Below are 54,365 nucleotides of genomic sequence, written 5' to 3'. Positions count from 1 at the left end.
CGACCAGTTCGGCGTTGTCGGCGGCGACCTGCCCGTCGGGCAGCAGCAGGGTGTCTTCCAGGCCGATGCGGGTCGCGAGCCCACGACGGGCGGCGACGGTCAGCACCGGCCACGCACCCGCTGCCTCGCCGTGCAGCAGGATCGGCGTCGCCGCCGGGCGCAGCCGCTCCAGCAGGGCTTCGGCGGTCGCCGGGGCGCCGCGCGCGGTCAGGTCCGTGACCTCGGCCAGCACCCGCAGGACCCGGCCGCGGTGCGGGGAACGCAGGAACTGGTGGTCGCCGTCGGTGCCGGAGTAGATGCCCGCCTCGACGCCGATACCGCGCTCCAGCAGCACGGCCGCGACGTCGTCCGCGCCGGGCTCGTGCCAGTTCACCGAGGCGTGATCGGGCAGCACCGTCCACGCCCGGATGGCCCGGATCCGGTCGGCCGGGTCGGGCGCGGTCCAGGCGCCGGTGGTGACGCCGACCCCGACGCCGGGTGCCGCGGCCCGCACCGCGCGCAATGCGGCGGCGACCGCGTGCGGGTCGAGGCTGTCGGTCCCGTCGGGTGCCTTGGGGTGCAGGTGGATGTCGGTGGCGCCGGCGGCGATGCTGTCCGCGGCGGCCTTGGCCAGTTCCTCGGGACGCACGGGCAGGTGGAAGTGCTCGCGCGGCGAGCGGGCGCCGTTGAGGCAGACCTGCAACATGTCCTGATTCTCCCCTGCACCGGCGGTGGTGCGGAAGCTGACGACCCCGTTTCGTGATCATCGTGGGCGCGACAATCCGCCCGGATCGGTGATTGCGGCGCCTGTACTAGCGTGGTGGCCGTGGTGTTGAGCAACCGGATCCTGCGGGGCGTGGCCGCCGGCGAGATCACCCTGGCGTACCAGCGCTGGCCCAGCCCGCTGGCGCGGGCCGGCTCGCGGTTGCACACCGCGGTCGGGGTGATCGGTGTCGACGAGGTCGCCGAGGTCGATCCGGCCCGGATCACCGATGCCGACGCCCACCGCGCCGGCTTCGCCTCCGCCGCCGGACTCCGGTCCTCTTTGGACAAGCACGGCCGCGGCGCGGTCTACCGCCTCGCCCTCAGCTACGCGGGCTCTGCGCCCGAGCTGCCGCCGGAACCGGTGGAGCTGCGTCCCCGCGAGCGCGCCGAGATCGACCGGCGATTGGCGCGGCTGGACGTTTCCTCCCCGCGCGGGCCGTGGACCAAGGCCGTCCTGGAGGTGCTGCGGCGGCGCCCCGGGCTTCGGGCCGCCGAACTCGCCGCCGACCAGGGGCGGCCGGTGTCCCGCTGCAAATCCGATGTGTGGCAGTTGCGCGAGCTCGGCCTCGTCGAGCCCCAGGAGTCGGGCTTCCGGCTGTCCTCGCGCGGGCAGTCCTACCTCGACGGTCCCACCTGAACGAGGAGCACGTCCTGATCCACCAGACCCACCCCGCCGACACCCACACCGACACCGAAACCGCGCTGTGCGCCGCGATCCGGGCCTACAGCAGCGGTGATACCACCGCCGCGCACAGCGCGGCCGAACAGGCCCGTGCCCTGGACCCGGACAGCGAACTGGCGCGGCTGCTGGCCGTGATCACGGCGGGCGGCGATGCCGCGGGCGTCTACGACTCCCCCGCGGCATTCCGGGCGTTCATCCGCGGCGGCGGCAACATCGGCCTCTACGAGGCCACCTCCGGCGCGCTGCGCGAGCTCTACCGGCAGCACCGGCCTCAGCGGCTGCTCGACATCGGTACCGGCGACGGGATGGCACTGCTGCCCGCGCTCACCGAGCACCGCCCCGCCGTCGGGGTCGTCGAGCCCAGTGCCGCGCTGCTGGCCGAGACCACCGCCGAGCTGACCCGGCGCGGCATCCCGCACCTCGCGTGGCCGTGCACCGCCCAGGACTTCACCGCCACCCACACCCGGCGCTGGGACCTGGTGCAGTCCACCTTCGCGCTGCAATCCCTGCCCGAGGCCGACAAGGCCCGGGTGCTGCGCTGGATCGCCGCGCACACCGACCGGTTCGTGCTGGTGGAGTTCGACGTCCCGGAGGTCGCCTCGGTGTGGGAACCCGCGTGGTTCCGCGACTGCCTGGCCCGGCTGGAGCGCGGCCTGCGCGAGTACGACGACGACCGCGATCTCGTCGGCGCCGGGTTCATCCTGCCGGTGATCCTCGGCAAGTTCGGCACCGCCACGCCCACCAACTACGAGCTGGCCATCGACGCTTGGGAGGGGCTGCTGCGCGAGGCCGGGTTCGCCGGGATCACCACCCGGCGGCTGGCCGACTACTGGTGGCGGCCGCCGTTCCTGGTCGAGGCGGTCACCGGGGCCGGATGATGCCGCGCTGCAACGCCGTGGTGATCGCCGCGGTGCGGTTGTCCACGCCGAGCTTGTCGTAGATGTGCACCAGGTGCGTCTTCACGGTCGCCTCGCTGATGAACAACGCCTTCGACAGCGCCCGGTTGGACAGGCCCTGGGCCAGCAGCTGCAGGATCTCCACCTCGCGCGGGCTCAGCGCGGGCTGCGGGCGGCGCAGGTGACCGAGCAGTCGTGCCGCCACGCCGGGTGCCAGCGCCGTCTGGCCCGACGCCGCCAGCCACACCGCCTGGCACAGCTCCTCCGGCGGCGCGTCTTTGAGCATGTAGCCGGTGGCGCCGGCTTCCACGGCGGTGAGGATGTCGGCGTCGGAGTCGTAGGTGGTCAGCACCAGCACCGGCGGGCCGCCCTCGGCGGTGATGCGGCGGGTGGCCGTGACGCCGTCCATGCCGGTGGGCATCTGCAGGTCCATCAGCACGATGTCCACCTCGGTGCCGGCCAGCACGTCCAGCGCGGCCTGCCCGTCGGAGGCCTCGGCCACCACCGTCATGTCCGGCCGGTCGTCGAACATCGCCCGCAGTCCGCGCCGGACCACCGGATGATCGTCGACGAGCAGGATGCGCAACGCTTCGGCCATCACCGGATCTCCTCGTCGGTCAGGGGCAGCCGGATGGCCACCGCGGTGCCGTCGCCGGGCGCGGACTCCACCGCGAGCCGCCCGCCCAGCGCGCCGATGCGTTCCCGCAGCGCGATCAGCCCGTATCCGCTGCCATCCGGTGCGGGCCGGACCGCGGCCGGGTCGAAGCCCGCACCGTCGTCGTAGATGTCGAGGGTGACCTCCGTGTCGAGGAACCCGAGCGTGACCACCGCGGTACGGGCGCGGGCGTGGCGGACGACGTTGCCGAGGCTGGCCTGCGCCGCGCGCAGTAGCGCCACCTCGTAGCCGGACGGCAGCTGCACGGGTGCGCCATCGGTCTGGAAGCGGCAGTGGATGCCCGATTCCCTCGCGGTGTCCTCGCACAGCCGCCGCAGCGCCTGCGGCAGTCCCGCGCCGGTCAGCGACGGTGGCCGCAGGTCCCGCACGAAGCGGCGGGCCTCGTCGAGGTTGTCCGCCGCTGTGCGCTGCGCCTCGACGATGCGGGCGCGGGCCTTGTCCGCCTGCGGTGGCAGCGCCGAGTCCGCTGCGCGCAGCAGCAGCACGATGCTCGACAGGCCCTGGGCGAGGGTGTCGTGGATTTCCCGGGCCAGCCGTTCGCGCTCGGCGGCCACCCCGGCCTGGTGCTGCGAGGACGCCAGCTCCGCGCGGGTGCGGGTCAGGTCGTCGATGAGGGCTTGCCTGCGCTGGCTCTCGGCGTAGATCGCCGAGTAGCCCCAGGTGATCACCACGGCCACCCCCGCCCCGACGACCGGGCCCAGCACCATGCCCACGCTCCAGGTCCCGGCGTGCCAGCCCTGGGCCGAGACGACCAGGGCGGTGACCACCACGACCGCGACCAGCGCGTGCCGCCCGCGCAGCAGGTGCAGGTGCAGGAAGAACAGCGGGAACGCCAGCCACGAGAAGTCCGGGCTGATCACCAGCAGGCCCGCCCACACCGCGGTGACCGCCGCCAGCCACGTCATCGCCAGCCACCGGCGGTGCAGGGCGTGGCGCACGGCCGCGCCCGCGGCGTACACGGCGGTGAGCAGCACCGCACCGGCCACCGCCAGCCAGCCGGTCGGGCCGACGGGGTGGGTGAGGAACACCCGCGTGGTGGCGATGCCCAGCAGCAGCAGGAATCCCGCGTGGAACACCAGCCGCATCAACCGCAGGATCGCCACCGGGCCGGGACCGGCGGGCAACGACGTTTCGGACACTGTGGACACCTTAAGGCCTGCGGGTGGACGGGGCGGACGGTGCTCGCCAGGGTCCTTTCTAGACATCGCCGCCGGGGCGCGGCATCGATCGTTCGGTTGAGATCGCGGTGCACCGCACGGCAGGCGCGGAATCAATCCGCGCGGCGATGGCAGCGGGGCCGATCGCGGCGAGGCTGGATGCCGGAATCGACCACGACCGGAAAGCAGAGCACCGTGTTCCTCGCCATCCGCGACATCCGCTTCGCCAAGGGGCGGTTCGCGCTCATGGGCTCGGTGGTCGGGCTGATCACGCTGTTGATCGTGCTGCTGTCGGGACTGACCGCGGGACTGGCCCACCAGTCCACCTCGGCCATCTCACAGCTGCCCGCCACCCACATCGCCTTCGGCACGACCAGCGCCGAAGCCCCCGAGCAGTCCTTCGCCGACTCCTCGGTCACCCAGGCCCAGCTCGACGCCTACCGCGCCGCACCCGGCGTGCAGCGCGCCGCGCCGCTGGGCATCACCCAGACCCGCCTGGAAACCGCCACCGGCGGCGCGGCGGCCACCATCTTCGGCGTGCGCTCCGCCGACGGACTCGCGCCCGAGGCGGTCACGCCCGGCACGCTGGTGATCAGCCGCGAGCTCGCCGAGGACAACGACCTGGCCGTCGGGCAGACCGTGCTGGCGGGTACGCAGCGGCTGACCATCAGCGGCATCGCCGACAACGCCTACTACAGCCACACGCCGGTGGCGTGGACGGCGCTGGAGACCTGGTCGGCGCTGCGGCCCCCGCGCGTCGACGCGCCGCTGGCCACCGTCATCGCCGCCGAGGTGACCACCGACCCGGCGCAGGCCGACGCCGCAGCGGGCACCACGACGGCCACCACCGGCGCCAGCCTGTCGGCCATCGGCTCCTACTCCTCGGAGAACGGGTCGCTGCTGATGATGCAGGGCTTCCTGTACGCGATCTCCGCGCTGGTCATCGGCGCGTTCATGACCGTGTGGACCATCCAGCGCAGCGGTGACATCGCGATCCTCAAGGCCTTGGGCGGCGCCACCGGATATCTGCTGCGGGATGCGCTGGCGCAGTCGGCGATCGTGCTGGTGCTCGGCGCCGGTGTCGGCGGCGCGGTCGGGGTCGGTCTGGGGGCGCTGGCGGTGCAGGCCGTGCCGTTCCAGCTCACCGCCGCCACGACGGTGCTGCCCATCGCCGCCATGATCGTCCTGGGCATGGTCGGTGCCGTCCTGGCCGTCCGGCGCATCACCTCCGTCGACCCGCTGACCGCTTTGGGAGCAGCCCGATGAGCCTCACCCTGACCGATGTCCGCCTGACCTACCCCGACGGCGACCGCGTCCTCACCGCCCTCGACGAGGTGTCGCTGCAGGTCGAGCCCGGCCGGATGCTGGCCGTCGTCGGCCCCTCCGGGTCCGGCAAGTCGAGCCTGCTGGCCGTGGCCGCGACCCTGCTGCGCCCCGATTCCGGCCGCGTGATCGTCGACGGCGTCGACGCCGGTGGCCTTTCCGCCGCGCGGCGGGCCCGGCTGCGGCTGGAGAAGATCGGCATCGTCTTCCAGCAGCCGAACCTGCTCGGTTCGCTGACCGCCGCGGAACAACTGCTCGCCGTCCAGCACATGCGCGGCGGTTCGGTGCGGCGGCAGCGCCGTGCGGCCGCCGAAGCGCTGGCCGCGGTCGGGCTGGATGGCAAGCAGCACCGGCGGCCGCACCAGCTCTCCGGTGGTGAGCGCCAGCGGGTCAACATCGCCCGCGCCCTCACCGGCAGGCCCGCGGTGCTGCTGGTGGACGAGCCGACCGCCGCGCTCGACCAGGAGCGCGGCGGCCAGATCGTCGAGCTGCTCGCCGAGGTCACCCGCCAGCACCAGGTCGCGACCGTCATGGTCACCCATGACACCGAGTACCTCGACCAGGTCGACGAGGTGGCCGTGATGCGCGATGGACTGCTGACCCGTTCAGTAGCGGGTGCCCATCGCTGAGCGCACCTCGGCGAGGGTCGCCTCGGCGATGGCGTTGGCGCGCTCGTTGCCTTCGCGCAGGATCCGGCGCAGATAGCCGCGGTCCTGCGCGAAGGCGGCGCGGCGTTCCCGCATCGGCGCCAGGTGCTCGTTGACGGCCTCGGTGACGGTGCGCTTCAGCGCCGCCGCGCCACCCCGGCCGATGTCCGCGGCGACGTCGTGCGGATCGCGCCCCAGGCACAGGGCTGCGAGCAGCACCAGGCTGGAGACCTCCGGGCGCGACTGCGGGTCGTAGGTGATGTGGCGCTGCGCGTCGGTCTTCGCGCCGCGGATCAGCCGCGCGGTCTCATCGGCGGTGGCCGACAGCGTGATCGCGTTGCCGCGGCTCTTGCTCATCTTGGTGCCGTCGGTGCCCAGCAGCAGCGGCGCCGGCGACAGCAGTGCGTCCGGCTCGGGCAGCAGCCGCCCGTAGCGGTCGTTGAAGCGGCGCGCGATCGTGCGGGTCAGCTCCAGGTGCGGCAGCTGGTCCTGGCCCACCGGCACCAGGTTGGCCTTGCAGAACAGGATGTCGGCGGCCTGGTGCGCGGGGTAGGTGAACATCAGGCCGCTGACGGCCGCCTGCCGCGAGTGGTTGATCTCGTCCTTGACCGTGGGGTTGCGGCTGAGCTCCGAGACCGACACCAGGCTCAGGAACGGCAGGAGTAGCTGGTTGAGCGCCGCGACCGCGCTGTGGGTGAAGATCGTGGCGGTCTGCGGGTCGATCCCGGCGGCCAGGTAGTCCAGCACCAGGTCGTCGACGTGCTCGCCGAGGTGTTCGGCGAGGTCGCGGTCGGTGAGCACCTGGTAGTCGGCGATGATCACCATCATCTCCACGCCCTGACGCTGCAACCGGACGCGGTTGTGCAGGGTGCCGAAGTAGTGGCCCAGGTGCAGCAGCCCGGTCGGGCGGTCGCCGGTGAGCACCCGGAAGTCGTTGGGGCGCAAGGCGATCTGCTCCTCCAGCTCGGCGCTGCGGCGCGCGGCGGTGGAGGTCTCGATCACGGTGGTCATGGTGTTCTCCTCGGTCTGGTGGCGGGGTCCGGCCGGGGCCCCGGGACGCGTGGAGAACACGAAAAAGGGCCGTCCATCCGAACGGCCCGAGACGTGCGTGCTGAGATGGCCGCTCCTAACCGGAGCGCCACCACGCGAAGCACGAACTGCGAATCACGCCGCCATCCTAACCCGCTCCGGCCGCGCACTGCCCGCGGTATGACCGAAACCATCCCGGCTGCGGCGGCCGGTCCGGGGATGCGGTCACGGGATTTCCACGGTCATCGTCGTGGCGGTGATGGCGAACCCGAGCCGCTCGTACACGTGCTGTGCCGGATTGCCGACCGTGACGGCCAAACCCACCTCATGCCGGCCCTGCGCGCTCAGCCACGCCATCGCGCGCCGCAGCAGCAGCCCGCCCAGGCCGGCGAATTCCGGTGCCGGACGGCGGAACACATCGCCCACCCATGGGACGCCGTCGTGATCGTTGACCACCAACCCGGCCCCGACCCGGTCGCCGGCGTCGACCACCAACGCGCTGCACCCCAGCACGGGCCCCAGCACCCGGCCGGCCAGCAGCGGCTGCAGCAGCTCCACCAGCACCTGCTGATCGTTGCCGGACACGCGGTCGGGATGTTCCGGCGGGAACGCCTCCAGCCACGCCGGCAGCAACTCCGACGCCGGGCGATCGCAGGCCACCACCCGCAGCGGCGCCACCGGCACCAGCTCCGCCCACTCTGGCGGCGGCGGGTCGGCTCGCAGATCGCGCCGCATCGCATGCGCATGCCGCTTCAGCCGCGCCCCCGCCCGCAGCAGCACCTCGCCCTGCTCGGGAGTGACCGACAGCTTCCACCCCGGCAACTCCGCGCGGAACAGCCCCAGCGCATCGGGCCCTTCGATGGCCAGCACCCGCGCGACGCGCGGCATCCCGGCCGGGGTGTAGGACACCGTCGTGGTCCCGTCCGACAACACCGTGGCCTCACCGGTGTGGTTCTCCTGCAGCATTCGACAAGCATTACACCCGAATCTCGTGCTGGGGCAACCGAATTAGCGTCGCCGGGGAAGAGTTGGGGGGTCTGTTCCGCTTGGAACGGACCCCCCAACGCCGGTGACTATCCGCAGACCGGTGTCACTGGTCCTTGCTCTCGTCGGTCGCCACGGCGTGCGCCACGCCGTCCTGCCCGTACCCGTCCTGCCCGTTGGAGCCGGTGCAGCTGCCGCTCTCGCATGCCGGCGCGGGCAGCGTCGTGACGTTCCACGGCTGGTCCTGGGCCTGGGCCAGGCCCGCGGTGGTGCCGGCGAAGGCGGCGGCGAGGACGGCGACGCTGAGGATTCGGCGCATGATCACGTATCTCCTGGAATGCTCGGGCCCCCGTGCGGGGGCCGGTGGCCCCAGGCCAACACCGACCGGCACCGCGCGCCGACTGGATCACCACGACAGGCGAGCGGATCTACCCCGACCGGCGGACGCGGCGCGGAAATTCCCTTGACATCCGCGGCGGGCCTGCCGCTAAGATCAACACCACTATGAAGAACTGACTTCGAGCCAGGCCCGCGTCCGAGGCTTCCGCGACCGCTTCCACCGGTTCGCGTCGAATCACGCCCGGCGGGCGACTGCCATCGAGTCCTCCGGTGTGACGCCCCGTGTCCCATGCTTCTGCCGCTTCGTCCTTCGTCCTGCGCGCGCGTGATCTCGTCAAGTCCTATGCGGACCGAACCGTCCTCGCCGGGGTGTCGCTAACCGCCTCGCCCGGTCAGCGCATCGGCCTGGTCGGCGAGAACGGCGCAGGCAAGTCCACCCTGCTGCGCATCCTCGCCGGCGCGGAAGATCCCGACAGCGGCGAGCTCACCCGCCCCGACGACCTCGGATTCCTGCACCAGGAACCGCCTTTCACCCTCGACACGACGCTGGCGGCCGCGCTGGACGAGGCGCTGGCCGACCACCGCGCCGCGCAAGCCCGCCTGACCGAACTCGCCGACGCCCTCGGCGAGGCACCCGAGGATCCCGGGATCCTCGCCGCCTACGGCGAAGTCCTCGACTGGGCCCAGCAGCACGACACCTGGAACGCCGACCACCGCGCCGAAGTCGTCCTCGACGGGCTCGGCCTGGGCGGCATCACCGGCGACCGGCGCATCGGCACGCTCTCCGGCGGCCAGCGCAGCAGGCTGGGCCTGGCCGTCCTGCTGCTGCGCCGGCCACGCGCGCTGCTGCTGGACGAACCCACCAACCACCTCGACGAATCCGCCCTGACGTTCCTGCAGCAGCACCTCGCCGCGCTGCCCGGTGCCGTCGTGCTGGCCAGCCACGACCGCGTGTTCCTCGACGCGGTCTGCACCGACATCCTCGACCTCGACCCCGCCGTGGACGGCCCCACCCGCTACGGCGGCACCTTCACCGACTACCTCGCCGCCAAACGCGCCGAACGCGCCCGCTGGGAACAGCGCTACACCGCCGAGCAGAACGAACTCGCCGCCCTGCGCCACGCCGTGGACGTCACCGCCCGCCAGGTCAGCCACCACGGCATGCGGCGCGACAACGCCAAGATGGCCTACGACTACTCCGGCGGCCGGGTCCAGAAGCAGATCTCCCGCCGGGTGCGCAACGCCCAGCAGCGCCTCGACGACCTCACCGCCGCCCAAGTCCGCGAACCGCCGAGCCCGCTGCGCTTCGCCACGCCCCTCACCGACCGCGAAACCACCACCGATGTGGTGATGCAGATCCGGGAAGCAGGCGTGCGCGGGCGGGTGTGGATCGACGAACTCGACGTCACCGGCACCGACCGGCTGCTGATCACCGGCGGCAACGGCGCGGGCAAGTCCACCCTGCTGCACCTGGCCGCCGGCCGGCTGGCACCCGACACCGGCAGCGTGCAGCGCCGCCCCGACATCAGCATCGGCCTGCTCGAACAGGACGTCACCTTCGCCGAACCCCGCAAGAGCCCCCGGCAGATCTACGCCACGCCCCACCGGGACGACCGGCCCGACCTGCGCGACCTGGGCCTGCTCGCCCCGGCCGACCTCGACCGCCCCGTCGGCGTCCTCTCGGTCGGCCAGCGCCGCCGCCTGGCCCTGGCCCTGCTGCTCGCCGATCCACCACAGGTGTTGTTGCTGGACGAACCCACCAACCACCTGTCGCTGACCCTCGTCGGCGAACTCGAAGACGCCCTGCACACCGCGCCCGGCGCCATCGTCGTCGCCAGCCACGACCGATGGCTGCGGCGACGCTGGAACGGGCCCACCCTGAACCTGCACGACGGCCGAAGCGCCTGAGGGGAGCCGCCACCATGCCCAACACGCCCGACCCCACCCGGGTGCACCCCAGCACCCGGCCCGAGCTGACCAACGTGGCCTTCCTGTCCACAGTGGTCAGCTCCCCGCTGATCGAGATCGGCGAGTACACCTACTACGACGACCCCGCGGGCGCGGCCGAATTCGAAACCCGCAACGTGCTCTACAACTACGGGCCCGCGCGGCTGCGCATCGGCCGGTTCTGCGCGCTGGCCACCGGAGCGCGGTTCATCATGCCCGCCGCCAACCACCCCATGATCGGCTGCTCCACCTACCCGTTCACCATGTTCGGCGGCGACTGGGCCCAGGCCACCCTCGACCTCGCCACCAGCCTGCCCGCCAAGGGCGACACCGTCGTCGGCAACGACGTCTGGATCGGCCGCGACGCCACCATCATGCCCGGCGTGCGCATCGGCGACGGCGCGATCATCGCCACCGGCGCGATGGTCACCGGCGACATCCCCGCCTACGGCATCGCCGGCGGCAACCCGGCTCAGGTGATCCGCCGCCGCTTCTACGACGACGACGTCGAGCTGCTCCAGCGCATCGCCTGGTGGAACTGGCCCATCCAGACCATCACCACCCACGTGCGGACCATCATGGGCGGCGACCCCAAAGAGCTCGCAGCCCTGGCCCGCCGGGAGGGGCTGCTCGATGACTGAACGCCACATCACCACCCCCGACGGCATGCTGCTGTGGAGCGAATCCCGCGGCGACCCAGCAGACCCGCCGGTGCTGCTGATCATGGGCGCCAACACCAACGCGCTGGGCTGGCCGGACGAGTTCGTCGACGCTCTCGTCGCGCACCACCTGCACGTCGTGCGCTACGACCACCGCGACACCGGCCGCTCCACGCACCTGGACATCACCGACTACACCTTGACCGACCTCGCCCGCGATGCCGTGGCGGTCCTCGACGGCCACGGCATCGCCGCCGCCCACGTCGTCGGCCTGTCCATGGGCGGCACCCTCGGCCAGCTGCTCGCCCTGGACCACCGCGACCGGCTGCGCACCCTCACCCTGATGCTGACCGCCGCCCTCGACGTCGACTTCGCCGGCTCGATGCGCCGCGCCGTCGAAGGCGAACCCACCGAGCTGCCCACACCCACCCCGCGGGTGGTCACCGCGATGGCCCACCGCGCCGACCCCCCACCCGACCGCGCCACCGCGCTGCAACGCCGGATCGACGAGTGGCGACTGCTCGCAGGCGACGAAATCCCCTTCGACGCCGCGGAGTTCCGCCGCTGGGAGAACGCCGCGATCGACCACGCCGGCAGCTACCGGCAACCGTCCGCGCACGCCTTCGCCACCCCGGTGCCCACCGAACGCGGCGCCGAACTGCGCCACGTCACCACGCCGACCCTGGTCATCCAGGGCCCGCAGGACCCGATCAACCCGCCCCCGCACGGCCGGCACCTCGCCGACCTCATCCCCGGCGCCCGCTGCGCGACCATCCCCGGGCTCGGCCACGCCCTGCCCGGCGCGCTGCACCGCCAGATCACCACCACCATCACCGACCACATCGGACACTTCGAGAGGACCACCGCGTGATCGACCCCCGCCTGCGCGACCGCGTTGCCGTGATCACCGGCGCCAACAGCCCGCTGGGCATCGGCGCCGGCATCGCCCGAGCCCTGGCCCGCCAGGGCGTCAAAGTCGTGCTCGCCTCCCTGCCCGAAACACCCCCGACCCGCGACACCACCGGCGCCGACCGCACCTACGACACGGCGAAGGCGACCGACACCGACCACGTGCGCGATGCCCTGCGCGCCGACGGCGCCGACGCCGAATCGCTGGCCGTCGACCTCGCCGACCCCGCCGTCGTCCCGGCGATCTTCGACCACGCCGAGACCCACTTCGGGCCGGTGGAGATCCTCATCAACAACGCCGCCCACTGCGTGCCCGACACCTTCGGGACCGCCCCCGCGCGCGGCGTCACCACCGTCGCCGCGGCGAGCCTGGACGCCCACCACGCCGTCAACACCCGCGCACCCGCGCTGCTGATGGCCGAATTCCACCGCCGTCACCGGCGCCGCAAAGCCGGCTGGGGCCGCATCATCAACATCTCCACCGACGCCGCGCCCGGCGCGGCCGACCAGATCTCCTACTGGGCGACCAAGAACGCGCTGGAATCGCTGAGCCGCTCCGCGGCCATCGAACTCGGCGCCGCCGGCATCACGGTCAACATCATCTCGCCGGGCCCGGTGCAGACCGGCTGGATCAGTGACGACATGAACACCCGCTTCGCCGAGTTCAGCCCGCTGGGCCGCGTCGGCCGCCCCGACGACATCGCCGACCTCGCGGTCTTCCTCGCCTCCCACCAAGCCCGCTGGGTCACCGGCCAGACCATCTACGCCGGAGGGGGCAAACGCATGATCTAGCGCCGTCCACTGTGTCCGGCGGATCGGCGCGGCGGGAAAACGGGAACGAAACACCGGAATGCCGGGGCGAAATCGTTGTTACGGCCCCGGCATGCCGCGCCTCGTCGATCTCGCCGGCTACCGCCGGTTCTGGGCGGCGTCGACCACCTCGATCTTCGGCACTTACATCACCGGCCTCGCCGTGCAGATCCTCGCCGCGGTCGCCCTGCACGCCACCGCGACCGAACTCGGCCTGCTCAACGCCGCGCGCTGGATCCCTTATCTGCTGTTCGGGCTGCTCGCCGGTGTCATCGTCGACCGCTACCGCTGCAAACCGATGCTGGTCGGGGCCGACCTGGGCCGCGCGGTGCTGCTGTGCGCGATCCCCGCACTGCACGCCATGGGCCTGCTCGATCTGCCGACGCCGGCGCTGCTGGTGGCGGTCTTGGGCGTGGCATCGCTGTTCTTCGACGCGGCCGACCAGGCATTCCTGCCGCGACTGGCGCCCACGGGGCTGCTCACCTCGGCGAACGCGAGGCTGGAGCAGTCGTACGCGGTCGCCCAGACCACCGGCCCGGTGCTGGCCACCGCGCCGATCAAGGTGCTGGGCGGGCTGATCGCCGACGCCGCGACCTACCGCACGGCGCTGTGGAGCGGCATCGCCAGGCTCGCCGTCTCGGCCGCGGCGCTGGCCGCCCGGAGCCGGTCGTCGGCACAGCCTGACCCCATGAACCAGCGGTGTAACGGCGCCCCAAAACACTCACGGCTCGGTGCATCTCACCGCACTGCCGCAACGCGGTCACCCACGGGCCGACGCGCGCCTGCGGCGAGGCTGACGATGATCGCCACCAGCCACAGCAACACGCCGACCACGGCCAGGCGGTGCAGCCCCGCAACGAAATCAGCAGGTGCTTCCGGCGAGCCCGCGACCGCGCCGAACACCGCGACACCCAGCGCGGTCCCGGTCTGCCGCATGGTGTTGTTCACCCCGCTGGCCAGCCCCGAACGCCGCGGCCCGAGCGCGCCGACCGCGGCCGCCACCACCGGCGTGGTCAGCAATCCGGCACCGATCCCGCACGCCACCAGCACCGGAACCACCTCCGCATAGCCACCGCCCGGAGACGCCAGGGCCCAGCAACCCGATCCCGCCGCGGCGATCACCGCGCCGCACACCATCGGCACCCGGGGTCCGAAGCGCGCCACCAGCCGCCCGGCCACCGGCGCCAGCAGCACCAGCGGAATCGACATCGGCAACAACAGCACACCGGTGCGCGCCGGCGAGTTCCCGCCGAGGTTCTGCAGGTACAGCGACAGCACGAACAGCGTGCCGTTCATGCCGAGATTCATCAGCAGCGCCACCGAGTTCGCCGTCAGGAACGGCCGGTTGCCCAGCCACGAACGCGGCATCCGCCGCCCGGCCGCCCCCAGCGCGATCACCGCCAGCACCAGCGCTGCCACCACCGATGCGTCCAACCCTGCCTGGCCGGCCTCGATCACCGCGAACACCAGCGCCGTCAACCCCGCGACCGCGCCCGCCAGCACCCCGACGCGCACCCGCTGCCCGCGATCGCCGGGCACATCCGGCACCAGCGCGCGAACTCCCACGACCGCGGCGATCACCACCGGCACGTTCAGCGCGAACACCGACTGCCAGCCGCCCCACTCGACGAGGAGACCGCCCACCAGCGGACCGGCCGGCAACGCCAGCGACGACACCGCCGCCCACACCCCCAACGCCCGTGCCCGCGCCGCCGCATCCGGATACACCCCGGCGATCACCGCCAGGCTGCCCGGCAGCAGCAACGCCGCCCCCACGCCCTGCACCGCACGGGAGGCGACCAGCGCCCCGAGCCCCGGAGCCAGCGCGCACCCCAGCGACGCCGCGCCGAAGACCGCCAGCCCGGCCAGCACCACCCGGCGGTGCCCGAAGCGGTCGCCCAGCGCGCCGCCGACCAGCAACATCCCGGCGATGGCCAGCGCGTACCCGTCGACCACCCACTGCGTCCCCGCCATCCCCGCGCCCAGCGCACCGCGGATGGCGGGCAGGGCCACGTTGACCACTGTGACGTCCAGCAGCACCAAGAACATGCCCGCGCACATCACCGCGAGCACCAGCACAGGAGAACCTCGTCTCTTCAACACGCACCGAGGCTGCACCCGCAACACTTCACGCCAGCCTGAAACGTCGCGGGCGCAGAATGGGCGCATGGCAGTCCAGGGAGACAGCGACATCGCACCGGTGGCCGCACTGTTCGCCGAACCCGGCCGCGCCAAGGTGCTGCAGGCGCTGGCCGACGGGCGATCGCTCCCCGCCTCGGTGCTGGCCGCGGAGGCCGGGCTGTCGGCCAGCGCCGCCAGCGCGCACCTCGCCAAGCTCTGCGCCGGCGGCCTGATCGAGGCCGAACGCTCCGGGCGGCACCGCTACTTCCGGCTCGTCGACGACCGGGTCGCCGCCGTGTTGGAAGCCCTCGCCGCCATCGCACCGCCCGAACCGGTGCGCTCGCTGCGCCAGGGCACCCGCGCCGCCGCGGTGCGCGAAGCACGCAGCTGCTACGACCACCTCGCCGGGAGGCTCGGCGTCGCGGTCACCGCGGCACTGCTGGACCGTGGCGCGCTCGCCGCCGACGACGGCATCCCCGACACCCGCCGCCGCCCGCACGAGGGCCTTTCCGTGCAGCTCAGCGACCATCCCTACCGGCTCGGTCCGCGCGCCGAAGGCGTCTTCGCCGCCCTAGGCGTGGACCTGCACGCCGTGCAGGCCGGGCCGTCGCGACGGCCGCTGCTGCGGTTTTGCGTGGACTGGAGCGAACAGCGGCACCACCTCGCCGGCCGGCTCGGCGCGGCGCTGCTGACCGGATTGCTCGACTCAGGCTGGCTGGCCCGCAAACCCCAGCAGCGGGCGCTGAAACTCACCGCGCACGGCGCCGACGGGCTGCAGGCCGCACTCGGCATCACGCCGGGCGAGCCCGGTCCGTCAGCAGCCGCACCGCCAGCCCGGCCAGCACCGCGCCCATGAAGTAGCGCTGCACCCGCAGCCACCCCGGGCGCCGCGCCAGCATGCCCGCCACCGCCCCGGCCGTCACCACGATCAGCGCGTTCACCGACAGCGCCACCAGGATCTGCACCACGCTCAACGTCAGGCTCTGCAACGCCACACCGCCCCGCGTGGGGTCGATGAACTGCGGCAGCAGCGACACGTAGAGGACCGCGATCTTCGGGTTGAGCAGGTTGGTGACCAGCCCCATCGCGAACAGCTTTCCCGGCCCGTAGGCGGGGGTGGGCGCCGGCGCGAACGCCGACACCCCGCCCGGGCGCACCGCCTGCCACGCCAGCCACAGCAGGTATGCCGCGCCGGCGATCTGCAACGCCGTGTACAGCGCGGGCACCAGCGCGAACACCGTGGCGATGCCCGCGGTGGCCGCCGCCGCGTACACCAGGAACCCCACCGCCACGCCCAGCAGCGACACCAGGCCCGCCCGGCGTCCCTGCGTCAGCGACCGCGACACCAGGTAGAACATGTTCGGTCCCGGCGTGAGCACCAGCCCCAGCGCCACCACCGCGATCCCCGCCACCGCCGGAAATTCGACCACCACGCCACCTTCTCGCCGCACCCAACCGTCCTGATCGGACACTAGGCAGCCGCGGCGGCGACACCAACGGCCAATTCGGCGGCACTGGCCTCACCCGTCTAGGAGCCCAGCTCCGCGAGGTCACCGTTGTCGAGCCGCAACCCACCGGCGGCCACGTTCTCTTCCAGGTGCGCCACCGAACCGGTGCCCGGGATCGCCAGCGTCACCGGGGAAACCGCCAGCAACCAGGCCAGCGACACCTGCGCGACACTGGCGGAAAGCCGCTGCGCGACTGCCTGAACGCCTGCCGCGTCCATTGGCGTGCTGCCGCCGCCGAGCGGGAAGAACGGCACATAAGCAATCCCCGACCGCTCGCACTCGGCCAGCAACTCCCGGTCCTCGACGTGCTGCACGTGGAAGTGGTTCTGCACCGCCGTGACCGGGGCGACCGAGCGCGCTTCCGCGAGCTGCGCAGCGCCCACATTGCTCACGCCGAGGTGGCGGATCAGCCCGGCCTCACGCAGCTCGGCCAGCACCGCGAACCGTTCCGCGACCGAAGACCCGTCCGGGCCGATACCGCCCGCCCGCAGATAGACCAGGTCCAGCCGCGACACGCCCAGCCGTCGCAGATCTTCCTCGACCAGGCCCCGCAACTCTGCCGCCGTTGCCTGTCCTCGAAATGCCCCGTCGGCGTCGCGCAGCGGGCCCACCTTCGTCGCGATCACCACATCGTCGCGGTGCGGCCACAGCGCCTGCCGGATCAGTTCATGCGCACACGTGCCACCGAGGCGGTAGAAACCTGCGGTGTCGATGTGGTTGACGCCCAGCTCCACGGCCCGCCGCAACACCGCCACACCGGTCGCCGGATCGCGCGGCGGCCCCTCCAGCGAATTGGCGACCAGCCGCATCGCACCGAAACCCAGCCGGTTGATCCGCAGATCACCGCCCAGCAAGAACTCGCCACCCACCGCGGCCGTCAGATTCGTCATGCGCACCAGCCTCAGGGCCCACCCGGCCTGGCCACCAACGGCTGGCAGGTTGCTGCCAACGCACTTGCACCGCCCGCCTCGAACGTCTCCGTAGACTCGGTGGGCATGAGTGACCACCAGGTGATCGCGGTGCGTGGCGAGGCAGAGCTCATTCGCCGGGCAGGACACCTGTTCACCGATGCCCGCACCGAGTTCGTGTGCGCCGCCACCGACCTGCGCACCTGGTCACACCCGCGCCTCCGGCCCACCGGCGAACCCGCTCCGGACCTGCGGGTGCGCAAGCTGTTCACCTCGGCCGCGCTCTGCGATCCGCGACAACGGCAGCATTTGCTGCGGATCGCAGATGTGGGCGCGGAGGTGCGGATCTGCGCCGCCCCGCTGCCCCACGAGACGATCATCATCGACCGGCGGGCGATGATCCTGGCCGGTGCCACCACCGCGGGCGAACGCGAATTCACCGCGACCACGGCGCCGACCTTCATCAACGGCGTGCACGCCCTGTTCGACGCCACCTGGCACACGGCCATCCCACTCACCGACTACTTGCGTCAGGAACTTCCGCAGATCGACCAGGCCGGACGCAGCGTCCTGCAGGCGCTCAACGCCGGGCTCACCGACGAAGCCGCGGCCCGCCGCATCGGCGTCTCCCTCCGCACCTACCGGCGGCGCGTCGCCGAGCTGATGACCCTGCTGGACGCCAACTCCCGCTTCCAAGCCGGTGCCCGAGCCGGCGAACTCGGCCTCACCAGCTGAAACGCCGGGGTCAGTACTCGTCGTGGTACTTCACCTGCGGGCTGCCCGCCGGGGCCCCCAGGCCGGTGGCGCGGCCCTCGGGTTCCTCCCAGTCCTCCTGCCGTCCCAGGGCCGTCAGGTCCAGGAAACTCGTGGTGCTGCCCAGCACGTCCATGCCTCGCCCGTAGGTCGAGTAGGTGTGGAACACGCGGTCGCCGACGCGCAGGAAGCAGCTCAGCCCGGGCAGCTCGAACGGCTGCTCCCCGGAGACGTAGTAGCCGGTGCCGGCCCGCTGGTGCTCCTCGGCGGTGCGGTAGTTGTACTCCACCGGGCGCACCGACTCGTCCAGCGTCACGTGGAAGTCGTAGTTGAAGTCGCTGCCGTAGGAGGAGTACCAGGGTACCGTCCAGCCCATCCTGGCCCGGAACGCCTCGATCTTGGCCAGCGGCGCGCGCGACACCAGCGCCAGCGACGTGCCGCGGGCGTGCAGGTGCGCCAGGTGCCCGATCTGGTCGATGAACGACGAGCAGCTCCGGCAGGCGCCGTCCCACCTCGGATCGAACATCGCGTGGTAGATCACCAGCTGCGGCCGCCCGTCGAACAGCTCCGGCAGGCCGACCGTCCCGCCCGGGCCCTCGAACCGGTAGTCCGCGTCGATCTCGACCATCGGCAGCCGCCGCCGGTCGGCGTTGAGCGCGTCGCGGGCGCGGGTGAACTCCTTCTCCCGCACCAGGAAATCGCGGCGGGCCACCAGCCACTCCTCGCGCGAAACGATGTCGGGAATGCTCATCACATGCTCCGTCAACCTCGTGGTTTCGCCTGCACCACGGGTAGACCGGCGCGCGCCGCGAAACTCATCGCGCCAGCGCCCGGCGCGCGTGCTGCAAGAAGTCGCGTTCGGCTGCGTTGTCGGTCCCCTCGATCGCCGCGTCGTAGGCCCGCGCCGCCTCCTCGATGCGCCCCAGGCGGCGCAGCAGGTCCGCGCGGACCGTGTGGAACACGTGGTATCCGCCGAAGTCGAGCTCGTCCACCAGGGCCAGTCCCGCTGCCGGGCCCTCGACCTCCGCGACGGCGACCGCGCGGTGCAGCGCCACCACCTGGCTCGGTGACACCGCCAGCAACTGGTCGTACAGCGCCCGGATCTGCCGCCAATCGGTGTCGGCGGCGGTCGGCGCGTCGCTGTGCACGGCGTTGATCGCCGCCTGGATCTGGTAGGGGCCGGGCTGGTTGCGGCGCAGGCAGCGGCGCACGAGGGCTTGGCCTTCGGCGACGAGGTCGCGATCCCAGCGGCCGCGGTCCTGATCGGCCAGCAGCACCAGCGCGCCATCGGCGGTCGTGCGCGCCACCCGCCGCGATTCGACCAGCAGCATCAGCGCCAGCAGCCCCAGGACCTCCGGCTCGTCGGGCATCAGCTCGGCCAGCAGCCGCCCCAGCCGGATGGCCTCCGCGCACAGGTCCTCGCGGACCAGCCGAGGCCCCGAACTGGCGGTGTGGCCCTCGTTGAACACGAGGTAGACCACGGCCAGCACGGCGCGCAGCCGGTCCGGCAGGTCGGCTTCGCTCGGCACCCGGTACGGGATCCCGGCGTCGCGGATCTTGCCCTTGGCGCGCACCAGCCGCTGGGCCATGGCCGGCTCGGCCACCAGGAACGCCCGCGCGATCTCCGCGGTGCTCAGCCCTCCGAGCAGCCGCAGCGTCAGCGCTACCTGCGCGCTGGTGGACAGCGCCGGGTGGCAGCACGTGAAGATCAGCCGCAACCGGTCGTCGTGCACGGGCCCCTCCTGCTCCGGCTCGTCGTGGGCGTGCAGCAGCGCGGCCTGCGCGTGCCGGTCCTCGCGGGAGGCCTCCCGGCGCAGCCGGTCGACCGCCCGGTTGCGCGCCGTGGTGATGATCCAGCCCGCCGGACTGGGCGGCAGGCCCGCCGACGGCCACTTCGCCACGGCCGTGGCGAAGGCGTCCTGGACCGCTTCCTCGGCGATGTCGATGTCGCCGAAGACGCGGACCAGGACCGCCACCGCGCGGCCGTATTCCGCGCGGAAGACCCGTTCGGCCTCCGCTACGCCGAGGACCGGCACGTCTCGCCCTCGTCGTCCTGCAACGGCCGCACCTCGATGGGCAGGGTGATCGCCTTCGCCAGCTTGCGGCCCCACTCCAGCGCGGCGTCCAGGTCGGCCGCCCGGATGATGGTGAACCCGCCCAGGTGCTCCTTGCCCTCGGTGTACGGGCCGTCGGTGGTGAGCACGTCGGTGCCCTTCGCGCGCAGCACGGTCGCGGTGGTCGGCGGGTGCAGGCCCGCGGCGAACACCCACGCCCCGGCGGCCTGCATCTCGGCGTTCACCGCCTGCACGTCGCGCATGATCGGCTCCAGCACCTCCGGCGGCGGTGTGGGCCCGTCGGGCTGGTAGATGCTCAGCAGGTACTGCTTCATCGCGTTCTCCTCGAGCTCGTGAAGCCGGCTCCGCCCCGGCTCCTCACCCACTACACGAACGGCTCCGCGCCGGATCGACACCACGGTGCGAAGAATTTCCGCGGGTCGCCACCCAGCACGTACCGATGATCAGGCGGCCGCCGGACTGTGGCCTGCCTCTCCCCGCCGGTCGCGGCTGAATCGGTCAGGCGCGCGGTCCACTGTGATCCGTGGCGGGCACGCAACGGCACCGGCGCACTGGGGATAGCATCCCGCTAGGCAATCACCCGGCGAGCAGGAGAACGAAACCTCATGACCCAAGCTCCCGTCACCGTGACCGTTACCGGTGCGGCCGGTCAGATCGGCTACGCGTTGCTGTTCCGGATCGCATCCGGTCAGCTCATCGGGCCCGACACCCCGATCAAGCTCCGCTTGCTGGAGATCCCGCAGGCGGTCAAGGCGGCCGAGGGCACCGCGATGGAGCTCGACGACTGCGCCTTCCCGCTGCTGCAGAGCATCGACATCACCGACGATGCCCGCACCGCGTTCGACGGCACCAACGTCGCGCTGCTGGTAGGCGCCCGCCCGCGTACCAAGGGCATGGAGCGCGGCGACCTGCTGGAGGCCAACGGCGGCATCTTCAAGCCGCAGGGCGAGGCGATCAACGCCGGTGCCGCCGACGACGTGCGCGTGCTGGTGGTCGGCAACCCGGCCAACACCAACGCCCTCATCGCCCAGGCCCACGCGCCGGACGTGCCCGCCGAGCGGTTCACCGCGATGACCCGCCTGGACCACAACCGGGCGCTGTCCCAGCTGGCGCAGAAGCTGAACGTGTCGATCACCGACATCAAGAAGCTCACCATCTGGGGCAACCACTCCGCCACCCAGTACCCCGACCTCTTCCACGCCGAGGTCGGCGGCAAGATCGCCGCCGAGCAGGTCGAGCAGGCCTGGCTGGCCGACGAGTTCATCCCGACCGTCGCCAAGCGCGGCGCGGCCATCATCGAGGCCCGCGGCGCGTCCTCGGCCGCCTCGGCCGCCAACGCCGCCATCGACCACGTGCACACCTGGGTCAACGGCACGCCCGAGGGCGACTGGACCTCGGCGGCCGTGGTCTCCGACGGCTCCTACGGCGTGCCGGAGGGCCTGATCTCGTCGTTCCCGGTCACCGCCCGCGACGGCAAGTTCGAGATCGTGCAGGGCCTGGAGATCGACGAGTTCTCCCGCGAGCGCATCGACGCCTCGGTCAACGAGCTCGTCGAGGAGCGCGACGCGGTCCGCAAGCTCGGCCTGATCTGAGCCACCCGCGCAGAGCACAAGTGGGCCGTCCCGGTTGCGGGGCGGCCCACTTCTCGTTGCGGATCCGGTGATATTCGGTTGCCGGGACCGGCCGCGGGGCAGGACCATCGGCGCATGGCCCATCCCCCGGAACTGATCACCCTCGAATCGGCGGTGCTGCGCCGCTGGCGCGGTGGCGATCTCGCCGAGATGCACCGAGTGGTCACCGAAGCGTTGCCGCACCTGCGGCCGTGGATGCCGTGGGCCGCCGGGGACTACTCGCTGGACACGGCCGTCGAATTCCTCGACCGCTGCGACCGCAATTGGCACACCGGCAGCGCCTACGCCTACGCCATCATCGTCAACGGCACGATCGCCGGTTGCGTCGCCATGGAACGCCGCATCGGCTCCGGCGGCCTGGAGATCGGGTACTGGCTGCACCCCGACTACACCGGCCTGGGCCTGGCCACCACCAGCACGGCCGCGCTGGTCGACGAGGCGTTCGCGCTGCCGGGCATCGACCGCGTGGAGATCTGGCACGACGCGGCGAACACCGCCAGCGGGCGCATCCCGCAACGCCTCGGCTTCACCTGCGTCGACCGCCGCAGCCCCAGCCGCGACCCCCGGGCGGGTAGCGAAGAGGGCATCGACGTCATCTGGCGACTGACCCGCCCGGCCCAGCGGTGACGCCCGAGGTCGTCACCGCCGCCGGCCGGATCCGCGGCCGTCACGGCTCGGTCCACTCGTTCCTCGGAATCCCTTACGCCGCAGCACCGTTCGGGCCGAACCGGTTCCGGCCGCCCAGGCCGGCAGAGGCCTGGAACGGGGTGCGCGCCTGCGTGGAGTTCGGTCCCATCGCGCCTCAGGACGCGGAACTGCCCGGCGCGCCGACGTGGTCCGGCGCCGACGACGTGCTCACCCTCAACGTCTGGGCGCCGCCGGCCGCGCACCGGCTCCCGGTGCTGGTGTGGATCCACGGCGGCGCTTACACCTTCGGCTCCACCGCCCAGCCCGACTACGACGGCACCGCCTTGGCCGCCACCGGGCTCGTCGTGGTCACCGCCAACTACCGGCTGGGTTTCGAAGGGTTCGGGCACCTGCCCGGCCATCCCGACAACCGCGGCCTGCTGGACCAGATCGCCGCGCTGCGCTGGGTGCGGGAGAACATCGCGTCATTCGGCGGCGACCCGGGCAACGTGACGGTCGCCGGGCAGTCCGCCGGCGCCGGATCGGCGGCGTGCCTGCTGCTCATGCCGCAGGCACGCGGGCTGTTCCGCCGCGCCATCCTGCACAGCGTCCCTGACTCCTACTTCACCACCGACGCCGCCGCGGCCATCACCGCCGAGATCACCACGCGGCTGGGCACCGATCCGGAGACGGCCCCACCTCGCGAACTCGTCGCTGCCGCGACCGAAGTCGCCGGCGCCCCGCAATCCGGTTTCCGGCGACAGTACGACCCGGTCCTGTTCGGCCCCGTCGTCGACGGCCGCACGCTGCCCGCGGCGCCACTGTCCACAGTGCACGACACGACCGTCGACCTGCTGGTGTGTCACACGACCGAGGAGTACTGGCTGTTCGACGCGCTCGACACCATCAAGCGCGTCGACACCGATGCCCAGCTGCGCGCCTTCGCCCACGCCATGGCCGTCCCGGACACCGTCGCCGAGCGCTACCGCACCCTCGCGTCCTCGCCGCGCGAGGCCTATCTCGCCCTGTTCGGCGACGCGATCTTCGCGGCCCACAGCACGCGGCTGGCCGAGCACCACGCACGCCACGGCGGGCGGGCGCACCTGGCCCGTTTCGCCCGCAGCCGCGCCGGAGTCCACGCCTGGCACGGCGCCGATGTGCCGCTGAACTTCGGCAACCTCGCCGCGGCGGACTTCCTCCTCGGCGGCCCGCCCGACGACCACGACCAAGCCCTGTCCCGGCGCATGATGCGCGCCTGGCGCGACTTCGCCCGCACCGGCGACCCCGGCTGGCCGCCGGTCACGCCCGGCGAGACCCCGGTGCACACCTGGGCGACACCCGGCGACCGGCTCGACCGGGCCGGCGGCGAACCCTGGCGCGCCATGCGGTGACCGGCGTCAGCCCGGCCGGTTGCCCATCGCCGAGGGCTGCAGCAGTGAGATCGGGTTGCCGTCGAGATCGGTGAAGGTCGTCATCCGGCCCCACGGCACGTCCTGCGGGTTCCCGGCCTCCACGCCCGCGGCGCGCAGCTCCGCGATATCGGCGTCCAGGTCGTCGGTGTGGAACTGCAGGTGCACGGGCCCGCCGAATTCGCGCCCGTCGACGCTGAAGTCGACCAGCACCACACCGGTCTGCGCGCCGGGCGGGGCGACCATGACGAACTGGCCGTGCGGGCCGGCGATGTCCACGACCAGCTCGAAGCCGAGGACGTCGACGTAGAACTCGCGGGCCTTGACGTGGTCGGCCACGGGCACCGACACGAACTGCAGACGTGAGATTCGCATGTCGACACGGTAGGTGCCGCCTACAGTTCGAGCACCAGATGCGGACGGGACCACGTGATCGCACCCTCCGCGGGAACCGTCCCCGCCCGCTGAGCCCCGACCGACAGGTAGAAGCCCTCCGACGGCGGGTGCGACACCACGTGCACCCGCCGCAAACCCCGGGCGCGGGCCTGCGCGCGAGCGTCGTCGATGAGCATCCGGCCCACGCCCCGGCCCTGCGCGGCGTCGTCGACGAACATGAAGTCGAGCTCGCCCTCGCCGGCGCCGCCACGCCCCGGGACGATCACCGTGTAGAAGCCCAGCAGTCGGCCAGCCTCGTCGCGGGCCACCCGCACCAGGTGCGCTGCCAGGTACTCGGCGTCGATGCCCAGATCGGCCACCATCACCCGGTAGTGCCCGTCGTAGGCGCTGCTGGTCCGCACGATCCGCGTCAGCCGTTCGGTATCGGCGACCGTCGCGTCCTCGATCTTGATTGCCATGGCAACCAGTCAATACCAACCCCACGACACCCGGCGCGCCCCGCCGCACCGGAAGCGCGGTTCACCAGACCGACTCGATGGCTTCCTCCAGCGCCATCATCCGGTGCGGGCCGGCGAGGTGCCGGGTCACGAACGCGCAGGAATAGCCGTGCTTCCGCGACACCCACGCGGTGGAGCCGCCCAGCCCGCCCATGGCCAGATCTCCGTCGTAGTGCTGCAGGCCCAGCGTCCACGTCACGTCGAAGCCGAGGAACAGGTCCCATCCGCTGACCTGCGGCCGGATGAACTCCCCGTGCAGTTCCCCGCCCAGCAGCCGCGCCACCGGCCCGTCGGTGTCGGCCAGCCCGGCGAAGAACCCGCACAGCGCCCGGGCGGTGGTGTGCATGCCGATCGCCGGGAACTCGGCGCGGCGCCAGCGCTCGGAGTTGTGCAGCGCCACGTCGAACGCGCCGGGCGGTACCGCCAGGGCGCGGTGCGTCAGATCGCCCGGCTCGCCGAACTTCCAGGACTCCGGGTCGGCGATCTCCAGCTCCGCGACCCGGCTCAGGTCCGCTTCAGGAACCCCGAAGTGCGCATCCAGCTCCAGCGGTCCCGCGATGTCCTCCCGGAACACCGTCCCCAGCGAGCGCCCGGTGACCGACCGCACGACACCGTCGAGCAGATGACCGTAGGTCAGGCCGTGCTCGGCCACCGCCGTGCCCGGCGGCCATTCCGGCGCGGCCGCGGCCAGCTGCGCGCGCAGCCCGGCGTCGTCGAACAGATCCGCGGCCTCGCTGGGGAACACCGGTTGCCCGGCCTGGTGGCTGAGCAGCTGGCGCAGCGTGGTCGCCGACTTGCCAGCCGCCGCGTAGTCCGGCCACAGCGCGGCCACCGGGGTGTCCAGCGCGATCCCGGCTTCGGCGAGCACCTTCAGCAGGGTCAGGGCGGCGAACGGCTTGCTGACCGAGTAGACGTGCACGAGCGTGTCCTCTCGCCATGGACTGGTGCGCGCGGCATCGGCCCACCCGCCGGAGAGTCGCACGACCTCCTCGCCGCCGTAGCGCACCACCAGCCCGGCGCCAGTCTCGCGGCCGTCGGCCAGCAACTGCGCGAACACCTCGGCCACCTTGGCGAACCGGTCGTCCGCCACGCCCCGCGGTTCCATCGTCCTCCAGCCCCTTCGGTGTCCACTGTGGAACAAATTCCGGCGGCCCCGGCTCGGTGACCGTCCACTGACAACCAGACTATTCGGACGATCAACTCCTTTTTGCGGCGAGCGAAAGCCCCATCGCGACGCCCGCCGGTAGGGTGACGTTATGTCCGATACGTTCCGCCTGGTCCGCAGCGGAAAACTGTCCGATGTGGCCGAATACGCCTACGGCGCGGTCGTGCGCCCCGACGCGCAGCTGGTCTTCGCCGCCGGAGCCTGCCCGCTCGACGAGGCCGGCGCGACCGTGGCCGTCGGCGACTACGCCGCACAGGCGCACCAGATGATGCGCAACCTCGAAACCGCCCTGGCCGACGCAGGGGCCCGACTGTCCGATGTGGTCAAGACGACCGTCTACGTGGCCGCCACGCGGCAGGCCGACCTGGTCACGACGTGGGAAGTGGTGCGCGACCACTTCGGCGACCACGACCCGCCCAGCACCCTGCTGGGCGTCACGGTCCTCGGCTACGACGACCAGCTGGTCGAGATCGACGCGCTTGCCGCCGTGAACCCCTGAGCCGCGGCCGCGACGCGAAAACCGGGTGCGGATCGGGAAATCAATTGACAGGCTGGTGGTCATGAACCACCAGCACGACGCCGCCACCACCGGGCCGCAGGCCCGGGTCACCACTCCCATCACCGCGGATCTCCTGCTCGGCGCGCTCGACCTGGAGCGCACCGAGCACGGGTTGCTGCCGCACCGGCTGCCGGCCTGGGCGCGTGCGCAGTACACCGATGGGCAGCTGGCCATGGCCGAGTCCCAGCCCTCCGGTGTGCGGCTGGTCGTCCGCACCCGGGCCACGGTCGTCGAGCTGGACGTCCTGCCCACCAAGACCGTCTACCAGGGCCTCCCGCCGCGCCCCGGCAGCGTCTACGACCTGCTCGTCGACGGCCGCCTGGCAGACCAGGCGAGCGCGCCGGGCGGCAACGTCGTGACCGTGGACGTCGCCACCGGCTCCACCGAGACCCGGCCCGGCCCGGTCGGCACCGTCCGGTTCGCCGGGCTGCCCGACCGCGTCAAGGACGTCGAGATCTGGCTGCCGCACAACGAGCTCACGCAACTGGTCGCCCTGCGCACCGACGCTCCGGTCGAGCCGGTGCCGACCGGGCGGCGCAAGGTGTGGCTGCACCACGGCAGCTCGATCAGCCACGGCTCCAACGCGGCCAGCCCCAGCACGATCTGGCCCGCGCTGGCCGCTGCCCTCGGCGACGTGGAACTGATCAACCTGGGCTTCAGCGGCAGCGCCCTGCTCGACCCGTTCACCGCCCGCACCCTGCGCGACACCCCGGCGGACCTGATCAGCGTCAAGATCGGCATCAACGTCGTCAACGCCGACCTGATGCGCCTGCGCGCCTTCACCCCGGCGGTGCACGGCTTCCTCGACACCATCCGCGACGGACATCCCACGACGCCGTTGCTGGTCGTCTCGCCGATCCTGTGCCCCATCCACGAGGACACCCCCGGCCCCGGCGCGTTCGACGTCGACGCGCTCCGAGCCGGAAAGGTGCAGTTCCGGGCCACCGGCGACCCCGCGGAGCGCGCGGCCGGGAAGCTGACGCTGGGCGTCATCCGGGAGGAGCTCGCCCGCATCGTGAAGCAGCGCGCGGCCGACGACCCGAACCTGCACCACCTCGACGGCCTCGAGCTCTACGGCGAGGCGGACTTCGCCGAGCTGCCGCTGCCCGACCGGCTCCACCCGGACGCAGCCACCCACCGCCGCATCGGCGAACGCTTCGCCGAACGGGCCTTCGGCCCCGACGGACCGTTCACCACCGAACGAGCCCGCTGACGGCGCCTACCTGCTGCGGAACCTGGAGGACAGGCGCCGCGGTGGCCTGAAGGCGTTCCGCCCGGCTACGCCGGCTCTGCGGGCGGCTGCGCCGCAGCTGCCCGCAGAGCACGCAGCTCCTCCGTCGCCGCGTCGAGCTGCCGTTCGGCGCGCTCCGCGCGTGCCAGCGACTGCTCCCGCGCGTCCTGCACCGCAGCCACCCGCTGCGCGGCGGCGGTGCGCTCGGTCTCCATCCGCTCCGCGGCCTCCGTCCGCAGCTGCTGGAGTTCCGCCGCCTGCTGCTCGCGCAGCACTGCGAGCTCGTCACGCTGGCGCTGCACCTCCGCGCGCGCTTCCTCCGCTACGCGCTTGAGCTCGTCCAGCTGTCCCTGCGCGGTCTCCGCCGATTGTTCGGCGCGCGCCGCCCGCTCCACCGCCGCCGCCTGCTGCTGCGCCGCGACATCCATCTGCCGCCGCGCTTCCTCTTGCGCCGCTTGGATTTCCGCGGCCGCGCTCGCCTTCGCCTGCTCGATGGAGTTGCGCGCGTCGGCGATCTGCCGCTCGGCGTCGCGCCGGGCCGCCGCGGTGGCGACCTCGGCTTCGTTGCGCGCCGCCTCGACGTCCTGCCGCGCCCGCTGCTCGGCTTGGTTCGCCCGTTCCACGGCATCATCCCGTTCCTTGCGGGCGCTTTCGGCCTCCTGCCCGGCGGTTTCCGCGGCCGCGGTGGCGTCCTCAGCTGCCGCCTCGGCGGCGCTGCGCGCTTGTTCGGCGTCGCGACGCTGCTGCTGCGCGGTGGCCAGGGCTTTCTCGGCCTGCGCGATGCGGTGCGCGGCTTCGGCTTGGGCCGCCTGGATCTGTGCCTCCGCCGCGCTGGGATCAGCGATCGTACCGAGTTCGGCGATGCCGGCACGCAGATTCCGGGTCAATTGCTCCGACAGGAGCCGGTACTGCCGCAGCAGCTCCTCGGCCCGCAGCCGCGCGCTGTCGTACTCGACGGCCGCGACCGGCGAGACCTCGGCCTGCTCCTGCACGGCTTGCAGGCGCTGCCGTTCCTTCCAGGCGCGCCAGCGGGTGTGCTCGGGGAGATCGCAGTACTCCGAGGGGCGCCCCGGGCCGCCGGTGCGCACGACCTCCCGCGAGCATCCGGGAAATCGGCACACCCCTTCGGCCTGCTCCTCGGACGTCGCGTCGCGCACCTGCTGCTCACCCATGCCGCGGACGTTATCAACCGCGACCGGCGGCACGTCGGACCTGCTGGCGGGGCACGCCGCCACCCCCGGGACCCGCTCCGGCATCGCGACCTGCGTCCGGCTCGCCGCATCTGGTCGGGGAGAATGGGAGAAGAGAACACCTCGCGGCAGGAGATCACGCACGTTGTCCGACCAGCACCAAGCCCCACCCGCCGATGGCGGTCTGCAAGCCGACTGCGCGAACTGCTTCGGACTGTGCTGCGTGGCACTGCCCTTCGCCTCCTCGGCCGACTTCGCCGTGAACAAGGACGCCGGGACGCCGTGCACCAACCTGCTGGACGACTTCCGCTGCGGCATCCACTCGCAGCTGCGCGAGCGGGGCTTTCCCGGCTGCACCGTCTTCGACTGCTTCGGCGCCGGGCAGAAGGTCTCGCAGGTCACCTTCGGCGGCACGGACTGGCGGCAGGCCCCGCGCACCGCCGGGAAGATGTTCGCGGTGTTCCCGGTGATGCGCCAGCTCCACGAGCTGCTCTGGTACCTCACCGAAGCCCTGACCCTCCCGGCGGCCGAGCCCGTGCACGACGATCTCCGCAAGGCGCTGGAGGACACCGAAGCGCTGACCCGCGGCAGCGCCGATGAGCTCACCGGTGTTGATGTCGCGGCGCTGCGCCACGACATCAACACCCTGCTGCTGCGCACCAGCGAGCTCGTGCGGGCCAAGGTCTCGGGCCGCAAGAAGAACCACCGGGGCGCCGACCTCATCGGAGCCAAGCTGCGCGGCGCCGACCTGCGAGGCGCCAACCTCCGCGGCGCCTACCTCATCGCGGCCGATCTGCGCGGTGCCGATCTGCGGTCGGCCGACGTGATCGGCGCGGACTTCCGCGACACGAACCTGCGCGGGGCCGACCTCACCGGCGCGATCTTCCTCACCCAGGCCCAGCTCAACGCCGCCAAGGGCGATGCCGCCACGAAGCTGCCCCCGGCGCTTTCCCGCCCCGCGCACTGGTGATCGGCCGCGCTGCCGCTCAGGGGCCGTGGACGACGACGGAACGGGCGTGACCGGCTTGCAGCGCGGTCGGCTGGCCGTCGTCGACCCGCTGGGAGCCGTAGACGACCAGGGACCACAGCAGGCACACGAATGCCGCGGTGTGCACGAGGGCGCGGACGATGTTCCAGGTGGCCCAGGTCTTCTCGAACGCGCTGCGCGCCGCGGCGAAGTCGGTGGTGGCCGAGGCGAGCTGGTCGTTGAGGGGAACGTTGACGGCTGCGGTGATGGCGAACGCGACCAGGTAGAGCACCAGCCCGGCGATCAGCCACGGCAGCGCCGGGCGTCCGTTTCCCTGCCAGGCCAGGAACACCGCCAGGGCGATGAGCGGGATCGCCCCTATGAAGGGCACCAGGAAGGCCGGGTTGAGGATGGCTTTGTTGATGTTCTGCATGGCCTCGACCAGGGTGCGGTCGGAGGAGCGGCCGAGGCCGGGCATGACCGCGTAGGCGAAGCCGGCGAACAGTCCGGCCATCAGCGCGCAGGCGATCGTGGCGGACAGCATCGTGGCGGTCTGGAGGAATTTCAACGTTGATCTCCCGTTCGGTCGTGGGTCGCTGGGCGGCAGGGGTGCGCGTTACCGGCGGGTGCCGGGCTTGGGCAGCGGCCGGGGGCGGGGCACGGAGCGCGGCATCGGCGCCTGCGGGCGGTGTTGGCGCTTCTGGTGAACTCGCATCTCGGGTCCTCACTTTTAACTTCGATTGAGGTACTGTGTTTGCAGTGGTTAAAACTTAGTACTTCACCTGAAGTGGTGTCGACGAGTTTCGGGAGATCGACATGCGACAGAACCCCGCCCGACGCACTGCCCTGCTGGATGCCGCGATCGAGGTCCTCGCGCGGGACGGGTCGCGCGGGCTGACGCTGCGTTCCGTGGACAAGGAAGCGGGCGTTCCCACCGGCACGACGACCAACTACTTCGCCAACCGCGCCGAGCTGCTCCGCCAGATCATGGCCCGCACCCACGAGCGCCTCACCCCGGACCCGGTCGAGATGGCCGAGACGATGAAGGCCGCGCCCAGCCGCGAGCTCACCGCCACGCTGCTGCGCCAGCTCGTCGAGCGGATGCGCGGCGACCGCAGCAGCCACCTCGCCATGCTCGAACTGCGCCTGGAGGCCACCCGCCGACCGGAGCTCCAGGAAGACCTGACCGCCACCTTCGCCGACATGCTCAAGAGCAACATCGACTGGCACCTCGAAGCCGGCCTGCCCGGCGACCGCGCCACCGTGCTGCAGCTCTACCTAGCCATGCTCGGCGTCATCATGGACGACCTCACGGTCCCCGGACTGCTGCAGCCGTACGGCATCGACAAGATCGTCGACGACCTGGTGGACCGGAGCCTGCCGGAGAGCTGACCGACGCGCGGTCGCCCGCCCGCTCATCGGCGGGCGGCCGCTTCGCCCGGCCCCCGGCCGGCCGCTGGTGATCTTTTGGCAAGATCGCCGGGGTGCGCTTCTACGCCGATCTGCACATCCATTCGAAGTACTCGCGCGCCTGCAGCAAGGACTGCGACATCGAGCACCTGACCTGGTGGGCACGCCGCAAGGGCATCACGCTGGTCGGGACCGGGGACTTCACCCACCCGGCCTGGTTCGCGCACCTGCGCGAGGTCCTCGAACCCGCCGAGCCCGGCCTGTTCCGGCTGCGCGACGACCTCGACGCCGCGATGACCCGCGGCATGCCCGCCAACTGCGGCGGGCAGGTGCGGTTCATGCTGTCGGTCGAGATCTCCACCATCTACAAGCGCGGCGAACGCACTCGGAAGGTCCACCACCTCTGCTACCTGCCGGACTTCGCCGCCGCCGAGCGGTTCAACCAGCGGCTGGGCCGCATCGGCAACCTCGGCTCGGACGGCCGCCCGATCCTCGGCCTGGATTCCCGGGACCTGCTGGAGATCACCCTCGAATCCGGCGACGGCGCCTACCTCGTGCCCGCGCACATCTGGACGCCGTGGTTCGCGGTGCTGGGCTCCAAGGCCGGGTTCGACGCGATCGAGGACTGCTACCGCGACCTCGCCGGGTACGTCTTCGCGCTGGAGACCGGGCTGTCCAGCGACCCTGAGATGAACTGGCGGGTCTCCGCGCTGGACAAGTACACGCTGGTCAGCCACTCCGATGCGCATTCGCCGCCGATGCTGGGCCGCGAGGCCAGCGTCTTCGACACCGACCTGGACTACTTCGCGATCAAGCGCGCGCTGGAGACCGGTGAGGGCTTCGCGGGCACGGTGGAGTTCTTCCCCGAAGAGGGCAAGTACCACCTCGACGGGCACCGCAAGTGCCAGGTGCGCTTCGAGCCGGGCGACACCCGCGCCCACAGCGGACTGTGCCCGGGCTGCAACAAGCCGCTGACCGTCGGCGTGCTGCACCGCATCGACGCGCTCGCGGACCGGCCCGAAGGCATCCGCCCGCCGGGCGCGGCCGGGTTCCGCAACCTCATCCCGTTGCCGGAGATCGTCGGCGAGGTCCTCGGCGTGGGCCCCAAGAGCAAGAAGGTCTTCGGCGAGGTCAGCGACCTCACCGCCGCCCACGGCCCGGAACTGCAGATCCTCCAGGACGTGCCGGTCGACGAGCTGCGCCGCACCAACGCCGCGGTGGCCGAGGCGATCGACCGGCTGCGGCACGGCCAGGTGCTGCGCGATCCCGGCTACGACGGCGAATACGGCACCATCCGCGTTTTCGAACCCGCCGAACTCACCCGCCTGCGCACCGGCAATGCGCCCGCGCTGTTCGACGACGCGCTGTTCGCCCCACAGGCGCAACCCGAACCCGCTGCCGCACCGGTCTCCCGGTCACTAGCCGAACCCGAGCCGCAGCCGGCTCCCACCCGGAACACCGGGACCGGTGTGCTCGCCGGGCTGGATCCCGACCAGCGGGCCGCGGCCGAGGTCCCGGGCGGTCCGCTGCTGATCGTCGCCGGGCCGGGCACCGGCAAGACCCGCACCGTCACCCACCGGCTGGCGCACCTCGTCCTGGAACGCGACGTCCCGGCGGAGGAATGCCTGGCGATCACCTTCACCCGCCGCGCCGCCGAGGAGATGACCGAACGCCTGCACGCGCTCATCGGCGCACCCGCGCAGCGGATGACCGTGGCGACCTTCCACTCCTTCGGTCTGCAGATCCTGCGCGAGCACCACCGGGAACTCGGGCTCGGCGCCGATTTCGGGCTTGCCGACGCCGCCCGCCAGCAGGAGATCCTCACTGCCATCACCGGCGACGAACGCAGCGCGCGGCGAGTGAAGGCGCAGCTGTCACCGGCGCGCCGCGGCGGCGAGGCGGACCCGGAAACCCAAGCCGTGCTGGCGGACTACCTGGCGGCACTGCGCGAGCAGAACCTCGTCGACTTCGACGACCTCGTCGTGCTCGCGGTGCAGCTGCTCACCGACCACCCCGGCATCGCCGAGCAGTACCGCCGCCGCTACCGGTGGATCACCGTCGACGAGTACCAGGACGTCGACGAACTCCAGTACCGGCTGCTGCGGCTGATCGCGCCGGCCGAGGCCAACCTGACCGCCATCGGCGACCCCGACCAGGCGATCTACTCCTTCCGCGGCGCCGACGTCGGCTTCTTCCTGCGCTTCGAGCAGGACTACCCCAGCGCACCGGTCCTGGCGCTGACCCGCAACTACCGCAGCGGCGCCCACATCCTCGACGGCGCGATCCGCGCCATCGCACCGTCCACACTGGTCACCGACCGGCGGCTGCACCCGGCTTCGGACCGCGAGGCGCACCGCATCGTCGCTCACCGGGCCGGCGACGAACGCGCGGAGGCGGCGTTCGTCGCGCGCACGATCGACCAGCTGCTCGGCGGCGCATCGTTCCACTCCCTCGACAGCGGAAGAGTCCTCGGCGACGGCCCCGGCGGCATCGGGTTCAACGACATCGCGGTGCTGTACCGGACGGACTCGCAGTCGCACGCCATCCTCGACGAGCTCACCCGCTGCGGCCTGCCGGTGCAGAAGCGCTCGCACGACCGGCTTTCCGCCCGCCCCGGCGTCGACCTCCTGGTGCGCGAGCTGCTGCACGTCGCCGACCGCACCGGCCCGGTGACCGACCAGCTGCGCACGGCCTCGAAAACGGTCGCCGACACCGTGCCCGAGGAAACCCGGCCCGACATCCACACCGCGGTGGAACTGCTCGGGCTGCTGGCGCAGCGCTGCGGCGAGGACGTGCCGCGGTTCTGCCGCGAGGTGCTGCTCGGCGCCGAGGTCGACACGCTCGACCCGCGAGCCGAGGCGATCTCCCTGCTGACCCTGCACGCCGCCAAGGGCCTGGAATTCCCGGTGGTGTTCCTGGTCGGTTGCGAGGACGGCCTGCTGCCGCTGCGCTGGCCGGGCACCGAACCCACCGAGGAGGAAGTGGCCGAGGAACGCCGCCTGTTCTTCGTCGGCATGACCCGTGCCCAGGACCACCTCTACCTCACCGGTGCGGCACGTCGAACGGTCCGCGGCAGCACTCAGGACCGCCAGCCGTCACCGTTCCTGTCCACCCTCGGCGACACCACCACCCAGGCCGCGACCGCCGCACCGCGCCGCCCGCGTCCCGCGCAGCTGACGCTGCTGTGACGCCGTTGCCCCGTCTCGGTCAGGACTGCTGGCCGAGACGGGCGCGGGCTTCGCCCAGCGCGAAGCCCAGCAGGTTCAGCCCTCGCCACTGCTCGGGGTTCTCGCAGCGCGGATCGTCGGCGGCGAGGCCGATGCCCCAGATCGAGTCGACCGGGCTGGCCTCCACCAGGACTCGGCCACCGGTGCCCAGCAGGAATTCCCGCAGGTCCGGGTTCTGGCGGAACTTCTCGACACAGGCCGTCAGCACGATCTCGTAGCGGCACTCCTCCCAACGGCGCTGGTCGAATCCGCGCACGCCACGCCCCAGCTGCTTGGCCTGCCGGGGATGGGACGCCTGCAGGATCTCCTCCGCGCTGCCGGTGTCGCCGAACAGCACCGCCTTGCGCCACATCATGTAGTGCTCGGCAGTGGCGAACCTCCGGCCGTCCACCGTGAACGGCGCAGGCCACCACTGGCTCAGGCAGCCGCGCCCGACGCGGCCATCGCGCTCGGGCCGGTGGCCCCAGAAGTACAGGAACTTCACGCGCTGACCTCGCCGCACCCGGCTGATCACCTCGCCGACGTCCGCAGGGCCGATGTCCATGTGGGACAGTCTTCCCGCTCAGGTCGGCTGCGGGCCAACGAATTCGCGCACGGCTGTCGACGAGCCCGGCACCGGCGGATGTCATGATCAGCGCATGAGTCGCCCCATCACCATCATCACCGGCGCCAGTCGCGGCATCGGCGCGGCCACGGCGTCGTGGCTGGCCCGGGCCGGCCACGACCTCGTGCTCGGATACCGCGACAACGACAGCGGCGCCGAGCGCGTCGCGGCCGAGGCCCGCGGGCGCGGTGCCCGGTGCGTGCTGGTGCGCGTGGACGTCAGCCGCGAGGCCGATGTGGACCGGTTGTTCGCCGAGGCCGCGGACCAGCTGGGCCCGGTCACGGGGCTGGTCAACAACGCCGGGCTCACCGCGCACATCGGCGATCTGGCCGACACGCCGGTCGAGGTGATCCGCCACGTCATCGACGTCAACTTCCTCGGCGCGGTGCTTTGCGCGCGCCGCGCCGCGCAGGTCATGTCCACCCGCCGCGGCGGCGGTGGCGGGGCCATCGTCAACATCTCCTCCAGCGCCGCAACGCTCGGCTCGCCGCACGAGTACGTCCACTACGCCGGAGCCAAAGCCGCCGTGGACGCGCTGACGGTGGGCCTGGCGAAGGAACTCGCCGACGAGGGCGTGCGCGTCAACGCCGTCGCTCCCGGCCTGGTGCGCACCGACATCCACGCCGGCGCGGGAGCGCCGGAACGCATCGACACGGCCGTGGCACGCGTGCCGTTCGGCCGGGCCGGGGAACCCGACGAGATCGCCCCGGCGATCGGCTGGCTGCTCGGCCCGGACTCGGCCTACACCAGCGGGGCGGTGCTGCGCGTCGCGGGCGGGCTGTAGCGGCGAAAACCTGTTGCCCGCGATCGTAGGGTCGATCCCGTGCAACACGAATCGGTGCTCGTCAACTTCGTCTACTGCCATCCCGTCGGACACGCCGTGGAGGCGCTGCAGTACTGCCTGGGATATCGCCGCGCGAACCCGGATCGGCGGATCGCGGTGGTGCTCAACTCCGCCACCGCCGTCGACCTGGCCGCCTGGTGCGACGCGATCGACGAGGTGTACACAGTGGACATCGACGTGTTCGAGCCGCCGACGGCCGACGTCCTCGCGCACATCCCCGCCGAGTGGGACTGGGTCGTCGACGATCCGCGCGGCCACCAGAAGTGGCAGCACGACTTCTTCCCCGGCCTGCAGCGCTACTACGAGCTGTCGGCCGAGCACTTCCGCACCACCGGCGGGCACACGCAGGTCGGCGCGCCCGAACCGGCCTACCAGGCGCGCAACCCGCTGCGGCTGAACCTGCCTGCCGCGGCGCGCGACTGGGCCGCCGAGCTGTTGCCGCAGCACGACGCGCCGACCATCGCGGTGCTGCCCGGCGGCAGCGCCGAACGGTGGCGCTACCCGTCGCTGGAGTCGTGGCAGCGGATCCTCGGCGCCATCACCGACCGCTGGCCGCAGGCGCGGATCTGCTTCACCGGCAAACTCGCCGACGACGGCCGCACCAGCACCGGGTTCACGCGCGCGGAGTTCGCCGCGCTGGCCGCGACCGTCCCGAACGCGGCGTGGGCGCTGGACGTGCCGCTGGACCGGCAGCTGGCCGCGATGCAGCGCTGCGACATGCTGCTCTCGCCGCACACCGGGTTCGCGTTCGCCGCGCTGGCCGTGGGCACCCCGTGGCTGGCGCTGGCCGGGAACGACTGGGCGGAGTACTACTTCAACCCGGGCGTGCCGTTCTACTCGGTGCTGCCGGACCTGGAACGCTTCCCCTGCTACGTCATGCTGGGCAACACGCCCGAGCCCGTCGAGGACGACGGCCCGCGTTCGCCCAGCATGTCCGCGGCCCGCATCGATGCCGACCTCCCCGACCTCGTCGACGGCGTGGCCCGCCTCTACGACGGTGCCGCGGACTTCGATACCGCGATGCGGGATCACGCCACCCGCCTGCACAAGCTCTTCGGTGGCCGCACGGAACTGATGTACTCGGTGGACGACCTGCTGACCGCCTACCTGTGACGAGCGCCAGGGCCGGTCCGAGAGCCGCGCAGTACCCCCTGCAGCCGAATGCGCGACCTCGGACACGGCCCCGGCCCCGGAGGCACTTCCGGCCGGCAAGCGCCTCCGATGGTTGGACCGCGCCGGGCCGCGAAACTCATCGCGACCGCTAAGATCTGGTGCCAGGCCTGCTCCAGTGGCCGTTCACGCCGCGCTCACCCCGGCGTTCCCGCCGCATCCGGCGACGACAATCACCGCACTTCCGTTCGCGACCGTTGCAAGGGTTCGATGGTGGAGGTCGGCATGTCGCCAGCAGATTTCGTCGTGATCACCGGTGGCCCCGGGGCGGGCAAGACGACGCTCGTCGAGCGCCTGGCCGCCGCCGGATGCGCCTGCTCGCCGGAGGCGGGCCGCGGCGTCATCGCAGATCAGCTGGCCACCGGCGGCCGCGGCCTGCCCTGGGCGGACCGGGCGTTGTTCGCCGAGCTGATGCTGCAGCGGGACCTGCGTTCCCACCGGCAAGCCCGCCGCCGGCGCGGACCGGTGATCTTCGACCGCGGGCTGCCCGACATCGTCGGCTACCTGCGGCTAAGCGGCTTGCCGGTGCCCCCGCACGTGGACGCCGCCGCGCGGCGGTTCCGGTACCGCAACCGCGTGCTGATCGCCCCGTTCTGGCCGGAGATCTACCGCCAGGACGGCGAACGCAAGCAAACCCCGGCGGAGGCCGAGCGCACCTTCGAGCACATGGTCGCCGCCTACACCGACTACGGCTACGAACTCGTCCACCTACCGCGAACAACGGTCGACCAGCGCATGCGATTCGTCCTCGACGAACTCGCCAGGGACGAGCGCCGCCGGTAGACGGCCTGCGGGCGAGGTCAGGTGCTCATGCAGGTGTTGAGGTGGTCGACGAGGCCCCGGTCGAGGTGATGATCCCTGCCCGGTGTCCCTCCTCCAAGCCTTTCCCGCGGTGCAGCGCGTTGTTCTCTAGCTGTGCGCGCGGTAGAGGTCGGTGAGCAGGGCGACGGCGGCTTGCGCGGCCGGGTGCGGGTCGTCGCGCCACCAGATCAGGCGGACCGCGATGGGCGCGGCGTCGCGCAGCGGGCGGAAGACCACACCGGGGCGCGGGTACTGGTCGACGGTGCTTTCCGCGGTGATGCCGACGCTGCGACCGGTGGCGATGGTGGTGAGCCAGTCGTCGAGCTCGTGGGTGTACTCGATGGCAGGCCGGTTCTCCGGCGGCCACAGTTCGGTGGTCGTGGTGCCGGTTCGGCGGTCGATGAGGAGCGTGCGTTCGCTGATCTCGGCCAGCCGGATGGAACGGCGGCGGGCCCACGGATCGTCGGACGCCACCGCGCAGAACCGGCGTTCCAAGCCGACGATGACGCCGTCGAAGCGCCGTTGGTCGGGTTCGGTGCGCACCACGGCGACGTCGCAGGCGCCTTCGGCGAGGCCGCCGGTGGCGGAGTTGGTGCGCACCAGGCTCAGTTCGACGTCCGGGCGCAGCGCGGGCCACCTGCGCTGGAAGTCCACCGTGTGGCGGCCCATGGCCGACCAGGCGTAGCCGATGCGCAGCCGGGTGTGCCCGGAGGTGGCGTCGCGCACCAGGTCCTCGGCCTCGGCCAGCAGCCGCCGGGCGCGGGCGATGACCTGCGTGCCGACGGCGGTGGGCACGACCTCGCGGCTGGTGCGGCGCAGCAGGCGGACGCCGAGGGCGGATTCCAGCGAGGCCAGCGTGCGGGAGACGGCCGCCTGCGAGACGCCCAGTTCGATGGCGGCGTCGGTGAAGGTGCCCTCGTCGGCGATCGCGACCAGGCAGCGCAGCTGCCGCAGCTCCACATCCATAACCCAAGCGTATAGCTGGCGCGTCGGATGCATTTTGCTGAAGCACCGCGGCGGCGCAGGCTCTGTGCCATGCAGACGACAGCGCAGGTGCGGCAGCCCGTGGCGATCCCGGCGCCCACCGCGGAAAACGGCGGCCGCTACGCGGGAATCGCGATGATGGTCGGCAGCGGGCTGTCCAATCAGGTCGGTGCGGCGATCGGGTCGCTGGCGTTCCCGGCGATCGGGCCGGCCGGTGTCGTGGCGGTGCGGCAGTGGATCGCCGCCGTCGCACTGCTGGCGGTGGGGCGCCCTCGGCTGCGGGCGTTCACGTGGCGCCAGTGGCAGCCGGTGCTGCTGCTGGCGGCGGTGTTCGCGACGATGAACCTCTCGCTGTACAGCGCGATCGACCGCATCGGCCTCGGTCTTGCGGTGACGCTGGAGTTCCTCGGCCCGCTGGCGGTCGCGCTGGCCGCGTCGCGACGCGTGGTGGATCTGGGGTGCGCGGTGGTCGCCGCGGCGGGCGTGGCGGCGCTGACCCGGCCGCAGCCGACCACGGACTACCTCGGCATCGGCCTGGCGCTGCTGGCCGCGGTGTGCTGGGCGTCCTACATCCTGCTCAACCGCTCGGTGGGCCGCCGGTTGCCCGGTGCCGAGGGCACCGCCGCCTCGGCCGGGCTGTCGGGTCTGCTGTTCGTGCCGATCGGCATCGCGGTGCTCATCCAGCATCCGCCGACCCCGGCGGCGTTGGGCTGCGCGGCCGCGGCGGGCATCCTCTCCTCCGCCGTGCCGTTCCTGATCGACATGCTGGCGCTGCGGCGGGTTCCGGCGCAGTTCTTCGGCATCTTCATGAGCATCAACCCTGTTCTGGCGGCCGGCGTGGGGCTCGTTTTCCTCGGCCAGAACCTGCAGGTGCTGGAGTGGCTGAGCATCGCGGCGATCGTCGCCGCGAACGTTGTCAGCGTCGTCACCGCGCGCCAGTAGCGGCGCGCTCGCCTTGCGAAAGTCTTGACCTGGGCGAAGCTGGGACGCGCAGCAGCCGTGGTGGCTCATCGCGCGCCGGTTCAGTCCGTTCGACGCGGTGTTCCTGCCTGCCAACGGCGCGGTGGTCGACGCGCCGCACCTGCAGCCGCCGAGCCCGCTGCCCGCCGCGATGGACCCGAGGCAGGCCGCCGCGGCGGCGGAGATCCTCGACGCCCGGTACGCAGTGCCGATGCACTACGAGGCGGAGCAGCCGGACAAGATCGCGGGCTACGTCGAGGTCTCCGACCCTGCGAATGAGTTCCGCACGCACGCCGGACGGCGCGCACATGTGCTGGCCGTCGGGGAATGGCTGGACCTGGCCACATGACCGCCGTGCCAACGGGCTCAGGTAGCAACAGGACATAGGTCCGATGCACACGAAGGAGACCACGACTTCCGGTGGTCACGCCGGGCGCTCGGAAGCGAGAGGTTCGCTTCCGAGCTCGCTTCGGACTCCGACGATGCCGACGCAGGGTTGCCATGACGCGCTCTCGGTGACATCCGCACCCAGCTTCCGATCCATCTCATATTTGGGCTAGTCTCCCGAATATGAGAAACGGCGCGGAGATGGATACCCGGCTGGCGGGCCGGCTCGCGGAGCTTCGGGTGGAGCGCGGCTGGCCGCTGGAGGAGTTGGCGCAGCGCACCGAGATCAGCCGCTCGACGCTGTCGCGGCTGGAGCGGGCCGAGATCAGCCCGACCGCGGCGCTGCTGAACAAGTTGTGCGCGGCCTACGGGCGGACCATGTCGCAGTTGCTGGCCGAGGTGGAATCGGAGCCGCCGCAGTTGGTGCGCGCCGACCGGCAGGAAGTGTGGCGGGACGAGGCATCGGGTTTCACCCGGCGCTCGGTGTCCCCGCCACATCCGGGACTGCGCGGCGAGGTCGTCGAAGGCGCGCTGGAGCCGGGCGCGGACATCTCCTACGACGGCCCGGCCGTGCCGGGCCTGGAGCAGCACATCTGGGTGCTGGCGGGAGCCCTGGAGGTCACCGCGGGCGACCACGTGCACGAGGTGCGGGCCGGGGACTGCCTGCGGTTCCGGCTGTGGGGCCGGTCGCGCTTCCGCTGCCCGGGCCCCGAACCGGTCCGCTACGCCCTGCTGATCGTCCTGCCCTGATCACCTGGAGGAATCCCGCCTTGCCGACCATCACCCGGCTGTCCGCCGCCGATTTCCGCGACAACGTGAAGGAACTGGCCGATCTCCTCGTCGACGTCGTCGACGGCGGCTTCTCGCTCGGGTTCCTCGAACCCTTCGACCAGGACGCGGCCGTGGCCTGGTGGGAGACCCGGGAACCCGCGATCGCCGACGGCAGCCTGATCGTCTGGGCCGCCCACGGCCCCGACGGCGTCACCGGCACCGTCAGCCTCGCGCTGGAATCCAAGCCCAACGGCCGGCACCGTGCCGAGATCGTCAAGCTCATGGTGCACCGCGACGCCCGCGGCCAGGGGCTGGGCCGCGAACTCCTCGCCACCGCCGAGCGGGCCGCCGCCCGCGCGGGCGCCATCCTGCTGCTCCTGGACACCGCCACCGGCAGTCCTGCCGAGGGGCTCTACCTCGCCGCCGGTTGGACGCGGTTCGGCATCGTGCCCGGCTACGCCGCCGACCCGGCCGGTCGCCTCGAAGACGGCAGCTTCTTCTACAAGCAAATCGCCTGACGAAATAATGGAGTCGACTCCAATATTGGAGTCGAGTTAAGCTTGGGGCATGACCGAGGGGCTGCGGGAGCGCAAGAAGCGCCAGACACGGCAGCGGATCACCGAGGTGGCCGTGGGCCTGTTCGTCGAGCGCGGCTTCGAGCACGTCACGATCGCGGAGGTCGCCGCGGCCGCCGAGGTGTCGGCGAACACCGTCTACAACTACTTCCCGACCAAGGAAGACCTCGTCCTGCCACCGGACGAAGCGTCCCCGCAACGGCTCGCCGACATGGTGCGGCAACGCCGCGTCGGCGAGTCCGCCGCGGACGCGATCCTGCGCGAGTTGCGCGAGGAGGTGCGCCGCCGCGACCGCAAGGTGGGGTTGACCGGGGGTTTCGGCCGCGTCTTCGACATGATGCGGGCCGCGCCCACGCTCCTCGCCCGGCTCGAGTCCCTCGGCCAGCAGATGACCGACGCGCTCACCGCCGTCCTCGCCGAGGAGACCGGTGCCGCACCGGACGACCCGCTGCCCCGGGTGATCGCCCACCAGCTGGGCTGCTTCCACTCCCTGGTGTTCGCCGAGATCGGCAAGCGCCTCGCGGCCGGCGAGCGCCCCGACGCGATCGCCGAGGCCGTGCTGGATCTGCTGACCACCATCGAGGACGTGCTCGGCGACAGCGTTCTCACCTACGCCATGCGAAAGGTCCAACCGTGTTCCGAGTGACGATCCGAGGCAAGTTCGACGGGCTCAGCGAAGCCGGGCGTGCCGCCGTCCTGGCGGCCACCGACACCGCCTTCACCGAGGCCGGCACGTTCACCCACGACGACACCGTTTCGGCGTTCACCTTCCGCTGCCAGGTTCCGTCGGAGCGCGACGACGACGGCGAGCGGGAGGCGACCCAGCGCGCGCTGGCGGCGCTGGACGCCCACGGCCACCCGTACCAGGTCCTGCGCACGGCGGTGACCGACATGCGCCAGATCAAGATCCGCCGGAAGGGCCGCAAGCCCTGATCCAGGCTGCCGGATCACTCGTCGATGTCGAGGGCTCCGGCGATGGCCCGGGGCACCGGGTAGACCCGCTCCGGAGGAAGCAGCCGCTTCGCCTTCGCGGACTGCCCGGTCTGCACCAGCGTCGCGATCTCGCGGGCTCACGCGGTGATGTCGGCGAGATCGACGACCCATTCCTCGGCGAACCTGCCGATCAGGTCCCGGCCGATGCCGACCTGGATGCTGTAGTGGTTGAGCGCCGCGGCCGCGCTGGGGCAACATGCGTCGCACTCTGTCAGCCGGATGTTCCATCCGGCCAACGAATATTCGGTGGCTGCGCGCGTGGCGGGCTGGGAAGATCGGCCGCATGTCGACGAGTTCGTTCGAGGAGTTGGTGGCCGAGGCGTCGGCCGCACCGGTCGATGGGTGGGACTTTTCCTGGTTGGACGGTCGTGCGACCGAGCAGCGCCCGTCGTGGGGTTACCAGCGGCTGCTGGGCGATCGGCTGGGCGCCGCGTCGGCCGCGCTGGACGTGCAGACCGGCGGCGGCGAGGTGCTGGCCGGCGCCGGGAACTTCCCCGCCGTGATGGCCGCGACGGAGTCCTGGCCGCCGAACGTCGCCAGAGCCACCGAGCTGCTGCACCCGTTGGGCGCGGTGGTCGTGGCAGCCCGGGACGAGCCGCCCCTGCCGTTCGCCGACGCGGCGTTCGACCTGGTCACCAGCCGTCATCCGGCGACCGTGTGGTGGACGGAGATCGCCCGGGTCCTGCGGCCCGGGGGAACCTACTTCGCCCAGCACGTCGGCCCGGAGACCGTGTTCGAGCTCGTGGAGTTCTTCCTAGGGCCGCTGTCCGAGGACATCCGCCACAAGCGCCATCCCGACGTCGAGAGAGCCGAAGCCGAGGCGGCCGGACTGGACGTCGTCGACGCGCGCCTGGAGCGGTTGCGGATGGAGTTCTTCGACGTCGGCGCCGTCATCTACTTCCTGCGCAAGGTGATCTGGACGGTTCCGGACTTCACCGTCGACCGGTACCGGGACCGGCTGCGCGAGTTGCACGAGCGGATCCAGCGAGAGGGCCCGTTCATCGCCCACTCGACCCGGGTTCTCGTCGAGGCCCGCAAACCGGCCTGATTTTCGTCACCGTGACTCAAGATTCCCACCTCGCTCCACTGGGGAATCGTGGCCACCTGAGCGGTTCGGCGATGACTTCCACCGGCAGCGGATGTCCACCTCCTCGAGGAGGTTCACATGCGCAAGCTCGTAGTCACCGAGAACAGCACCGTCGACGGCGTGATCGACATGGCGGGCGGCTGGTTCGATCCCCTGGACAACGAGGTCGACCGGTCCGACATCACCGCGGCGCTCACCGAACAACGCGAAGCGGCCGACGCTCTGCTGGTCGGCCGCAACACCTTCGTGGCTTTCCGGGAGTTCTGGCCGAAGCAGACCGACGACACCACCGGCGTCTCCGACTACCTGAACGCGGTGGACAAGTACGTCGTGTCGAGCACGTTGACCGAACCCGGCTGGCAGAACTCCACGGTGCTGCGCGGACCGCTCGTCGACGAGGTCGCGGCGCTGAAAGCGGCACCGGGCGGGGACATTGTCGCGACCGGCAGCATCCGGCTCGTCCACGCGTTGATCGCGGCGAACCTGGTCGACGAGTACCGGTTGTTCGTCTTCCCGGTGACCGTCGGTCACGGAACCCGCCTGTTCGACTCGACCCGTGAGGATCTCGAGCTGCTGGAGACGCGCCCGTTCACCTCGGGCGTCGTGCTCCTGCGCTACGCGCCGAAACGCTAGCCGGACAGACCAGAGCAATCCCATTGATCATTTACGTCACCGTGACGTAAATGATCAATGGGATTGCTCTGGCGAATTCGGGGTTGTTTCGCGGGTTTCACTGGTCGCTCCCGCGACGAGATGGGCCGGGTCGCGGATCAGCGACACCGCGACGTGGTCGTAGAGCTGGGTGACCGCCGCCGAGGAGTGCCCGAGCGCGTCGCGGCGGTCTTCCAGCGCCGCTCCCCTTTCCCGGGCGATGGTGTTGAAGGTGTGCCGCATCGAGTGCGGCGTGATCCGCTGCGGCATCGGCACGCCGGCTTCGGCGGCCATCGTCTGCACCAGCCGGAAGACCTGGTGGCGGTTGATGCGCTCGCCGTGCCGGGTCACCACCAGGGCGCCGGTGCCGGCGTCCGGCCGCTGCGCCAGATAGGCGTCCAGGACCGGGACCAGCGGCGCCGGGATGGGCCGGGTGCGGACCTTGCCGCCCTTCATGTGCACGGTCAGCACCCGGAGGCCGTCGCGCTGACCGAGGTCGGCCAGATCGGCGTGGCACAGCTCCGAGACGCGGATACCCAGATCGATCAGCAGCATCATCACGAGCGAGACCGCCTCAGGCGCGAGGCTGCGGTGCCGGTAGTCCCGGCTGGCGGTCAGCATCTGGGCGGCCTGCCGCTCGGAGACGCTGGCGGTCGGCGAGTGCTGCCTGTCGTAACGGGGCCGCGCGGCGTCGCGAGCCGGGTTGGCGTCGATCGCCCCGGCGCGCACGAGGAAGGTGTACCAGCTGGAGACGGCGGCGATCTTCCGCGCCCGGGTGCTGGCCGCGAACGCACGCCCGGTGCGCGGGTTGGTCGACGCGGCAAGCTCGGCGCCATACATCTGCACCTCCGGGAGGCGCACGTCGAGCGGATCGAGTTCCCGGCGCGTGCACCACTCCACGTACTCGCGGAGATCTCGCGCATAGGCGGCGCGGGTGGCTCCGGAGTCCGCGAACGAGCCCAGCCACGCCGCGATCAACGCGGCCACGGTGTGGCCGGTGCGCGTGGGCGTGGCCAGGAGTTCCGTTTGCGCCTCTCGGCCGACGACTGACGCCCGCGCTTCCCTGGTGATGCTCACCGAACCAGTTTACCGCACATAAGCGCGATTATGCGCGGTGCATCCGGCGGCGTTTCTCGTACCGAAATTCTGTTTCGTTTGACTTATAACGTTATTTTCAGAAGTGTTACGTAATTAGCTCGGAGACGCTGCCGGAGCCGGTGACCGGACCCGGTTCGGGACGCCGTGGCCGCCGGTTAAGGTCCGGTGTTCGTTGCGGGAACCGGAGGTGCGAGTTGGCGGGGAACCGGCCGAGCGCGGAGGAGTTGGCCGCGGCGGAGGGGGCGAGGATTCCGGACGTCCTCTCCCCCGGTTTGCGGGTGCTGTTCTGCGGCATCAATCCGGGTCTGTGGTCGGGAGCCACTGGCCACCACTTCGCGCGGCCGGGCAACCGGTTCTGGCCGGCGTTGCACGCCTCGGGCTTCACGCCGCGCCTGCTGGAGCCGCACGAGCAGGGCGAGCTGTCCGCGCTGGGGCTGGGCATCACCAACTTCGTCGCGCGAGCCAGCGCCCGAGCGGCCGAACTCACCGACGACGAGTTGCGAGCCGGCGGGCAGGTGCTGGTGGAGAAGGTGCGCCGGTTCCAGCCCGCGTGGGTGGCGGTGGTGGGGATCACCGCGTATCGGACGGCGTTCGGCGAGCGGCGGGCGACGGTCGGGCCGCAGGACCGACGGATCGAGGGCGCGCGGGTGTGGGTGCTGCCGAATCCCAGCGGTCTCAACGCGCACTGGACCGCGGGCACGCTGGCCGCGGAGTTCCGCCAGTTGCAGCAGGTCTCGATGCCCGGCGACTCGCCGCAACAGGATTCCGGCGCGCCACAGGGCTGATCCGACGCCCGAACCGTCTCGGAGGAGCGCCTAACGAGGGCGGGGCCGATGGGTTTCGCCGTCGCTTGGCGGATCTTGATTACGCCGGATGGCCGCTTCGGGACTCGCTGTGATCACGCAGCGAGACATACGGAACACGGGGGTGTGCTTTATCTGTCCGTTACCGGTAGGGTCTGATCCGCCGGTGAGGGAAGCCCCTGATCCGGTGACATTGGCCCCTTTGCCCCCCGCAGAGTCGATACGGATGACTATTCAAGACGACCTTGCTCGACCGTGGTTCCAGCCCGTGCTCCAGTCGGAAGCGCAGCAGCCGCGACTGGACTCGGGACCGCCGACTACCCGCATCGTGGGCCAGCTGCCCCTGGACGAGGTGGTCGTTCCGGCCCGCCCGGCGGCATCGCCGCCGCCCATGGCCGACGCCCCGTCCCGGGTGGAGGTCACCCAGCCCTACATTCCCGCGATCCGCGACGAGCAGCCCGAGTTCGCCAAGCTGCTCAACCCCGACCCGCCGGCGCCGGCCGCAGGGATGACGGGTCCGCAACCGCAGGCGTCGGTGGCGGCGCCGACCGAGCGGGTCAAGCCGGTGACATCGGCTCCGCCCGCCCCGGTGAAGAAGCGCAGCCTGGTCCGCCGGGTGGTGCGCCGTATCATCGGCCCTGATCTGCTGCGCAAGGATCCGCCGAAGAAGAAGCGGTAAGAGCAGCACAAGGCGGTGGCCTTGGCACTGGCGCAGACCTGCATCCTGCGCTGGTGCCAAGGCCACTGTTGTTTCTCCCGCCGAATGCCGACAGCCCGGTTACGGCTCGTGCGCCGTGAGTGGTCGTCGGATGAGCTGGCTCGAGTGCACTGTCCGGAGCGCGGGACGAGCTGGGCGGCCGGGTCGAACATCGGCTGACGGTCATCTACTGCTCGCCGCGCTGTCGCACTCCGGCTGGTCTTCTGCCTCGTCAGGCCATCGTCGCCGTAACGACACTGGTGGCCACTCGGGCGGCCCTCGGGTTGGCGTGAGTACTTCGTCGGTGCCGGGATCGGGCCGACGACATCAGTGATCCTTTCGCACGGAGGTCGTGTCGACGTCGGCGGGATTGCCGCTGGAGCCGATCGGCCGGAGCTCCGGAAGCGGGAGACCGAGTTCGTCGACGAGGACGGAGTGGTTCTCGTCGGGGGCGAAGGCGTGGCGTTCTCCCCACTGGCGCAAGGCCACGATGACGGTGAACAGGTCGCGACCGGCAGGGGTGAGCGTGTAGAGCTGCCGCCTGCCCGATGGCGCGGTCTTCCGGTCGAGGATGCCTCGCTCGACCAGCCGGCGGAGCCGGTCGGTGAGGATGTTGCGGGCGATCCCGGTGCGCTGCTGGAAGTCGGTGAACGCTCGCGCGTCGTCCATGGCGTCGCGGACGATGAGCAGGCTCCAACGGTCGCCGATCAGGTCAAGCGTTCGCGCCACTGGGCAGGGCGGATCGGTCCAGGCCACATCCTCGGCACTGATCGCGGGCTGAGTCACCGTGCCTCCCCGAAGAGTTGCTGATTGAAACCATTCTGCCGTACTCTCGAATCAGTTGCAATTTGCTACTAACCGAGGGAGTGTGGATGGGCCTGAGCATTGGCCTTGGCCGAAGGACGTTGTTCGCCGCGGTGTGCGCGGTCGCCGTCGCGAGCATCTACGTCGCCCAGCCGGTTCTCGCCCAGATCGGTTCCGACCTGGGCGTACCGGATGCCCACCTGGGGTGGATCGTCGCCGCCGGCCAGCTCGGCTATCTGGCAGGACTGGCCGTTCTCGTCCCGTTGGGCGACATGATCGATCGGCGCAAGCTCATGGCGGGGCACCTTCTGCTGACCGCGGCGGGTGCGGCGCTGGCCGCGACAGCCACTCGGACCTGGGCGCTGCTTGTCGGAGTGGTGGTCGCCGGCCTGTTCGCGGTCGTCGTCCAGACGACGGTCGCCTACGCCGCAGCCCTGTCCGCTCCCGAGGAACGCGGCCGCAACCTCGGCGCAGTGACCTCCGGTGTCGTCATCGGCATTCTCGGGGCACGCGTCGCGGCCGGCGCCCTGGCCGCGATATGGGGCTGGCGCAGCGTGTACGTCGCGCTCGCCGCGCTCCTGGTGACGCTGGCGTGCCTCGTTCTGAAAACCCTGCCGCCAGACACTCGCGCCGACCACACCACGTATCGACAGGTGCTCACATCGCTGGGCGGACTGTTCCGCGAGCGCCTGTTCATCTCGCGCGGGCTGATCGCGTTCTTCCTGTTCGCGTCCTTCGGCACGCTGTGGAGCGGCCTGGCGCTACCGCTGGCGGCCGCCCCGTGGCATCTGAGTACGGCGCAGATCGGTCTGTTCGGCCTTGCCGGCCTGGTCGGCGCGCTCGGCGCCGCCCGGGCGGGACACTGGGCCGACGCCGGATTCGCGAGCGCCGTCACCGGCGGAGCACTCGTCCTCCTCGCCGCCTCATGGCTGGCCATCGGGCAAGCGTCGTGGTTGCTGTGGCTCGTCGTCATCGGCGTGGTCGTGCTCGATTTCGCCGTCCAAGCCGTGCACGTGAGCAACCAGCACCTGCTCACCATGACCCACCCGCACCGCACCAGCAGCGTCGTCGGCGGCTACATGATCTTCTACTCCCTCGGCTCCGCCCTCGGCGCCACCACGACGACCACCGTGTTCGCCGGCGCCGGATGGACCGGCTCCAGCATCCTCGGCGCAGCCTTCGCGGCCTGCGCGCTCGTGGTCTGGGCATCCAGCCGCCGCGTGGCGACCGACCCGCACCTGCCTCTGAACGACCTGAGGTCTGAGGAACATCGGAACGGAAACTGGCGCTAAGCCCTCGTCGTACGAACTCGGAATGGGACAGCTGACGCCTGCCGTCGCCCTCAAGGCCAAACAGGGGCTTGAGGAACATCCGTGTCAGATCGTGCGCTAAGGGTTCTGGCGACGTCCCGCCGCGTTGACCTGCTGTGATGCCGTGTTGGAGTCTTCCAAGGTCGTTTGTTGTCGATCTTGGAAAGGGCTGTTGTGGCAGTCGAGTTCCTGTCGGATGAGCAGGCAGCCGGCTATGGGGCGTTCCCCGAGTTCGTGCCACGTAGCGAGCTGGAGCGGTACTTCTTCCTGGATGACGCGGATCGGGAGCTGGTGCGGGACAAGCGCCGGGCGCACAACCGGCTCGGGTTCGCGATCCAGCTGACCAGCGTCCGCTACCTCGGGCGGTTCATGCCGGATCCGCGGCAGGCCCCGGCCGAGGTAGCCGAGTACCTGGCCGAGCAGTTGGAGATCGCCGACCCGTCGTGCCTGAAGGACTACGGTGAGCGGGACGGCACCGCGCGCACTCACGCCGGCGAGATCCAGAACGGCGAGGGGTGGCGGGACTTCTCCGAGGTCATCAGCGAGCTGGGCGAATGGATCGACGCTCGTGCGTGGACCACCGGTGACGGGCCGAAGGCGCTGTTCGACGCGGCCGTGGGGTGGCTGCGGGAGCGCAAGGTGCTGTTGCCGGGCGTGACCCGGTTGGCACGGCTGGTCGGTTCGTGCAGGGAAGCGGCGAACCAGCGGTTGTGGGAGACGCTGCACGATCTCCTCGACGACGAGCAGCGCGCCGCCCTGGACGGGCTGCTGGAAGTCCCCGACGGGCACCGGAACTCGCACCTGGACCGACTGCGTCGGCCGCCGGTGCGGGTGTCGGGGCCGGCGATGGTCGACGCACTCCAGCGGGCGGCGGAGATCCTCGGACTCGGGTTCGCCGAGGTCGACACCGAGCTCGTGCCGCCGCGCCGACTGGCGGAGCTGTCAAGGTATGGGGTGCAGGGCAAGGCCAGTCTGCTGCGCCGCCACGGCGATTCCCGGCGTGCGGCGACGCTGCTGGCCACGGTGACCTACCTGCAAACCCGCGCGGTCGATGACGCCCTGGACCTCCTCGATGTGCTGATCGCCTCGAAGCTGCTGGCCCGCGCCGAGCGGGAGTCGGCCAAGGAGAAACTGCGCACCCTGCCCAAGCTCGGGAAGGCGTCAGCGAAGCTCGCGGCCGCACTCGGGGTACTGCTGGAAGTCACCGGCGCCCATGACGACCTGGCCGAGCAGGCCGCCGACGGCAGCGCGGTGGTGGAGCCGGTGAGTTTGGCGCAGGTGTGGGCCGAGATCGAGGCCGTGGTGCCCCGCTCCGAACTCGCCGACGCACTGACCGCCGTGGTCGAGCTCGCCGGGCCGCCGGACTCCGACGCCGATGAGGCGTGGCGGTCGGAGCTGGTGAAGCGGTTCGCCACGGTGCGGCCGTTCCTGCCGCTGCTGTGCGAGGTGATCCGCTTCGGTGCCGCGCCCGATGGCGAGCGGGTGCTGGCGGCGCTGCGGGATCTGCCGCGGTTGTGGGGCGGCGGCCGCAACAAGGTCGCCCGCTCCGAGATCGATGAGCAGCTGCTGATCGGCTCCTGGCGCCGCCTGGTGCTCAACGCACCGGAGCTGGAGCCCGGTGCGATCGACTGGCGGGCCTACACCTTCTGCGTGCTGGAGCAGTTCCACCGCTGCCTGCGACGGCGCGACATCTTCGCGGTCAACTCCAGCAAGTGGGGCGACCCGCGCGCCAAACTCCTGGCCGGGAGCGCGTGGAACACGGCGAAGCCGGTGGTGTTGTCCAGCCTCGGCCTGCCACCCGACCCTGACGAGCACCTCGACGAGCGCGCCGAGCTGCTGGACGCCACCTTCCGCGAGGTCACCGCCGGGCTTCCGGACAACGCTGCGGTGCGCTTCGACGAGCACGGCCGCCTGCACCTGGCGGCGCTCCCGGCGGAGGCCGAGCCGCCGAGCCTGGAGAACCTGCGGGTGCTGACCAACCGGATGCTGCCCCGCGTGGATCTCCCGGAGGTGCTGCTGGAGGTGTTCTCCTGGACCGGCGCCGATGCGGCGTTCACCTCGATCACCGGCGGCGAAGCCCGCCTCGCCGACCTGCACATCTCGATCGCCGCGCTGCTGGTGTCCGAGTCGTGCAACATCGGCTGGACCCCGGTGATCAAGCACGCCGTCCCGGCGCTGACCCGCGACCGGCTCGCGCACGTCGACGCGACTTACCTGCGGATGGACACCCTCAAGGCCGCCAACGCCGCCCTGATCGCCCACCAGTCCCGCATCGGCCTCGCCCAGACCTGGGGTGGTGGGCACGTGGCCAGCGTCGACGGGATGCGGTTCGTCGTGCCGGTGCAGACCATCAACGCCCGCCACAACCCGCACTACTGGGGACAACGACGCGGCGCGACCTGGCTGAACATGCTCAACGACCAAGCGGCCGGGCTCGGCGGGAAGGTCGTGGCCGGCACCCCGCGCGACTCCCTGCACGTCCTGGACGTGCTCTACGACCGCGACGGCGGGCAGAAGCCGCAGATGATCGTCACCGACACCGCTTCCTACAGCGACATCGTCTTCGGGCTGCTCACCCTCGCCGGGTTCACCTACGCCCCGCAGCTCGCTGACCTGCCCGATCAGAAGCTGTGGCGCATCAACACCAAAACGGACTACGGCCCGTTCGCCACCGCCGCCCGCGGCCGCATCGATCTCGAACGGATCCGCCGGAACTGGGACGACATCCTGCGGGTCACCGCCTCCATCCACACCGGCGCCGTCCGCGCGCACGATGTGATCCGGATGCTCTCCCGCGACGGCCACCCCACCCCGCTCGGGGAAGCGATCGCGCACTACGGGCGCATCCACAAGACCCTGCACGTGCTGCGCCTAGTCGACGACACCGGCTACCGCCGCGACATCAAAGCCCAGGCCAACCTCCAAGAAGGCCGCCACGCCCTCGCCCGCCGGATCTTCCACGGCCAACGCGGCGAACTACGCCAGCGCTACTACGAAGGCATGGAAGACCAACTCGGCGCCCTCGGTCTCGTGCTCAACGCGCTGGTGCTGTTCACCACCCGCTACCTCGACGCCGCCATCACCGAACTGCGCGCCGGGGGCTACGAGGTCCGCGACGAGGACGCCGCCCGGTTGTCGCCGTTCGTCCGGCATCACGTCAACATGCTCGGCCGCTACTCGTTCCTCACTCCGGAACTGGCCGGCGGGCTGCGCCCGCTGCGAGACCCGTCCGAGCCGGACGAGGAGGAGAGCGCCTGACCACGAAGCGGGTCCCCGGAACACATCTGGGGACCCGCTTCGGTCGGATTGCACACTGAGCCGACACTGTCGGTGGGAGCCGATTAACTAGCCGAATGTTCGAAACTCCCGACGAGCTCCACAGCCTCCAAGTCCTGCTCGACACGTCTTGGGCTGGCTCCAGCAGCCACCTCAAATCGATCATCAGGCCAGGTGAAAGCGCCTTGGACGCCGAGCAGGTTGTCCGAGTCTGCCAAGGCATGTGCACCCTGGCCATCGCCACAGTCACCCGGCGCGGTGAGCCACGCATCAGCGGCGCCGACGGGCACCTCCTGCACGGCCGTTGGATTGTCGGCACCCACCGCCAGGCCGCTAAAGCCCGTCATCTCGCGGCGCGGCCCGGCATCAGCGCGACCTTCATGCGCGGCGAGCAGCTCGGCATTTTCACGCATGGACACGCCATTCCGCTGAACCCCGAGGGGACGAGCAGCGACCCGACTTGGCCGACCGTCCGCGACTACCTCGTCAACCACTACGACGGCGACGGCGACGATCCGTTCTGGGACGAGAACGTGTGGTATCGCATCGACCCCAGCTGGATGGTCGCCTACAGCGCCGACCCCGTCGGGCTGCTCGACCAACAACCGTCAGTCTGAAGAGAGCTCGCGCGGGTCAACCTCAGGCCGTCACTCCGGGGCCAGTCGAGGTTGACATCTTCACGTTCACCGTTTCCATGCGGCTGGGCGTCTTCGCAAGCAGCACCGACAGCCCGCCGGCGAACGGTTCGACGTAGTGGGCGTGCTCGGGCAGCAGCGCGGCGATCCGGGCCGCCAGGCGGAAAGAGCACCCGGCCTGGATCATCACCGGCGGCTGTCGCCGGGAGCCAGCAAGCTGGTGACCTCCGCGATGGCCTCGCCCGAGGGTTTGAAGTAGCGGCGGACGTTCTCCGGCTTCTTGTGCCGGGACTTCGCCATCAGCAGCAGCAGCGACGCCCCGTGCTCGCCGAGGTGGGTCAGCGCGGTGTGGCGGAACTCGTGCAGGTCCCACCCGGTGCCCGGGCCCTGAAGTGCGGTGTGGGCATCGAGCAGGGCGCGGGCCTGGCCGTAGGACAGCCGGGCGAGCCCGGTGTCCGGGCAGGTGTCGCGGCGGCCGAGGACCTTGCCGGGGCCGGGGCGGCGGTGGGTGGTGAACACCGGGCCTCGGGTGCGGCCCTTGAGCAGCCGGGGCAGCAGGCGGGCGGTGCCGGCGTCCCAGTAGACGGGCTCCAGCACCACGTCCTCGCGGGCCTGGCCGCGACGGCGGGTCTTGGCCCGTGCTCCTTTGGCCTTCACCGGGGCGCGGCGCCCGGCCAGGTCGAGGTCCTCGATGTTGAGCCCAAGGATTTCCTCGGTGCGGGCGGCGGTTTCGTAGAGCATCCGGTAGAGCGCCTTCTCCCGGAGCGCGACCTCGCGGCGGGCCACCAGGCGGTCGATCGCGATCCGGGAACGCACCGGGGGGTCGGAGTCCGGTGCGGCCAGGCGCTTGGTCCAGCCGGGCACGGTCGGAGCGCCCTGGCCGCGGTCGCGGCACCAGGACAACCATGCCAGCACCGCAGCGCGGCGGGCGTTCCAGGTGTTGACCGCCGCGCTGCCCCACAGCAGTTCCAGCGCCTCGCCGACCTCGTCGTCGGCCACCATCGCCAGCGCCCGCTGCTCGCCGATCCGGTCGGCTGTCTTGCCCACGCCGGTCCCGTAGGCGCGGAGCGTGTTCGGGTTGCCCAGCGAATCGAGGAACAACTCGGCCGCCCGGCCGACGGTCAACGCCGAAGGGTTCGTCGGCAGCGCGACGACGGTGGACACCGGTGTTCTCCCTTGCCGCAGATAACAGGGCCGCTTCGCGTACCGCCACGGGGACGTTCCCGCAGGACGCGATCAGCGATGCCACAGATAATAGAGCGTTATCTGTGGGAAGACTTCAAGAACTCGCCGATGCCGGCACCGCGGTGATCGGCGACCAGGGACGACGAGGGCTTAGGGGTTCTTGCATAATGATCTTTGTCTGGCATGGTGGTGGCTGGAGTTGATCACGTTTCGATCGTTGGGAGCGTGGGATGGCTCGCCCGAAGCCGTGGGAG

The 54,365-nt window shown here is 71.4% G+C and carries 58 protein-coding genes and 1 pseudogene (1 of these 59 running past the window's edge); 35 read left to right on the top strand and 24 right to left on the bottom strand.

What is annotated here, in order from left to right; all coding sequences use genetic code 11:
* Positions 1–685, bottom strand: partial view of a 3-keto-5-aminohexanoate cleavage protein gene (locus AB0H93_RS32790; RefSeq protein ID WP_358578008.1) — the 5' portion only. It extends 38 nt beyond the left edge of the window; 685 of the gene's 723 nt are visible here — the first part of the coding sequence; the start codon lies at positions 683–685; its stop codon lies off the left edge, out of view.
* A gap of 114 nt (positions 686–799) precedes the next feature.
* Between AB0H93_RS32790 and AB0H93_RS32785 the strand changes: the two genes are divergently transcribed.
* Together AB0H93_RS32785 and AB0H93_RS32780 are read left to right on the top strand one after the other, a co-directional pair.
* Positions 800–1,381, top strand: a complete 582-nt coding sequence (locus tag AB0H93_RS32785; RefSeq protein WP_358578005.1) for a hypothetical protein — start codon at positions 800–802, stop codon at positions 1,379–1,381.
* Positions 1,288–2,304 (top strand): methyltransferase domain-containing protein, encoded by a 1,017-nt coding sequence (locus AB0H93_RS32780; RefSeq protein ID WP_358578003.1) that lies wholly within the window; start codon positions 1,288–1,290, stop codon positions 2,302–2,304. Before AB0H93_RS32785 ends, AB0H93_RS32780 begins: the two co-directional genes overlap by 94 nt.
* Here the strand turns inward: AB0H93_RS32780 and AB0H93_RS32775 are convergent.
* Positions 2,288–2,920: a response regulator transcription factor gene (locus tag AB0H93_RS32775; RefSeq protein WP_358578000.1), complete on the bottom strand. Its 633-nt coding sequence runs from the start codon at positions 2,918–2,920 to the stop codon at positions 2,288–2,290. The two genes, AB0H93_RS32780 and AB0H93_RS32775, sit on opposite strands and share 17 nt — an antisense overlap.
* Positions 2,920–4,137, bottom strand: a complete 1,218-nt coding sequence (locus tag AB0H93_RS32770; protein ID WP_358577998.1) for a sensor histidine kinase — start codon at positions 4,135–4,137, stop codon at positions 2,920–2,922. The genes AB0H93_RS32775 and AB0H93_RS32770 overlap by 1 nt, the downstream gene beginning before the upstream one ends.
* 177 nt (positions 4,138–4,314) lie before the next feature.
* Here AB0H93_RS32770 and AB0H93_RS32765 point away from each other — a divergent pair, with 177 nt between their 5' ends.
* Together AB0H93_RS32765 and AB0H93_RS32760 are read left to right on the top strand one after the other, a co-directional pair.
* Entirely contained in the window at positions 4,315–5,421 is a 1,107-nt protein-coding gene (locus AB0H93_RS32765; protein ID WP_358577995.1) for an ABC transporter permease, read from the top strand.
* Positions 5,418–6,107, top strand: a complete 690-nt coding sequence (locus tag AB0H93_RS32760) for an ABC transporter ATP-binding protein (protein ID WP_358577992.1) — start codon at positions 5,418–5,420, stop codon at positions 6,105–6,107. The genes AB0H93_RS32765 and AB0H93_RS32760 overlap by 4 nt, the downstream gene beginning before the upstream one ends.
* Here AB0H93_RS32760 and trpS read toward each other — a convergent pair.
* The 3 genes from trpS to AB0H93_RS32745 form a co-directional block, all read right to left on the bottom strand.
* Positions 6,084–7,136 (bottom strand): tryptophan--tRNA ligase, encoded by a 1,053-nt coding sequence (gene trpS, locus AB0H93_RS32755; RefSeq protein WP_358577990.1) that lies wholly within the window; start codon positions 7,134–7,136, stop codon positions 6,084–6,086. The genes AB0H93_RS32760 and trpS overlap by 24 nt on opposite strands.
* Positions 7,137–7,379: 243 nt before the next feature.
* Positions 7,380–8,120 (bottom strand): GNAT family N-acetyltransferase, encoded by a 741-nt coding sequence (locus AB0H93_RS32750; protein ID WP_358577988.1) that lies wholly within the window; start codon positions 8,118–8,120, stop codon positions 7,380–7,382.
* A 124-nt stretch (positions 8,121–8,244) separates the two neighbouring features.
* Positions 8,245–8,457: a hypothetical protein gene (locus tag AB0H93_RS32745; RefSeq protein ID WP_358577986.1), complete on the bottom strand. Its 213-nt coding sequence runs from the start codon at positions 8,455–8,457 to the stop codon at positions 8,245–8,247.
* A gap of 302 nt (positions 8,458–8,759) precedes the next feature.
* On the opposite strand from AB0H93_RS32745, the gene AB0H93_RS32740 reads away from it, so the two are divergent.
* From AB0H93_RS32740 to AB0H93_RS32720, 5 genes and pseudogenes are all read left to right on the top strand, one after another.
* Positions 8,760–10,385: an ABC-F family ATP-binding cassette domain-containing protein gene (locus tag AB0H93_RS32740; protein WP_358577984.1), complete on the top strand. Its 1,626-nt coding sequence runs from the start codon at positions 8,760–8,762 to the stop codon at positions 10,383–10,385.
* A 14-nt stretch (positions 10,386–10,399) separates the two neighbouring features.
* Positions 10,400–11,065, top strand: a complete 666-nt coding sequence (locus AB0H93_RS32735) for a CatB-related O-acetyltransferase (RefSeq protein ID WP_358577981.1) — start codon at positions 10,400–10,402, stop codon at positions 11,063–11,065.
* A complete protein-coding gene (locus AB0H93_RS32730) occupies positions 11,058–11,954 on the top strand; it encodes an alpha/beta fold hydrolase (RefSeq protein WP_358577979.1) in 897 nt (298 codons plus the stop codon). Before AB0H93_RS32735 ends, AB0H93_RS32730 begins: the two co-directional genes overlap by 8 nt.
* Complete coding sequence (locus tag AB0H93_RS32725; protein ID WP_358577977.1) at positions 11,951–12,784, top strand: SDR family oxidoreductase; 834 nt, start codon at positions 11,951–11,953, stop codon at positions 12,782–12,784. The genes AB0H93_RS32730 and AB0H93_RS32725 overlap by 4 nt, the downstream gene beginning before the upstream one ends.
* A gap of 58 nt (positions 12,785–12,842) precedes the next feature.
* Positions 12,843–13,451, top strand: a pseudogene (locus AB0H93_RS32720) (MFS transporter); the annotation flags it as partial.
* A gap of 89 nt (positions 13,452–13,540) precedes the next feature.
* Here AB0H93_RS32720 and AB0H93_RS32715 read toward each other — a convergent pair.
* Positions 13,541–14,905, bottom strand: coding sequence for an MFS transporter (locus tag AB0H93_RS32715; protein ID WP_358577975.1), 1,365 nt, complete (start codon positions 14,903–14,905; stop codon positions 13,541–13,543).
* A gap of 64 nt (positions 14,906–14,969) precedes the next feature.
* Here AB0H93_RS32715 and AB0H93_RS32710 point away from each other — a divergent pair, with 64 nt between their 5' ends.
* On the top strand, positions 14,970–15,779 hold the full coding sequence (locus tag AB0H93_RS32710; RefSeq protein WP_358577974.1) for a helix-turn-helix transcriptional regulator: 810 nt from the start codon (positions 14,970–14,972) through the stop codon (positions 15,777–15,779).
* Here AB0H93_RS32710 and AB0H93_RS32705 read toward each other — a convergent pair.
* Both AB0H93_RS32705 and AB0H93_RS32700 read right to left on the bottom strand, forming a co-directional pair.
* The gene (locus AB0H93_RS32705) at positions 15,715–16,353 is read right to left on the bottom strand and encodes a LysE family translocator (protein ID WP_358577971.1); all 639 of its coding nucleotides are present in this window, start codon (positions 16,351–16,353) and stop codon (positions 15,715–15,717) included. The genes AB0H93_RS32710 and AB0H93_RS32705 overlap by 65 nt on opposite strands.
* A gap of 98 nt (positions 16,354–16,451) precedes the next feature.
* The gene (locus AB0H93_RS32700; RefSeq protein WP_358577969.1) at positions 16,452–17,321 is read right to left on the bottom strand and encodes an oxidoreductase; all 870 of its coding nucleotides are present in this window, start codon (positions 17,319–17,321) and stop codon (positions 16,452–16,454) included.
* A gap of 105 nt (positions 17,322–17,426) precedes the next feature.
* On the opposite strand from AB0H93_RS32700, the gene AB0H93_RS32695 reads away from it, so the two are divergent.
* The gene (locus AB0H93_RS32695; protein ID WP_358577967.1) at positions 17,427–18,074 is read left to right on the top strand and encodes a DNA-binding response regulator; all 648 of its coding nucleotides are present in this window, start codon (positions 17,427–17,429) and stop codon (positions 18,072–18,074) included.
* Positions 18,075–18,084: 10 nt separating this feature from the next.
* On the opposite strand, the gene AB0H93_RS32690 is transcribed toward AB0H93_RS32695, so the two are convergent.
* The 3 genes from AB0H93_RS32690 to AB0H93_RS32680 form a co-directional block, all read right to left on the bottom strand.
* A complete protein-coding gene (locus tag AB0H93_RS32690) occupies positions 18,085–18,843 on the bottom strand; it encodes a DUF899 domain-containing protein (RefSeq protein WP_358577965.1) in 759 nt (252 codons plus the stop codon).
* 64 nt (positions 18,844–18,907) lie between these two features.
* Positions 18,908–20,128, bottom strand: a complete 1,221-nt coding sequence (locus AB0H93_RS32685) for an RNA polymerase sigma factor (protein ID WP_358577962.1) — start codon at positions 20,126–20,128, stop codon at positions 18,908–18,910.
* Positions 20,110–20,481 carry a YciI family protein gene (locus AB0H93_RS32680; protein ID WP_358577959.1) on the bottom strand — a complete coding sequence of 124 codons (372 nt, stop codon included), beginning with the start codon at positions 20,479–20,481 and terminating at the stop codon, positions 20,110–20,112. The genes AB0H93_RS32685 and AB0H93_RS32680 overlap by 19 nt, the downstream gene beginning before the upstream one ends.
* A 291-nt stretch (positions 20,482–20,772) precedes the next feature.
* On the opposite strand from AB0H93_RS32680, the gene AB0H93_RS32675 reads away from it, so the two are divergent.
* The 3 genes from AB0H93_RS32675 (at position 20,773) to AB0H93_RS32665 (ending at position 23,816) form a co-directional block, all read left to right on the top strand.
* Positions 20,773–21,759 (top strand): malate dehydrogenase, encoded by a 987-nt coding sequence (locus AB0H93_RS32675; RefSeq protein ID WP_358378706.1) that lies wholly within the window; start codon positions 20,773–20,775, stop codon positions 21,757–21,759.
* A 114-nt stretch (positions 21,760–21,873) separates the two neighbouring features.
* Positions 21,874–22,425: a GNAT family N-acetyltransferase gene (locus AB0H93_RS32670; protein WP_358577956.1), complete on the top strand. Its 552-nt coding sequence runs from the start codon at positions 21,874–21,876 to the stop codon at positions 22,423–22,425.
* Positions 22,422–23,816: a carboxylesterase family protein gene (locus tag AB0H93_RS32665; protein WP_358577953.1), complete on the top strand. Its 1,395-nt coding sequence runs from the start codon at positions 22,422–22,424 to the stop codon at positions 23,814–23,816. The genes AB0H93_RS32670 and AB0H93_RS32665 overlap by 4 nt, the downstream gene beginning before the upstream one ends.
* Positions 23,817–23,822: 6 nt before the next feature.
* Here the strand turns inward: AB0H93_RS32665 and AB0H93_RS32660 are convergent, their stop codons facing one another.
* From AB0H93_RS32660 to AB0H93_RS32650, 3 genes are all read right to left on the bottom strand, one after another.
* Positions 23,823–24,209: a VOC family protein gene (locus AB0H93_RS32660; RefSeq protein ID WP_132490162.1), complete on the bottom strand. Its 387-nt coding sequence runs from the start codon at positions 24,207–24,209 to the stop codon at positions 23,823–23,825.
* A 20-nt stretch (positions 24,210–24,229) separates the two neighbouring features.
* Entirely contained in the window at positions 24,230–24,688 is a 459-nt protein-coding gene (locus tag AB0H93_RS32655) for a GNAT family N-acetyltransferase (protein WP_358577950.1), read from the bottom strand.
* Between the two features lie 61 nt (positions 24,689–24,749).
* The gene (locus tag AB0H93_RS32650; RefSeq protein WP_358577947.1) at positions 24,750–25,832 is read right to left on the bottom strand and encodes a serine hydrolase domain-containing protein; all 1,083 of its coding nucleotides are present in this window, start codon (positions 25,830–25,832) and stop codon (positions 24,750–24,752) included.
* A gap of 151 nt (positions 25,833–25,983) precedes the next feature.
* Between AB0H93_RS32650 and AB0H93_RS32645 the strand changes: the two genes are divergently transcribed.
* The gene (locus AB0H93_RS32645; protein WP_358577945.1) at positions 25,984–26,391 is read left to right on the top strand and encodes a Rid family hydrolase; all 408 of its coding nucleotides are present in this window, start codon (positions 25,984–25,986) and stop codon (positions 26,389–26,391) included.
* A 61-nt stretch (positions 26,392–26,452) separates the two neighbouring features.
* Positions 26,453–27,664, top strand: coding sequence for a GDSL-type esterase/lipase family protein (locus tag AB0H93_RS32640; protein WP_358577943.1), 1,212 nt, complete (start codon positions 26,453–26,455; stop codon positions 27,662–27,664).
* A gap of 65 nt (positions 27,665–27,729) precedes the next feature.
* Here AB0H93_RS32640 and AB0H93_RS32635 read toward each other — a convergent pair whose 3' ends face one another.
* On the bottom strand, positions 27,730–28,854 hold the full coding sequence (locus AB0H93_RS32635) for a hypothetical protein (protein WP_358577940.1): 1,125 nt from the start codon (positions 28,852–28,854) through the stop codon (positions 27,730–27,732).
* Positions 28,855–29,017: 163 nt separating this feature from the next.
* Here AB0H93_RS32635 and AB0H93_RS32630 point away from each other — a divergent pair, with 163 nt between their 5' ends.
* Positions 29,018–29,842 (top strand): pentapeptide repeat-containing protein, encoded by an 825-nt coding sequence (locus AB0H93_RS32630; protein WP_358577938.1) that lies wholly within the window; start codon positions 29,018–29,020, stop codon positions 29,840–29,842.
* Between the two features lie 16 nt (positions 29,843–29,858).
* Here AB0H93_RS32630 and AB0H93_RS32625 read toward each other — a convergent pair whose 3' ends face one another.
* Positions 29,859–30,407: an anthrone oxygenase family protein gene (locus AB0H93_RS32625; RefSeq protein WP_358577936.1), complete on the bottom strand. Its 549-nt coding sequence runs from the start codon at positions 30,405–30,407 to the stop codon at positions 29,859–29,861.
* A gap of 248 nt (positions 30,408–30,655) precedes the next feature.
* On the opposite strand from AB0H93_RS32625, the gene AB0H93_RS32620 reads away from it, so the two are divergent.
* Positions 30,656–31,231: a TetR family transcriptional regulator gene (locus AB0H93_RS32620; protein WP_358577934.1), complete on the top strand. Its 576-nt coding sequence runs from the start codon at positions 30,656–30,658 to the stop codon at positions 31,229–31,231.
* A 92-nt stretch (positions 31,232–31,323) separates the two neighbouring features.
* Complete coding sequence (locus tag AB0H93_RS32615) at positions 31,324–34,437, top strand: UvrD-helicase domain-containing protein (protein WP_358577932.1); 3,114 nt, start codon at positions 31,324–31,326, stop codon at positions 34,435–34,437.
* A 19-nt stretch (positions 34,438–34,456) separates the two neighbouring features.
* Here AB0H93_RS32615 and AB0H93_RS32610 read toward each other — a convergent pair whose 3' ends face one another.
* Entirely contained in the window at positions 34,457–35,020 is a 564-nt protein-coding gene (locus tag AB0H93_RS32610) for an NADAR family protein (protein WP_358577930.1), read from the bottom strand.
* A gap of 94 nt (positions 35,021–35,114) precedes the next feature.
* Here AB0H93_RS32610 and AB0H93_RS32605 point away from each other — a divergent pair, with 94 nt between their 5' ends.
* From AB0H93_RS32605 to AB0H93_RS32595, 3 genes are all read left to right on the top strand, one after another.
* Positions 35,115–35,864 (top strand): SDR family oxidoreductase, encoded by a 750-nt coding sequence (locus tag AB0H93_RS32605; protein ID WP_358577928.1) that lies wholly within the window; start codon positions 35,115–35,117, stop codon positions 35,862–35,864.
* A gap of 39 nt (positions 35,865–35,903) precedes the next feature.
* Positions 35,904–37,037 (top strand): hypothetical protein, encoded by a 1,134-nt coding sequence (locus AB0H93_RS32600; protein WP_358577925.1) that lies wholly within the window; start codon positions 35,904–35,906, stop codon positions 37,035–37,037.
* A gap of 282 nt (positions 37,038–37,319) precedes the next feature.
* Entirely contained in the window at positions 37,320–37,877 is a 558-nt protein-coding gene (locus tag AB0H93_RS32595) for an AAA family ATPase (protein WP_358577922.1), read from the top strand.
* Between the two features lie 126 nt (positions 37,878–38,003).
* Here AB0H93_RS32595 and AB0H93_RS32590 read toward each other — a convergent pair whose 3' ends face one another.
* Complete coding sequence (locus tag AB0H93_RS32590; protein ID WP_358577920.1) at positions 38,004–38,861, bottom strand: LysR family transcriptional regulator; 858 nt, start codon at positions 38,859–38,861, stop codon at positions 38,004–38,006.
* A gap of 69 nt (positions 38,862–38,930) precedes the next feature.
* Between AB0H93_RS32590 and AB0H93_RS32585 the strand changes: the two genes are divergently transcribed.
* The 6 genes from AB0H93_RS32585 (at position 38,931) to AB0H93_RS32560 (ending at position 42,505) form a co-directional block, all read left to right on the top strand.
* Positions 38,931–39,821: an EamA family transporter gene (locus AB0H93_RS32585; RefSeq protein WP_358577918.1), complete on the top strand. Its 891-nt coding sequence runs from the start codon at positions 38,931–38,933 to the stop codon at positions 39,819–39,821.
* A 97-nt stretch (positions 39,822–39,918) separates the two neighbouring features.
* Positions 39,919–40,188: a hypothetical protein gene (locus AB0H93_RS32580; RefSeq protein WP_358577915.1), complete on the top strand. Its 270-nt coding sequence runs from the start codon at positions 39,919–39,921 to the stop codon at positions 40,186–40,188.
* 221 nt (positions 40,189–40,409) lie between these two features.
* A complete protein-coding gene (locus tag AB0H93_RS32575; protein WP_358577913.1) occupies positions 40,410–40,976 on the top strand; it encodes an XRE family transcriptional regulator in 567 nt (188 codons plus the stop codon).
* Between the two features lie 20 nt (positions 40,977–40,996).
* Positions 40,997–41,515: a GNAT family N-acetyltransferase gene (locus tag AB0H93_RS32570; protein WP_358577911.1), complete on the top strand. Its 519-nt coding sequence runs from the start codon at positions 40,997–40,999 to the stop codon at positions 41,513–41,515.
* A gap of 49 nt (positions 41,516–41,564) precedes the next feature.
* Positions 41,565–42,218 (top strand): TetR/AcrR family transcriptional regulator, encoded by a 654-nt coding sequence (locus AB0H93_RS32565; protein WP_358577909.1) that lies wholly within the window; start codon positions 41,565–41,567, stop codon positions 42,216–42,218.
* A complete protein-coding gene (locus AB0H93_RS32560; protein ID WP_358577907.1) occupies positions 42,215–42,505 on the top strand; it encodes a DUF6204 family protein in 291 nt (96 codons plus the stop codon). Before AB0H93_RS32565 ends, AB0H93_RS32560 begins: the two co-directional genes overlap by 4 nt.
* 137 nt (positions 42,506–42,642) lie before the next feature.
* Here the strand turns inward: AB0H93_RS32560 and AB0H93_RS32555 are convergent, their stop codons facing one another.
* Positions 42,643–42,801: a DUF4291 family protein gene (locus AB0H93_RS32555; protein WP_358577904.1), complete on the bottom strand. Its 159-nt coding sequence runs from the start codon at positions 42,799–42,801 to the stop codon at positions 42,643–42,645.
* A gap of 47 nt (positions 42,802–42,848) precedes the next feature.
* Here AB0H93_RS32555 and AB0H93_RS32550 point away from each other — a divergent pair, with 47 nt between their 5' ends.
* The gene (locus AB0H93_RS32550) at positions 42,849–43,613 is read left to right on the top strand and encodes a methyltransferase domain-containing protein (RefSeq protein ID WP_358577901.1); all 765 of its coding nucleotides are present in this window, start codon (positions 42,849–42,851) and stop codon (positions 43,611–43,613) included.
* 117 nt (positions 43,614–43,730) lie between these two features.
* Positions 43,731–44,285 (top strand): dihydrofolate reductase family protein, encoded by a 555-nt coding sequence (locus AB0H93_RS32545; RefSeq protein WP_358577898.1) that lies wholly within the window; start codon positions 43,731–43,733, stop codon positions 44,283–44,285.
* Positions 44,286–44,339: 54 nt separating this feature from the next.
* Here AB0H93_RS32545 and AB0H93_RS32540 read toward each other — a convergent pair whose 3' ends face one another.
* Positions 44,340–45,380 carry a tyrosine-type recombinase/integrase gene (locus AB0H93_RS32540; protein ID WP_358577895.1) on the bottom strand — a complete coding sequence of 347 codons (1,041 nt, stop codon included), beginning with the start codon at positions 45,378–45,380 and terminating at the stop codon, positions 44,340–44,342.
* A gap of 215 nt (positions 45,381–45,595) precedes the next feature.
* On the opposite strand from AB0H93_RS32540, the gene mug reads away from it, so the two are divergent.
* On the top strand, positions 45,596–46,186 hold the full coding sequence (gene mug, locus AB0H93_RS32535) for a G/U mismatch-specific DNA glycosylase (protein ID WP_358577892.1): 591 nt from the start codon (positions 45,596–45,598) through the stop codon (positions 46,184–46,186).
* 286 nt (positions 46,187–46,472) lie between these two features.
* Positions 46,473–46,883, top strand: coding sequence for a hypothetical protein (locus AB0H93_RS32530; RefSeq protein WP_358577889.1), 411 nt, complete (start codon positions 46,473–46,475; stop codon positions 46,881–46,883).
* 345 nt (positions 46,884–47,228) lie between these two features.
* Here the strand turns inward: AB0H93_RS32530 and AB0H93_RS32525 are convergent, their stop codons facing one another.
* Complete coding sequence (locus tag AB0H93_RS32525) at positions 47,229–47,687, bottom strand: helix-turn-helix domain-containing protein (protein ID WP_358577886.1); 459 nt, start codon at positions 47,685–47,687, stop codon at positions 47,229–47,231.
* An 86-nt stretch (positions 47,688–47,773) separates the two neighbouring features.
* On the opposite strand from AB0H93_RS32525, the gene AB0H93_RS32520 reads away from it, so the two are divergent.
* The 3 genes from AB0H93_RS32520 to AB0H93_RS32510 all read left to right on the top strand — a co-directional run bounded on the left by AB0H93_RS32520 (position 47,774) and on the right by AB0H93_RS32510 (position 52,908).
* The gene (locus tag AB0H93_RS32520; protein ID WP_358577883.1) at positions 47,774–48,997 is read left to right on the top strand and encodes an MFS transporter; all 1,224 of its coding nucleotides are present in this window, start codon (positions 47,774–47,776) and stop codon (positions 48,995–48,997) included.
* A gap of 192 nt (positions 48,998–49,189) precedes the next feature.
* On the top strand, positions 49,190–52,273 hold the full coding sequence (locus AB0H93_RS32515; RefSeq protein WP_358578117.1) for a Tn3 family transposase: 3,084 nt from the start codon (positions 49,190–49,192) through the stop codon (positions 52,271–52,273).
* 95 nt (positions 52,274–52,368) lie between these two features.
* On the top strand, positions 52,369–52,908 hold the full coding sequence (locus AB0H93_RS32510) for a pyridoxamine 5'-phosphate oxidase family protein (protein WP_358577880.1): 540 nt from the start codon (positions 52,369–52,371) through the stop codon (positions 52,906–52,908).
* 22 nt (positions 52,909–52,930) lie between these two features.
* Here AB0H93_RS32510 and AB0H93_RS32505 read toward each other — a convergent pair whose 3' ends face one another.
* A complete protein-coding gene (locus tag AB0H93_RS32505) occupies positions 52,931–53,113 on the bottom strand; it encodes a hypothetical protein (protein ID WP_358577877.1) in 183 nt (60 codons plus the stop codon).
* Entirely contained in the window at positions 53,113–54,090 is a 978-nt protein-coding gene (locus AB0H93_RS32500; protein ID WP_358577874.1) for a site-specific integrase, read from the bottom strand. Before AB0H93_RS32500 ends, AB0H93_RS32505 begins: the two co-directional genes overlap by 1 nt.
* Positions 54,091–54,365 lie beyond the last annotated feature (275 nt).

The sequence above is a fragment of the Saccharopolyspora sp. NPDC050642 genome (assembly GCF_040654735.1).
GTDB classification, from domain to species: Bacteria; Actinomycetota; Actinomycetes; order Mycobacteriales; family Pseudonocardiaceae; genus Saccharopolyspora; species Saccharopolyspora elongata.
Note: the sequence above shows the minus strand (reverse complement) of the source record. Positions and strands in the feature narration are given on the sequence as shown.

Bases quoted from the DNA above. Each gene is read 5' to 3' on its own strand.
- AB0H93_RS32675 (WP_358378706.1), top strand. From the start codon at position 20,773: ATGACCCAAGCTCCCGTCACCGTGACCGTTACCGGTGCGGCCGGTCAG.
- trpS (WP_358577990.1), bottom strand. From the start codon at position 7,136: ATGACCACCGTGATCGAGACCTCCACCGCCGCGCGCCGCAGCGCCGAG.
- AB0H93_RS32585 (WP_358577918.1), top strand. From the start codon at position 38,931: ATGCAGACGACAGCGCAGGTGCGGCAGCCCGTGGCGATCCCGGCGCCC.
- AB0H93_RS32760 (WP_358577992.1), top strand. From the start codon at position 5,418: ATGAGCCTCACCCTGACCGATGTCCGCCTGACCTACCCCGACGGCGAC.
- AB0H93_RS32765 (WP_358577995.1), top strand. From the start codon at position 4,315: ATGCCGGAATCGACCACGACCGGAAAGCAGAGCACCGTGTTCCTCGCC.
- AB0H93_RS32700 (WP_358577969.1), bottom strand. From the start codon at position 17,321: ATGACGAATCTGACGGCCGCGGTGGGTGGCGAGTTCTTGCTGGGCGGT.
- AB0H93_RS32635 (WP_358577940.1), bottom strand. From the start codon at position 28,854: ATGGGTGAGCAGCAGGTGCGCGACGCGACGTCCGAGGAGCAGGCCGAA.
- AB0H93_RS32680 (WP_358577959.1), bottom strand. From the start codon at position 20,481: ATGAAGCAGTACCTGCTGAGCATCTACCAGCCCGACGGGCCCACACCG.
- AB0H93_RS32640 (WP_358577943.1), top strand. From the start codon at position 26,453: ATGAACCACCAGCACGACGCCGCCACCACCGGGCCGCAGGCCCGGGTC.
- AB0H93_RS32505 (WP_358577877.1), bottom strand. From the start codon at position 53,113: ATGATCCAGGCCGGGTGCTCTTTCCGCCTGGCGGCCCGGATCGCCGCG.
- AB0H93_RS32695 (WP_358577967.1), top strand. From the start codon at position 17,427: ATGAGTGACCACCAGGTGATCGCGGTGCGTGGCGAGGCAGAGCTCATT.
- AB0H93_RS32595 (WP_358577922.1), top strand. From the start codon at position 37,320: ATGTCGCCAGCAGATTTCGTCGTGATCACCGGTGGCCCCGGGGCGGGC.
- AB0H93_RS32565 (WP_358577909.1), top strand. From the start codon at position 41,565: ATGACCGAGGGGCTGCGGGAGCGCAAGAAGCGCCAGACACGGCAGCGG.
- AB0H93_RS32655 (WP_358577950.1), bottom strand. From the start codon at position 24,688: ATGGCAATCAAGATCGAGGACGCGACGGTCGCCGATACCGAACGGCTG.
- AB0H93_RS32690 (WP_358577965.1), bottom strand. From the start codon at position 18,843: ATGAGCATTCCCGACATCGTTTCGCGCGAGGAGTGGCTGGTGGCCCGC.
- AB0H93_RS32775 (WP_358578000.1), bottom strand. From the start codon at position 2,920: ATGGCCGAAGCGTTGCGCATCCTGCTCGTCGACGATCATCCGGTGGTC.
- AB0H93_RS32575 (WP_358577913.1), top strand. From the start codon at position 40,410: ATGAGAAACGGCGCGGAGATGGATACCCGGCTGGCGGGCCGGCTCGCG.
- AB0H93_RS32650 (WP_358577947.1), bottom strand. From the start codon at position 25,832: ATGGAACCGCGGGGCGTGGCGGACGACCGGTTCGCCAAGGTGGCCGAG.
- AB0H93_RS32590 (WP_358577920.1), bottom strand. From the start codon at position 38,861: ATGGATGTGGAGCTGCGGCAGCTGCGCTGCCTGGTCGCGATCGCCGAC.
- AB0H93_RS32670 (WP_358577956.1), top strand. From the start codon at position 21,874: ATGGCCCATCCCCCGGAACTGATCACCCTCGAATCGGCGGTGCTGCGC.
- AB0H93_RS32605 (WP_358577928.1), top strand. From the start codon at position 35,115: ATGAGTCGCCCCATCACCATCATCACCGGCGCCAGTCGCGGCATCGGC.
- AB0H93_RS32545 (WP_358577898.1), top strand. From the start codon at position 43,731: ATGCGCAAGCTCGTAGTCACCGAGAACAGCACCGTCGACGGCGTGATC.
- AB0H93_RS32710 (WP_358577974.1), top strand. From the start codon at position 14,970: ATGGCAGTCCAGGGAGACAGCGACATCGCACCGGTGGCCGCACTGTTC.
- AB0H93_RS32620 (WP_358577934.1), top strand. From the start codon at position 30,656: ATGCGACAGAACCCCGCCCGACGCACTGCCCTGCTGGATGCCGCGATC.
- AB0H93_RS32750 (WP_358577988.1), bottom strand. From the start codon at position 8,120: ATGCTGCAGGAGAACCACACCGGTGAGGCCACGGTGTTGTCGGACGGG.
- AB0H93_RS32660 (WP_132490162.1), bottom strand. From the start codon at position 24,209: ATGCGAATCTCACGTCTGCAGTTCGTGTCGGTGCCCGTGGCCGACCAC.
- AB0H93_RS32510 (WP_358577880.1), top strand. From the start codon at position 52,369: ATGTTCGAAACTCCCGACGAGCTCCACAGCCTCCAAGTCCTGCTCGAC.
- AB0H93_RS32645 (WP_358577945.1), top strand. From the start codon at position 25,984: ATGTCCGATACGTTCCGCCTGGTCCGCAGCGGAAAACTGTCCGATGTG.
- AB0H93_RS32550 (WP_358577901.1), top strand. From the start codon at position 42,849: ATGTCGACGAGTTCGTTCGAGGAGTTGGTGGCCGAGGCGTCGGCCGCA.
- AB0H93_RS32735 (WP_358577981.1), top strand. From the start codon at position 10,400: ATGCCCAACACGCCCGACCCCACCCGGGTGCACCCCAGCACCCGGCCC.
- AB0H93_RS32730 (WP_358577979.1), top strand. From the start codon at position 11,058: ATGACTGAACGCCACATCACCACCCCCGACGGCATGCTGCTGTGGAGC.
- AB0H93_RS32745 (WP_358577986.1), bottom strand. From the start codon at position 8,457: ATGCGCCGAATCCTCAGCGTCGCCGTCCTCGCCGCCGCCTTCGCCGGC.
- AB0H93_RS32610 (WP_358577930.1), bottom strand. From the start codon at position 35,020: ATGGACATCGGCCCTGCGGACGTCGGCGAGGTGATCAGCCGGGTGCGG.
- AB0H93_RS32520 (WP_358577883.1), top strand. From the start codon at position 47,774: ATGGGCCTGAGCATTGGCCTTGGCCGAAGGACGTTGTTCGCCGCGGTG.